The 56835-nt window shown below is 68.6% G+C and carries 51 protein-coding genes, 2 tRNA genes and 6 pseudogenes (1 of these 59 only partly in view); 28 read left to right on the forward strand and 31 right to left on the reverse strand.

Annotated features, from left to right (window positions below):
• The first annotated feature begins 384 nt into the window (after positions 1–384).
• Positions 385–633 carry an SCO4226 family nickel-binding protein gene (locus tag ACIRVH_RS32695; protein ID WP_403960731.1) on the forward strand — a complete coding sequence of 83 codons (249 nt, stop codon included), beginning with the start codon at positions 385–387 and terminating at the stop codon, positions 631–633.
• A 121-nt stretch (positions 634–754) separates the two neighbouring features.
• On the opposite strand, the gene ACIRVH_RS32700 is transcribed toward ACIRVH_RS32695, so the two are convergent.
• A complete protein-coding gene (locus ACIRVH_RS32700; RefSeq protein ID WP_403960734.1) occupies positions 755–1465 on the reverse strand; it encodes a hypothetical protein in 711 nt (236 codons plus the stop codon).
• 228 nt (positions 1466–1693) lie between these two features.
• Positions 1694–1849 carry a hypothetical protein gene (locus tag ACIRVH_RS32705; protein ID WP_403960737.1) on the reverse strand — a complete coding sequence of 52 codons (156 nt, stop codon included), beginning with the start codon at positions 1847–1849 and terminating at the stop codon, positions 1694–1696.
• A 514-nt stretch (positions 1850–2363) separates the two neighbouring features.
• Here ACIRVH_RS32705 and ACIRVH_RS32710 point away from each other — a divergent pair.
• From ACIRVH_RS32710 to ACIRVH_RS32730, 5 genes are read left to right on the forward strand one after another with little or no spacing between them, the layout of a single operon-like run.
• Positions 2364–3359, forward strand: a complete 996-nt coding sequence (locus tag ACIRVH_RS32710; RefSeq protein WP_403961206.1) for a GlxA family transcriptional regulator — start codon at positions 2364–2366, stop codon at positions 3357–3359.
• Positions 3356–5128, forward strand: a complete 1773-nt coding sequence (locus ACIRVH_RS32715) for a thiamine pyrophosphate-binding protein (protein WP_403960739.1) — start codon at positions 3356–3358, stop codon at positions 5126–5128. Before ACIRVH_RS32710 ends, ACIRVH_RS32715 begins: the two co-directional genes overlap by 4 nt.
• A complete protein-coding gene (locus ACIRVH_RS32720) occupies positions 5118–5753 on the forward strand; it encodes an SRPBCC family protein (protein WP_403960742.1) in 636 nt (211 codons plus the stop codon). Before ACIRVH_RS32715 ends, ACIRVH_RS32720 begins: the two co-directional genes overlap by 11 nt.
• Complete coding sequence (locus tag ACIRVH_RS32725) at positions 5750–6769, forward strand: 3-oxoacyl-ACP synthase III family protein (RefSeq protein WP_403960744.1); 1020 nt, start codon at positions 5750–5752, stop codon at positions 6767–6769. Before ACIRVH_RS32720 ends, ACIRVH_RS32725 begins: the two co-directional genes overlap by 4 nt.
• Positions 6770–6772: 3 nt before the next feature.
• Complete coding sequence (locus ACIRVH_RS32730; RefSeq protein WP_403960747.1) at positions 6773–7792, forward strand: histidinol-phosphate transaminase; 1020 nt, start codon at positions 6773–6775, stop codon at positions 7790–7792.
• A gap of 131 nt (positions 7793–7923) precedes the next feature.
• On the opposite strand, the gene ACIRVH_RS32735 is transcribed toward ACIRVH_RS32730, so the two are convergent.
• From ACIRVH_RS32735 to ACIRVH_RS32745, 3 genes are read right to left on the reverse strand one after another with little or no spacing between them, the layout of a single operon-like run.
• Positions 7924–8466 carry an LppP/LprE family lipoprotein gene (locus tag ACIRVH_RS32735; protein WP_403960749.1) on the reverse strand — a complete coding sequence of 181 codons (543 nt, stop codon included), beginning with the start codon at positions 8464–8466 and terminating at the stop codon, positions 7924–7926.
• A complete protein-coding gene (locus ACIRVH_RS32740; protein WP_403960752.1) occupies positions 8448–12641 on the reverse strand; it encodes a trypsin-like peptidase domain-containing protein in 4194 nt (1397 codons plus the stop codon). Before ACIRVH_RS32740 ends, ACIRVH_RS32735 begins: the two co-directional genes overlap by 19 nt.
• A 19-nt stretch (positions 12642–12660) precedes the next feature.
• Positions 12661–13038: a CU044_2847 family protein gene (locus tag ACIRVH_RS32745; RefSeq protein WP_403960755.1), complete on the reverse strand. Its 378-nt coding sequence runs from the start codon at positions 13036–13038 to the stop codon at positions 12661–12663.
• A 401-nt stretch (positions 13039–13439) separates the two neighbouring features.
• Here ACIRVH_RS32745 and ACIRVH_RS32750 point away from each other — a divergent pair.
• The 6 genes and pseudogenes from ACIRVH_RS32750 to ACIRVH_RS32775 form a co-directional block, all read left to right on the forward strand.
• Positions 13440–13586 (forward strand): annotated as a pseudogene (locus ACIRVH_RS32750) (IS5/IS1182 family transposase); the annotation flags it as partial.
• A gap of 27 nt (positions 13587–13613) precedes the next feature.
• Positions 13614–13687: transfer RNA gene (locus ACIRVH_RS32755), tRNA-Thr, on the forward strand.
• 1 nt (position 13688) lies between these two features.
• Positions 13689–13761, forward strand: a tRNA-Pro gene (locus tag ACIRVH_RS32760).
• 817 nt (positions 13762–14578) lie between these two features.
• The gene (locus ACIRVH_RS32765; RefSeq protein WP_403960758.1) at positions 14579–16567 is read left to right on the forward strand and encodes an ABC transporter ATP-binding protein; all 1989 of its coding nucleotides are present in this window, start codon (positions 14579–14581) and stop codon (positions 16565–16567) included.
• A gap of 19 nt (positions 16568–16586) precedes the next feature.
• The gene (locus ACIRVH_RS32770; protein WP_403960761.1) at positions 16587–17156 is read left to right on the forward strand and encodes a hypothetical protein; all 570 of its coding nucleotides are present in this window, start codon (positions 16587–16589) and stop codon (positions 17154–17156) included.
• Positions 17153–17374: a hypothetical protein gene (locus ACIRVH_RS32775; protein ID WP_403960764.1), complete on the forward strand. Its 222-nt coding sequence runs from the start codon at positions 17153–17155 to the stop codon at positions 17372–17374. Before ACIRVH_RS32770 ends, ACIRVH_RS32775 begins: the two co-directional genes overlap by 4 nt.
• On the opposite strand, the gene ACIRVH_RS32780 is transcribed toward ACIRVH_RS32775, so the two are convergent.
• Positions 17351–17602: a hypothetical protein gene (locus ACIRVH_RS32780; protein WP_403960767.1), complete on the reverse strand. Its 252-nt coding sequence runs from the start codon at positions 17600–17602 to the stop codon at positions 17351–17353. The genes ACIRVH_RS32775 and ACIRVH_RS32780 overlap by 24 nt on opposite strands.
• Before the next feature lie 535 nt (positions 17603–18137).
• Between ACIRVH_RS32780 and ACIRVH_RS32785 the strand changes: the two genes are divergently transcribed.
• Positions 18138–18320: a hypothetical protein gene (locus ACIRVH_RS32785; RefSeq protein WP_403960770.1), complete on the forward strand. Its 183-nt coding sequence runs from the start codon at positions 18138–18140 to the stop codon at positions 18318–18320.
• Positions 18321–18922: 602 nt separating this feature from the next.
• On the opposite strand, the gene ACIRVH_RS32790 is transcribed toward ACIRVH_RS32785, so the two are convergent.
• From ACIRVH_RS32790 to ACIRVH_RS32800, 3 genes and pseudogenes are all read right to left on the reverse strand, one after another.
• Positions 18923–19453: an alkyl sulfatase C-terminal domain-containing protein gene (locus tag ACIRVH_RS32790; protein WP_403961209.1), complete on the reverse strand. Its 531-nt coding sequence runs from the start codon at positions 19451–19453 to the stop codon at positions 18923–18925.
• Positions 19384–19554 (reverse strand): annotated as a pseudogene (locus tag ACIRVH_RS32795) (alkyl sulfatase dimerization domain-containing protein); the annotation flags it as partial. The pseudogene ACIRVH_RS32795 and the gene ACIRVH_RS32790, both read right to left, overlap by 70 nt.
• Positions 19526–20488, reverse strand: a pseudogene (locus tag ACIRVH_RS32800) (MBL fold metallo-hydrolase); the annotation flags it as partial. The pseudogenes ACIRVH_RS32795 and ACIRVH_RS32800, both read right to left, overlap by 29 nt.
• 265 nt (positions 20489–20753) lie before the next feature.
• On the opposite strand from ACIRVH_RS32800, the gene ACIRVH_RS32805 reads away from it, so the two are divergent.
• Together ACIRVH_RS32805 and ACIRVH_RS32810 are read left to right on the forward strand one after the other, a co-directional pair.
• Complete coding sequence (locus tag ACIRVH_RS32805; RefSeq protein WP_403960773.1) at positions 20754–20957, forward strand: hypothetical protein; 204 nt, start codon at positions 20754–20756, stop codon at positions 20955–20957.
• Between the two features lie 319 nt (positions 20958–21276).
• Positions 21277–22605, forward strand: coding sequence for a diacylglycerol/lipid kinase family protein (locus ACIRVH_RS32810; RefSeq protein ID WP_403960776.1), 1329 nt, complete (start codon positions 21277–21279; stop codon positions 22603–22605).
• A gap of 107 nt (positions 22606–22712) precedes the next feature.
• Here ACIRVH_RS32810 and ACIRVH_RS32815 read toward each other — a convergent pair whose 3' ends face one another.
• Positions 22713–22997 carry a hypothetical protein gene (locus ACIRVH_RS32815; RefSeq protein WP_403960779.1) on the reverse strand — a complete coding sequence of 95 codons (285 nt, stop codon included), beginning with the start codon at positions 22995–22997 and terminating at the stop codon, positions 22713–22715.
• A gap of 376 nt (positions 22998–23373) precedes the next feature.
• Here ACIRVH_RS32815 and ACIRVH_RS32820 point away from each other — a divergent pair, with 376 nt between their 5' ends.
• Together ACIRVH_RS32820 and ACIRVH_RS32825 are read left to right on the forward strand one after the other, a co-directional pair.
• The gene (locus tag ACIRVH_RS32820; RefSeq protein WP_403960783.1) at positions 23374–23718 is read left to right on the forward strand and encodes a GNAT family N-acetyltransferase; all 345 of its coding nucleotides are present in this window, start codon (positions 23374–23376) and stop codon (positions 23716–23718) included.
• Between the two features lie 644 nt (positions 23719–24362).
• On the forward strand, positions 24363–24632 hold the full coding sequence (locus ACIRVH_RS32825) for a hypothetical protein (RefSeq protein WP_403960785.1): 270 nt from the start codon (positions 24363–24365) through the stop codon (positions 24630–24632).
• Between the two features lie 475 nt (positions 24633–25107).
• On the opposite strand, the gene ACIRVH_RS32830 is transcribed toward ACIRVH_RS32825, so the two are convergent.
• The 4 genes and pseudogenes from ACIRVH_RS32830 to ACIRVH_RS32845 form a co-directional block, all read right to left on the reverse strand.
• The gene (locus ACIRVH_RS32830; protein ID WP_403961212.1) at positions 25108–25248 is read right to left on the reverse strand and encodes a hypothetical protein; all 141 of its coding nucleotides are present in this window, start codon (positions 25246–25248) and stop codon (positions 25108–25110) included.
• Positions 25249–25301: 53 nt separating this feature from the next.
• Entirely contained in the window at positions 25302–25775 is a 474-nt protein-coding gene (locus tag ACIRVH_RS32835; RefSeq protein WP_403960788.1) for an RICIN domain-containing protein, read from the reverse strand.
• 46 nt (positions 25776–25821) lie between these two features.
• A complete protein-coding gene (locus tag ACIRVH_RS32840; RefSeq protein ID WP_403960791.1) occupies positions 25822–26250 on the reverse strand; it encodes an RICIN domain-containing protein in 429 nt (142 codons plus the stop codon).
• 823 nt (positions 26251–27073) lie between these two features.
• Positions 27074–27518, reverse strand: a pseudogene (locus ACIRVH_RS32845) (IS5 family transposase); the annotation flags it as partial.
• Between the two features lie 143 nt (positions 27519–27661).
• Between ACIRVH_RS32845 and ACIRVH_RS32850 the strand changes: the two are divergent.
• A complete protein-coding gene (locus ACIRVH_RS32850; protein WP_403960794.1) occupies positions 27662–28219 on the forward strand; it encodes a GNAT family N-acetyltransferase in 558 nt (185 codons plus the stop codon).
• 46 nt (positions 28220–28265) lie between these two features.
• Here the strand turns inward: ACIRVH_RS32850 and ACIRVH_RS32855 are convergent, their stop codons facing one another.
• The 7 genes from ACIRVH_RS32855 to ACIRVH_RS32885 all read right to left on the reverse strand — a co-directional run bounded on the left by ACIRVH_RS32855 (position 28266) and on the right by ACIRVH_RS32885 (position 34813).
• Positions 28266–29540 (reverse strand): cytochrome P450, encoded by a 1275-nt coding sequence (locus ACIRVH_RS32855; RefSeq protein ID WP_403960797.1) that lies wholly within the window; start codon positions 29538–29540, stop codon positions 28266–28268.
• 1117 nt (positions 29541–30657) lie between these two features.
• Complete coding sequence (locus ACIRVH_RS32860) at positions 30658–31080, reverse strand: hypothetical protein (protein ID WP_403960800.1); 423 nt, start codon at positions 31078–31080, stop codon at positions 30658–30660.
• A 635-nt stretch (positions 31081–31715) separates the two neighbouring features.
• The gene (locus ACIRVH_RS32865; RefSeq protein WP_403960802.1) at positions 31716–31865 is read right to left on the reverse strand and encodes a hypothetical protein; all 150 of its coding nucleotides are present in this window, start codon (positions 31863–31865) and stop codon (positions 31716–31718) included.
• 210 nt (positions 31866–32075) lie between these two features.
• Positions 32076–32522, reverse strand: coding sequence for a cupin domain-containing protein (locus tag ACIRVH_RS32870; protein WP_403960805.1), 447 nt, complete (start codon positions 32520–32522; stop codon positions 32076–32078).
• Between the two features lie 31 nt (positions 32523–32553).
• Positions 32554–32829, reverse strand: coding sequence for a hypothetical protein (locus ACIRVH_RS32875; RefSeq protein ID WP_403960808.1), 276 nt, complete (start codon positions 32827–32829; stop codon positions 32554–32556).
• 611 nt (positions 32830–33440) lie between these two features.
• The gene (locus ACIRVH_RS32880; RefSeq protein ID WP_403960811.1) at positions 33441–33980 is read right to left on the reverse strand and encodes a hypothetical protein; all 540 of its coding nucleotides are present in this window, start codon (positions 33978–33980) and stop codon (positions 33441–33443) included.
• Positions 33981–34276: 296 nt separating this feature from the next.
• Positions 34277–34813, reverse strand: coding sequence for a hypothetical protein (locus ACIRVH_RS32885; protein WP_403960814.1), 537 nt, complete (start codon positions 34811–34813; stop codon positions 34277–34279).
• A 480-nt stretch (positions 34814–35293) separates the two neighbouring features.
• Here ACIRVH_RS32885 and ACIRVH_RS32890 point away from each other — a divergent pair, with 480 nt between their 5' ends.
• The gene (locus ACIRVH_RS32890; RefSeq protein ID WP_403960817.1) at positions 35294–36271 is read left to right on the forward strand and encodes a TolB family protein; all 978 of its coding nucleotides are present in this window, start codon (positions 35294–35296) and stop codon (positions 36269–36271) included.
• On the opposite strand, the gene ACIRVH_RS32895 is transcribed toward ACIRVH_RS32890, so the two are convergent.
• Positions 36259–36846: a hypothetical protein gene (locus ACIRVH_RS32895; protein WP_403960819.1), complete on the reverse strand. Its 588-nt coding sequence runs from the start codon at positions 36844–36846 to the stop codon at positions 36259–36261. The genes ACIRVH_RS32890 and ACIRVH_RS32895 overlap by 13 nt on opposite strands.
• Before the next feature lie 546 nt (positions 36847–37392).
• Entirely contained in the window at positions 37393–37713 is a 321-nt protein-coding gene (locus tag ACIRVH_RS32900; RefSeq protein WP_403960822.1) for a GYD domain-containing protein, read from the reverse strand.
• A gap of 477 nt (positions 37714–38190) precedes the next feature.
• Between ACIRVH_RS32900 and ACIRVH_RS32905 the strand changes: the two genes are divergently transcribed.
• Positions 38191–38997, forward strand: coding sequence for a nucleotidyltransferase (locus ACIRVH_RS32905; protein ID WP_403960824.1), 807 nt, complete (start codon positions 38191–38193; stop codon positions 38995–38997).
• Positions 38998–39040: 43 nt separating this feature from the next.
• Here ACIRVH_RS32905 and ACIRVH_RS32910 read toward each other — a convergent pair whose 3' ends face one another.
• The 3 genes from ACIRVH_RS32910 to ACIRVH_RS32920 form a co-directional block, all read right to left on the reverse strand.
• Entirely contained in the window at positions 39041–40633 is a 1593-nt protein-coding gene (locus tag ACIRVH_RS32910; RefSeq protein ID WP_403960826.1) for an ISL3 family transposase, read from the reverse strand.
• A gap of 634 nt (positions 40634–41267) precedes the next feature.
• Positions 41268–41984, reverse strand: coding sequence for a class I SAM-dependent methyltransferase (locus tag ACIRVH_RS32915; RefSeq protein ID WP_403960829.1), 717 nt, complete (start codon positions 41982–41984; stop codon positions 41268–41270).
• A gap of 53 nt (positions 41985–42037) precedes the next feature.
• Positions 42038–42553 carry a hypothetical protein gene (locus ACIRVH_RS32920; RefSeq protein WP_403960831.1) on the reverse strand — a complete coding sequence of 172 codons (516 nt, stop codon included), beginning with the start codon at positions 42551–42553 and terminating at the stop codon, positions 42038–42040.
• 135 nt (positions 42554–42688) lie between these two features.
• Here ACIRVH_RS32920 and ACIRVH_RS32925 point away from each other — a divergent pair, with 135 nt between their 5' ends.
• From ACIRVH_RS32925 to ACIRVH_RS32935, 3 genes and pseudogenes are all read left to right on the forward strand, one after another.
• Positions 42689–43945, forward strand: coding sequence for a histidine kinase (locus ACIRVH_RS32925; protein WP_403960834.1), 1257 nt, complete (start codon positions 42689–42691; stop codon positions 43943–43945).
• Positions 43933–44583, forward strand: a complete 651-nt coding sequence (locus ACIRVH_RS32930) for a response regulator transcription factor (RefSeq protein WP_067360243.1) — start codon at positions 43933–43935, stop codon at positions 44581–44583. Before ACIRVH_RS32925 ends, ACIRVH_RS32930 begins: the two co-directional genes overlap by 13 nt.
• Before the next feature lie 55 nt (positions 44584–44638).
• Positions 44639–44938 (forward strand): annotated as a pseudogene (locus ACIRVH_RS32935) (transposase); the annotation flags it as partial.
• Here the strand turns inward: ACIRVH_RS32935 and ACIRVH_RS32940 are convergent.
• Positions 44938–45594: a class I SAM-dependent methyltransferase gene (locus ACIRVH_RS32940; protein ID WP_403960838.1), complete on the reverse strand. Its 657-nt coding sequence runs from the start codon at positions 45592–45594 to the stop codon at positions 44938–44940. The pseudogene ACIRVH_RS32935 and the gene ACIRVH_RS32940 overlap by 1 nt on opposite strands.
• Positions 45595–46356: 762 nt before the next feature.
• Here ACIRVH_RS32940 and ACIRVH_RS32945 point away from each other — a divergent pair.
• Together ACIRVH_RS32945 and ACIRVH_RS32950 are read left to right on the forward strand one after the other, a co-directional pair.
• On the forward strand, positions 46357–47910 hold the full coding sequence (locus tag ACIRVH_RS32945; RefSeq protein WP_403960840.1) for an alpha/beta hydrolase: 1554 nt from the start codon (positions 46357–46359) through the stop codon (positions 47908–47910).
• 140 nt (positions 47911–48050) lie between these two features.
• Positions 48051–48266, forward strand: a pseudogene (locus ACIRVH_RS32950) (tyrosine-type recombinase/integrase); the annotation flags it as partial.
• A gap of 1021 nt (positions 48267–49287) precedes the next feature.
• On the opposite strand, the gene ACIRVH_RS32955 reads toward ACIRVH_RS32950, so the two are convergent.
• Entirely contained in the window at positions 49288–49572 is a 285-nt protein-coding gene (locus ACIRVH_RS32955; RefSeq protein WP_403960843.1) for a hypothetical protein, read from the reverse strand.
• 272 nt (positions 49573–49844) lie between these two features.
• Between ACIRVH_RS32955 and ACIRVH_RS32960 the strand changes: the two genes are divergently transcribed.
• Both ACIRVH_RS32960 and ACIRVH_RS32965 read left to right on the forward strand, forming a co-directional pair.
• Entirely contained in the window at positions 49845–50597 is a 753-nt protein-coding gene (locus tag ACIRVH_RS32960; RefSeq protein ID WP_403960845.1) for a hypothetical protein, read from the forward strand.
• A 48-nt stretch (positions 50598–50645) separates the two neighbouring features.
• Positions 50646–51023: a DUF5958 family protein gene (locus ACIRVH_RS32965; protein WP_403960848.1), complete on the forward strand. Its 378-nt coding sequence runs from the start codon at positions 50646–50648 to the stop codon at positions 51021–51023.
• 108 nt (positions 51024–51131) lie between these two features.
• Here the strand turns inward: ACIRVH_RS32965 and ACIRVH_RS32970 are convergent, their stop codons facing one another.
• On the reverse strand, positions 51132–51602 hold the full coding sequence (locus ACIRVH_RS32970; RefSeq protein ID WP_403960851.1) for an NUDIX domain-containing protein: 471 nt from the start codon (positions 51600–51602) through the stop codon (positions 51132–51134).
• Positions 51603–52074: 472 nt separating this feature from the next.
• On the opposite strand from ACIRVH_RS32970, the gene ACIRVH_RS32975 reads away from it, so the two are divergent.
• Positions 52075–54237 (forward strand): SpoIIE family protein phosphatase, encoded by a 2163-nt coding sequence (locus tag ACIRVH_RS32975; RefSeq protein WP_403960854.1) that lies wholly within the window; start codon positions 52075–52077, stop codon positions 54235–54237.
• Between the two features lie 165 nt (positions 54238–54402).
• Here ACIRVH_RS32975 and ACIRVH_RS32980 read toward each other — a convergent pair whose 3' ends face one another.
• A complete protein-coding gene (locus tag ACIRVH_RS32980; protein WP_403960856.1) occupies positions 54403–55587 on the reverse strand; it encodes a type III polyketide synthase in 1185 nt (394 codons plus the stop codon).
• Between the two features lie 957 nt (positions 55588–56544).
• Positions 56545–56835: the 3' portion of a hypothetical protein gene (locus ACIRVH_RS32985; RefSeq protein WP_403960859.1), read on the reverse strand. 63 nt of this gene lie beyond the right edge of the window; 291 of the gene's 354 nt are visible here — the last part of the coding sequence; its start codon lies beyond the right edge, outside the window — the gene reads right to left on this strand; the stop codon is at positions 56545–56547.

The raw sequence follows: 56835 nt of genomic DNA on the forward strand, positions 1-56835 counted from the left end.
CCGGGAAAGAGAACACGAGCCGTCAATCAGCCCACTACACTCACCCAAACCACCCCTGAACAGGGAAAACGTCAAAGCGCTGCTGGAGTACTAGTCGGCCACGTGGCCCCCCTCATCTCCGTCGAGGCTCCCGCGGTAGCGATCCTCTCAGCGGTGGGAGCCGAAGTTTGGAAGATCGCGCATGCGAGTGGGCGCCGGCCTGGCGAGACTCTGACCTGTGCGTTCCAGCTACGGTTATTACAGATCCTCGTTGCTGGGAACCCGCCGGCCGGGGCCTGAACGGTCGCCGTCACGGTCGTACGGGCACAGGATGGAGATGACGGAGCTGGCGAGCGCGATTCGGCAATTCGCCGGGACGCGAGAGCCGGAAGGAGGCCCGACACCATGCCCCAGTTCATGGATGTCCACCACGGGATGAACGGCATCACGGCCGACCAGCTGATGCAGGCCCACAGGGCCGACCTCGCCATCGAGAAGGAAGAAGGCGTCCACTTCGAGAAAGCCTGGGCGGACCCGGAGTCCGGCACGGTCTACTGCCTCTCTGAGGCCCCCACGGCTGAAGCGGTCCAGCGCATCCATGAACGCGCTGGTCACCGAGCCGACGAGATCCACCCGGTCCCCCTGACCGTGTGACCCGAAGCGGCCGCACGGAGGCATGTGGGGCGCCCCGCCCGAACCCCAAAGCCGACAGCAACAGTGTCACGGCCGGTGGCGGGCCCCGGAGCGGTGCCGCTCTTGCCGCTAGGCCCGTTTCTCACGAATCGCCGTGCGGCGTGCGGCGCAGCTGAGACTGTTCCGTTTCACGGGGGGACCAGCCCTCGAAGTTATGCGGAGGCCAGCGCGGCGGCACTGCTGGCCTCCGCGCTTCTCCATCGCGCGGCGACGCTGCCGGCTTTCGGGCTTCTCTATCACTGCGGACAGCAGCAGCACGAGCGGCTGATGCGCACAGCCACACGATAATCGCGAGAATTGCGGCACCGCCCACCAAGCCAGATGCGCCCGGCACCCCTCGGATCCATTGCACAAACCCTATGGCCATCGCGACCACATAAATATTGGCACCCAGAAACGCCGCATAGTAAATGATCCGCCATATCTGTGCAGACATTCCCTGGAGCGACCGGAGCAGGAGCAGTCGACGCAGGACTGGCAGTTGCTCCTGGGGCGCCACCTCCGCCTGATACACCTCCGCTTGAGCGGACTCAATCGCCGCGTAGCATCTGTCCAGCCACTCTTGAGCAGATTGGGATTCTTGTCCCAATGGGCCCAACGGTTGACGGGCCTGTAGCCACGCATGAATAAATTGCACCTCCGCCTGACCGAACTCGAGCTGACGTCGAAGCCGGTGATCGCGACTCTTTTCCATGCGGCGGTCTTTGAGCAATATGCCCAGGGCGCCCATTGCAGCCGTCAGCAGCGGCACCAAAAGTGAAATGACAGCCGAAAGTACGTCTTTTTCCGTCATAGGATTCATTCACCCCGTTTGACGAAATGCATGTCACGTAAGCGAAGCAGGGGTCGGCAAGGCCCTACATCCAGCCTGCCCCTCCGCGTCGGTGAGAGCACGTCGAGAGCGATCCTCGCGATCGCGCGCGAGCAGCACCCCCGGCGCCGCCGCCCGGGGCCTGGAGCACCAGTTCGGAAGACCGCCCGTGCGAGGGCACGTTGGCCTGGTGAGACGTCGACCTGCCGTTCACATGGCGGCGTCCAGCACTTTCGACTGGGCGTTGACGAGATCGCTCGGGATGCTCGCCTGCGCCCGGGGAGTGGTGGAAACGGCCTTGTAGATCGCCAGTGTGGACCCGTGGCGGATGACAGCCACACTGACGGGGTACTTCAGGCCGTCCACGCGGCTCGACAACCCATTTGAGGCGGAAGGCGACCCCTTCATCGCCCCTGCGAAGGAGCGTTGGTGGCTTCGACGTCGTCGTACGACACCTTCATCGCACCCGCGCCCGCCTTGTATCCCTTGCAGGACTTCAAGCCCATAAAGCCATGGCCGCCACGTGTCTTCGCCCGATGGCCCTGCTCATGATCTCGCCTTGTTCGTACGGTGCCGAGGAACGATACGACAGGTCGCCCCTCGATCCCGGTGCCCGCCGATCCCCCGCCGGAGGCCACGCTCCGACCACGGCCTTGACCATCCAGGTCTCGACTCAGGGCCGTAGCTTGCCCAGACCATCCGGGTCGCCCCCTGTGAGTTGCCTCACCCACCATTGTCGGCACCCGCGCACAAACCGGCTGGCCAGCGCCCCGCTCCCCCGTCCGGCGACAGCCTGTTGGCCGGATACGTCAATAAACTGTCATTGCAGCCAGTGCGTTGATCGATACAGGCTGTGACCGTGTTTGAGCGACGTGTAGTTGTGGTGGTGTACGCGGGTGCAATGGCCCTGGACATCACCGGACCGATTGAAGTGTTCGATACGGCCAACCGGCTCCTCGCCCCGTCGAGCGCCCCCTACCGGATCGACCTGGTCTCGGCCGACGCACCACTGGTGCGCACGAGTTCAGGAGTGACGGTAGAAGCCTCACCGCTGGAGGCGGGGCACGGCCCCATCGACACGCTTCTCGTGCCGGGCGGATGGAGTCTCGGCGAAGCACTCCGGGACGGGGTGTTGGTCTCCTGGATCGGCCGGGCAGCGGCCCGGTCGCGCAGGGTCGCCTCCGTATGCGGCGGATCCTTCCTCCTGGCCGAGGCGGGCCTTCTGGACGGCAGACGCGCCACCACGCACTGGGCGTACAGCGAGGCGATGGCCTGCCGCTATCCGGATGTGACGGTGGACGCCGAGCCGATCTTCGTCTGGGACGGCCCCTTTGTGACCTCAGCGGGCGTGTCGACCGGGATCGACATGGCGCTGGCCCTGGTGGAGGCCGATCACGGTGCGGCGCTCGCGCTGGAGACGGCGCGGTTTCTGGTGCTCTTCCTGAAGCGGCACGGAGGGCAGTCCCAGTTCAGCGCCGTCCTCGACGCCCAGTTGGCCGACCATCCACCGATTCGGACCGCGCAGGAATGGATTCTGGACAACCTGCACAACCCCTTACCCGTGGCCGAGATCGCTCAGCAGGCCAACATGAGCCTGCGGAATTTCGCCCGGGTCTTCAGGCGTGAGGTGGGTACGACGCCCGGCCAGTACATCGAGCGGACGCGCATCGCCCGCGCGCGCGAGCTGCTGGAAACCACCGATCTGACGATCAACCAGATAGCAGGCCGCTGCGGATTCGCCGCCACCGAGACGTTCTTCCGCTCCTTCGGACGAACCCTGGGGCTCACCCCGAAGGAGTACCGGCACCGGTTTCAGGTCATCACGCCATCCGGCCTCATCGACCAGCACCATGAGACGGACAGGAGCCTCGCATGATCACTCCGACCTCGGACACACCCGAGGCAGGAACGGTTCGCCTGGTCGACTACCTGGCCGGAGAACTAGCCAGGGCCGGCGTCACCCATGTGTTCGGCGTCGGCGGCGCCAACATCGAGGACCTGTACGACGCCGTGCACCGCGAGGGCACCGTCCGCTGCGTCGTCGCCAAGCACGAGTTCTCCGCAGCCACGATGGCCGACGGATACGCCCGAACCACCAGGCGCCTAGGCGTTGTTGCCGCCACATCCGGCGGCGGTGCGATGAATCTGGTACCGGGTCTGGCAGAAGCGTACGCCTCCCGGGTCCCCGTGCTGGCCCTCGTGGGCCAGCCGCCGACCGGCCAGGCAGGCCACGGGGCGTTCCAGGACTCCAGCGGCAAGGGGGGCTCCTTCGACGTCGCGGAGGTCTTCACACCGGTCTCCCGGTTCTGCGCCTGGGTCGAGGACGCGGACTCGCTCATGGAGTTGCTGCCCCAGGCGGTGGCAGCGGCACGGGCCGATCCACCGGGGCCGGCGGTACTGCTGCTGCCCAAGGACGTACAGCAGGCACAGATCCGGTTGCCCGGCCGCAGCAATGCGCCGACACCGGGCGTACCGATGCCGACGCCGTCGGCACCACGGCTCGACGCCTCGACTCTCACCGCCGTGTCGAACATCCTCCGCGAGGCCGATCGCGTACTCGTCATCGCCGGTGAAGGCGTCGCCGCCGCGGATGCGCATGCGGAACTGGCCGAACTGGCCCGGAACCTCGGGGCGTGGGTGGCGGTCACCCCCGACGCCAAGGATGTCTTCGACAACCGTGATCCCCGGTTCGCCGGCGTAGCCGGGGTGATGGGTCATGCCAACGTAGAGGACTGTCTGCGGCGGGCAGACGTGTGCCTGCTGGTCGGTACCCGGCTGCCGCTCCTGGCACGCGGCGGACTCGACCGGGCCCTGGCCGCCACCGAAGTCGTGTGCCTCGGTCCCGAACCGCCGTTCGTGTCGGGCACCGCACTGCGCGGGGGCCTGCGGGACGCGCTGCGCGCGGTGACCGGCCGGCTCCCGCCGCGCCCACCCGACTGCCCGCAGCACGCCGGTCCCCTCCCCGCGCCGATGCCGAACCCGGTTTCTCGGGCCCCCGGACGAATCGTCCCCTATACCCAGGCAATCGCCGCGGTGGAGGCGGCACTTCCCTCGAGTGCGCATGTGTTCGTGGACGCCGGCAACGCAGGTGCCAGCGCGGTCCATCACCTCCCCGCACCGCGCCACGGCCGCTTCGTGGTGGCGGTCGGCATGGGCGGCATGGGCTACACCTTCGGTGCAGGCATCGGCGCCGCGCTCGCCACCGGGCGACGCACCTATGTACTCGCCGGCGACGGGTCCTTCTTCATGCACGGGATGGAAGTGCACACCGCCGTGGAGTACGACGCACCCGTGACGTTCGTGATCTTCAACAACAACGCCCACGCCATGTGCGCGGTGCGTGAGGAGTTCCTCCAGGGCGGCATACGCAGCGACGACCTGTTCGGCCGGACCGACCTCGCCGCCGGAGTGGCCGCCGCCTTCCCGTCCCTCGACGTCACCGGAGCCGACGACGCGGCGCAGTTGCGCAGGGCGCTGCTGCGCAGCAACACGAGCGGCGGCCCCGCGTTCGTCGCAGTGGACTGCGACCCGAGGGAGATCCCTCCGTTCCTTCCCTTCCAGTCCTTCGCCCCAGCCACCGACAGCACTGAACGCCCCGGCAGCAAGGAGAATTCAGATGAGCGAGGAGTCGTCCATGTTGGCTGACATCCCCGGCCTGATCCGGATCGAGAACCCTGGCAAGGAGGAGCTGACCGCCCACTGCATGGAGCTCACCCACTCCGTCTACCCCCACCATCAGGTCTACGGGCAGTACTGCACCATCCACGAGTACGTCGACTGCCCCCCGGAGCAGGCCTACGACTACCTCCGCCAGGGCCACCACCTGGAGGAGTGGACCTGCAGCCTGCGGGACTTCGCCCCCACCGGCACACCGGGGCTGTGGGTCGGCCACGACCGCCTCGAGGACGACACCAGGATCTACTGCAGGGTGGCCGCCAACCCCGAGGCCATGACCGTGGACTACCACTGCTCCTGGGACCAGGGCGAGAAGCTGTGGATGATCTACCTGATGCGCGTCGTACCGGCCCGCCTGGTGCTCGACAAGCCGGGATCGGTGATCACTTGGACCAATTGCCGGCACCCCTACTACGACACCAACCCGCACCCCGACATGTCGCCCCGCCCGGACCGGCCCTGGGTGGGCGACTACTGGGACCTGTTCTACGCGGGGCACACGGTGGAGATGAACAACCTCAAGGCCATTCTGGAACACCGCCACCGCAACGGCCTGCCCATCAGCGTGGCTCCGACGACGGCGGTACCGCGATGACCACGGTCAGTCTCACCGACGTCGCAGGTTACCTCCCCGGCGAACCGGTCCCCGCCGAGTTCTACACCGACTACCCAGGGGCCGAGGACAAGCTCCGCAACCATCCCATGTTCAAGGTCCCGCCGTCACGGCACCACGTGGCCCCGGACGAGACCAACGCAGACATGATCGAGCGTGCGGTTCAACCGCTGATCGAACGGCACGGCAGGGCCGCGATCCGGGGCGTCGACGTGCTGTTGGTGCACAGCCAGCTGCCGGACCTGCCGTTCGTGGGCGCGGGCACCGAGGTGGCACGCCGGTTGGGCCTGAACCCGGAGTGGCTCGTCGACGTGGCCAACGCGGGCTGCGCCTCCTTCATATACATGCTGAAGCTGGCCCGGCAGATCCTCACCACCACCGACGCGAAGACCGCGCTGATCTGCAACGCTCAGAGCGCCGCAGGCCAGTGGTTCACGCAGTCCGAGGTGCGCAGGCTCGCCCAGGCGGCAATTCCGGGCGACGGCTGCGGCGTCGGGTACGTGACGACATCGGCCGACACCCCGGTCCTCGACGTGGAGACCCGGCACATCGGTGAGTATGCCGGGGAGATGACTGTGGCGGTCGACGACGGCCGCAAGTACTGGGAGCCGGGAGAGTCCCAGTTGCGGATCGGATTCACCGACTCCAGCGTCGCCAGGGTCCTGGCTCGCGGCAACCGCCTTGTCCCGGAGGCCGTCACGGACCTGTGCCGACGGCTCGGCGTGGCGACCGGCGACATCGACGTCCTCATCACCAACCAACCGAACCGCACCTTCCTGCGGAACTGGCAAGAGGCGCTGCAACTGCCGGCCGAACGGCACCTGAACACCTTCGACCAGTACGGGAACCTCTTCGGAGCGGCCATCCCGGTCACCCTGAACCGCGCGATCCGCTCGGGTCGGGTGAAGGACGGTGACCTGGTGGTACTGGCGGGATTCGCGCACGCGGGCGACTTCGCCGGTGCCGCCGCCATCCGCTGGCGCGGCGGGCGGGGATGACCGATGGGCGTTCCCGTGCTGCACCGACTGGCCCTGAACGAAAGCCCGTACCCTCCACTGCCCGCAGTGCGTACGGCGATGGAACGGGCCGTCTCGGAGGCTCACCGGTACCCGCAGTTCTACCCCGACGACCTCACCGAGCGGATCGCCGCATGGTGCCGGTTGCCCCCCGACCATGTCGTGGTGGGGAGCGGATCGGTGGGCGTGGCCCTGCAGTTGCTTCGGGCGGTCGTCCAACGCGGCGATGCGATGGTCTACGCCTGGCGCAGCTTCGACGCGTACCCCCTGCTGGCCACCATGGTCGGCGCTCGGCCCGTTCCCGTACCCCTGTCGCCGGACGGACACCAGGATCTGGGCGCCCTGCTGGCCGCGGTCGACCATCGCACCCGCGTCGTGGTGGTGTGCAGTCCGCACAACCCCACCGGGAGCCTGGTCACCGCCGACGCCCTGTCGGCGTTCCTGCAGCGGGTCCCCCGGCACGTCATCGTGCTCCTCGACGAAGCGTATGTGGAGTTCGCCCGTGACACCGACCTGCCGGACCCGCTCGCGCTCCTGCGCGCGCACCCCAACGTGCTGGTCCTGCGCACCTTCTCCAAGGCCTACGGCCTCGCTGCCCTGCGGGTCGGATACGGACTCGGCGCCCCCGACCTGGTGGAGCGGATCCGCCGGCAACAACTGCCATTCGGGATCAACGCCGTGGCGACAGCGGCGGTGACGGCCTCGCTGCGGGCCGACAGCGAGCTGCGCCTGCGGGTGGACACCATCGTCGCCGAACGGGAACGACTCCGGCACGAACTCGTCGGCCTGGGCTGGCACGTGCCCCCTGGCCACGCCAATTCCGTCTGGCTCGCCGCGCCCGATCCGGTGGACGAGGGCGCCAGGGCACTCACCATCGCCGGCGTCCGGACGCGGCACTACCCGGGCGAGGGACTGCGGGTCACCGTCGGCAGCAGGAAGGCCAACGACACCGTGCTTGCCGCGCTGGCGGAGCTGCTCGTGCCCCAGCATGCGGCACGAGCCTGAAGTACTTCACTGCGTTGGCCGGGACGGGCCAGAGGCCTTCCCATGAGCCAACTCGGGCTCAGCGGGCGTCCTGCCGTCCGCTGAGCCCGCTCACGGTCCCCTGTCGCGGATGCCCGGTACGAGTTCCCGAATCATGTGTCCGGATAGTTGGGGTTCTCCGGCAAGGGGGGTGTGAAGACGACCTTGCCGTTCTGCCAGCGCGCCCGGTACTCGCGCTCACCGCCGGTGTGGCAACACATCGGGTCCGTCGGCAGGAACACGGGATAGGAGAGGGTGACGGCCGTGCCGTCCTGACGCACGATCGTCGAGGTGTTGACACCGTTCGCGTCGTAGCCCGCGTAGTCGTTGCCGTGGAAGAAGAAGACGGCGACGCAGTGACCGTCCTGGGTGCCGGTGCAATAGGCGTGGATGGCGCGCAGGGGGCCGCGCAGCTTCTTCAGCGTGGCGAGGCTTGTGTCGGCCGTGTAGTGCAGGCGCTTGATACGGAGCACCGCCCGGTCGGCATCGAAGGGTTCCTTCGCGTCGTCGGAGGGCTGCCCGGCCCCGTGGGTGCCCCACACGGACACGGACGGGCTCCGGTCCGGCCGCCCCTGGTCGCCCGACGACCCGCACGCCGTCACCGGCACCAGGCACAGCGCTGCCGCGACCGCCGCGGTCACTGCCGGTCGTCGCATGCCGTCACCCCCACCAGGACGCGCTCCAGCATTCCGTACCTCACCGTGGTCAGATCCTCCTGTGAGATGTCGCGTGTGACCCGTGCGCAGAGCCCGGCGGCCCAGGCGCGGGTGGATGCCGGTCTGAGCTGGAAGGCCACCCGTGTCCCCTGGGCCGTGCGCACCGGCATGCTCAGCAACAGGCGCTTGCCGTCGGGCGACGGCACGACGGTCTGAACCTGGGCCGCCGCCGGCATACGGGTCTGGGCCACGAGCCCGTCGGGTCCCCAGCGCTCCACCACCCCTGGCCGTACGCTGACGGTCTCGTCAGAGGCAGCCAGAAAGGCCGTGGTGCGTCCGTCGTCGGCGGGGACGGACGTCCTGCGGCCGCCGCCCCGGACATCCCAGACCTCCGCGCTCCCGTCCTCGCCGATCAGCAGCAGACTCCGGCCGTCCCCGCTGAAACTGACGGCGTCGCGGTCGGCGAGCGGTACGTGGAAGCCGGGTACGACGACGGAGACCCGCCGTCGGCCGCGCAGGTCCCATACCTCCACGCCACGCCGGTCGGGAGTCGTCACCGCTATCCGCTCGGACGTCGGGTCGGCCGCCAGACTGCCGGCGTACCGGCTCCGGTCGACCGTCGAGCCGTCCCGGAACAGCAGAGTGCCGCCGACCTGGCGGCCGGTCGTGACGTCCCACTGCGCGACCTCGCCCCCCACCATGGTCACCAGGCGGGTTCTGGTGAAGCCCATGGCGACCGCCTCCTCGTCCGTGGGCCCCGCCCCGGGTGGCCTGGCGAGGCGCACCTGTCGGCGAACCTTGAGCGAGGGCAGGCTGTAGAGCGTCACCGAGTCGTCCGCCGTGCCTTTCAGGGCGAGCGTTCTCTCGGCTGCGTCGACGGCGAGCAGACCGGGCGTCCCGTCCTTGCTTGCGGCGATCCGTCGCCCGGTCGCCGGATCCCAGAGCGCGAGGGGGCTGTCGACGCCCAGTGTCACCAGATAGCGGCCGGAGGGGGAGAAGCGTGCGGCCTCCTCCACGCCGGTGGTGCCGGTGTCGCCCCAGTTGTACATGTCCTCGGTGGAGAGCGTCCCGGGCGCGGGGGCGGTGGTGACCAGGACTTCCGTGCCGCGGGCGAACGCGATGCGGCGGCCCACAGCGGCCACGGAGTAGGTGTAGCGGTCCTTGGGGCCGCCCTGGGGCAGGACCGAGAGCTGCTGTCCCGTGCCTGCGTCGTACACGGTCACCGCTGTGTCCTCATGTGTCAGGACGACCTGGTCCGAGACACCGGCCAGTTCGCCGGCCGCGGTGCACGGCAGGCCCTGGAAGAGATGTGACCGGGGCCGGGCGGCGACGTCGGACAGCTTCCACTCGCCGTCGACGCACCGTGCGGCGACGGGCCGGGGGCCGGGGCCGAAGGCGGTGTCGGCGATGTCGGGGTGGGCCGTCAGGCGGCCGGTGCGCGCGTCCCAGGCGCCCTGGCCGATCGGGGCGGTGGCCACGACGTGTGTGCCGTCCGCGTCGAACGCGAATCCGCCGAGCGCGCGATCACTGAGGGGTTCCAGGGCAACCGGCCGTGCCGTGGGCCGGTCGAGGTCCCACACCTGGGCCGTGTCGTCGTCCTGGGGATGCGTCAGCAGGCGGCGCCCCGTGTGGTCGAAGCGCAGTTCGTCGAGGGTCTGGGTGGTGGACGAGCTGCTCGACGCCGTGCGCAGGGTCTGCAGCGTACGGCCTCGGCGCAGATCCCGGATCCCGACCCGGTTGCCGTCGCCGCCCAGGGCGAGCCGGGTGCCGTCGGGGCTGACGGCGACGGCCGAGACGCCGTCCAGGCGCAGCAGGAGCGACGGTCCGCCGGCCGGCCCGACTCGCCACACCGACAGCCGGTCTGCCTCGGTCCGTACGGCGACGATCCGGCCCGAGTCGTCCAGTGCCGTCTCCGCGACCTGCCCGCCGGCGGGCAGCACGGCGTCGTACGGAACGTCGGCCAGATAGCGGGCGAAGAGGTTGTCGCGCGCCTGCTGCGTGGGCGCGGTGCGCCAGGCGGCCACGGACAGCAGCGCGGCCGTCTCCTGACGGGTGTCCGCCTGCCGCTGTGCCTGCTGGACGAGGGCGGCGGAGAGTTCGGCGGCCTTGCTCTCGCTCACCGAGGACAGCCCGACCCCGGCCAGGGTGCACATCGCCGTCACCGCTGCGGTCGACACGGCGGCCTTGCGGGAGCGCCTGCGCCGCCGCCACTCCAGGCTCTCCCGCAGGTAGGCGCGTTCTCCCTCGGGGATGTCCTCCGGCCGGTCGCGCAGCCACTCCCGGGCGCCCTTCAGCTCCGAGCCCCGCATCAGCAGGGCGTGATCGTGGCCGTTCTGCCGCCAGCGCGCCATCCGCTCGCGCAGATGTTCCTGCCAGCCACGGAAGTCCCGGTCGGCGTCGACCCAGGTGCGCAGTGCGGGCCAGTGCTCGAGCAGCGCCTCATGGGCGAGCGACACCGTCTCCACGCCGTCGGCCGCGCGGTCGAGGAGCACCAGACGGTGCCCGGCCAGGAGCTGGGCGGCCTTCCAGCAGTCGGGAGGCAGCTCCGGGCGGCGCGCGGTGCGTCCGGTGTCGACCAGGTGGTCGAGGTCCCCGTGGCCCGGGCGGACGAGCTGCACGAACAGCCGCCGTACGGCTGCGTCCAAATCGCCCAGGCGCTCCTTGACGACCCGCTCGGCGTGGGTGGCGAGGGCGCCCGCTACGTGCCCCATCTCCTCGTAGGCGGCGTGGGTGAGGACGCCCTGGCTGTGCCGTTCCCACAGCAGGGTGAGGGTGAACTCGAGAAGGGGCAGTGCGCCGGGGCTCCGGCCCCCGTCCGTGAGGAGCCGCTCGGCGAGCCGGTCCTCGAACCGTACGGCCCCGTGATAGGAGGCGACCGGGGACAGCACCACGTCCCGAAGCTGCTCCTCGGTCAGCCGGTCCACGAGCACGGGTGACTCCTCGCACACCCGCTCCAGCGAGGGGAAGCGCCGCATGGCCTTCAGGAAGTCCAGGCGCAGCGCGAAGACGAGCCGCACCAGCGGGCCGCCGTCCGCGCCGCGCCACCGGGTCATGCCCACCAGTTGATCGACCAGGGCGTCGGCGGCCTCCGGCGAGCAGCGGAACAGGCCTTCGAACTGGTCGACGATCACGACGAGTTGGGTGGTCCCGGAGTGGTCGAGGAGCTCCCTGACGACCGGCGCCGCCCCTTTCCCGCGCAGCCGTCGGGCGAGCCGTTCGACTTGTTCGAGCCGGTCGAGCGGCTGCGTCGCCTCGTCCGGTGCGCCCAGCAACGGCAGCAGGGCGGAAGCGAGCATGACCTCCGCCTCCAGGGCGGGTTCCGGGACCAGCGAGGCGATGCTGCAGTCGCCCCGTCTGCGCAGCTCGGGGACGAGACCGGCATGGATCAGGGACGACTTGCCGACTCCGGACACCCCGATGACCGGGACGACCGACGACGTGGTGACCGTCTCGGTCAGCGACCTGATCTGCTCGGACCGCCCGAAGTACTGGTCGGCGTCCTGTTCCCCGAACGACTCCAGCCCCCGGAAGGGCGACGGCAGCGCGGAGAGGCGCCGCAGTTCCGGGTGTACCTCGAACAGGACGTCGGCGGCGATGGCATAGGCCGCCCGCTGGGCGAACCGGCCGTCGGTGGCGACGACCATGCCGACCGCACCCATGAACCGCTCGTCCCACAGCGGTGTGCCGCTGAAGCCCTGCCGGATCTCGCAGGCACCGGTGGACTCGCATTGCAGCCAGCCCCGGCCGCGGTCGTCGACGATGGCGCCGAGCGACCAGACGCCCTCGTCGTCGCCGTCCGGGAAGCCGAAGGCCCGGAACGGGTGACCGCGCACCGTCTCCACGTCCAGCAGGCGCACGGGCTCGGCGCCGGCCGGTGGGTCCTCGTCGAGCGCGAGGACGGCGATGTCGCCTGAGCCGTCCGGCGCGACCGGCAGGTGGGTGACGAGCCGGGCGGTCTGCCGCCGCGGCCGCCGTCCGGCGAGCGGGAAGTCGAGATCGACGCAGAGCCCGGCCGGCAGTGGGCTCTGTTCCGGCTTGCCGGCCACGGCCGACACGACGTGCGCACAGGTGAGCACCGTCCTCGGTCCGGCCAGAAAACCGGCGCCCGCCGGTGCGGCGCAGGCCCCGGGCGACCACAGGCGTGCGATTCCGGGATTGGGTACGGGTCCGGGCACCGTTGGACTCCCCGCGCCCTCAGTCCGTCACGGCGCCGTCGCGCGCGGCGACGGCACCGGTGACCGCCACCGTTTCCGGCTGCTGCCGGTCCCACTCCAGGGTGAGAGTGAGCGACCCCTCACCGGCGGTTCTGGCGAGAAAGACGCCCGCCTCGGCCGACAGCTTCAGCCCGAGCTCCAGCGAGATCCTGTCCGGCCTGCGCGGCAGGTCCGCCATCCTGGCGAGCACCGTGTGCGCCGCCTCGCGCACGCTGTCGAGCCCTCGCTCCAGCGTCTGAGACGCCTCGGGCACCGTTCGGCCGGGTCGGGCGACCCTGACCACGGCCTGCGCGCCATCGCCGACCTCGACCAGCACAGAACCACCGCTCTCCAGCGGCACTCTCAGCAGTTCGGGCACCGGCTCTCTCCCCCCTCGCGCCACGATGCGGTGACGCTACAAGGAGAGCGGAAACCGTATCCGGTGAAGATTCAGGCTTCACCCCTACGGGTCATGGTGCGAACGTTCACCCGAATCTGCACACCGTCCGGTGCCGCCCTGCGCGAACTGTGCGAGGAGGCCGGAATCCCTCGCGATGCGGTCGTGCCCCTCCCGGACTCCGAGACCGTCCCCTGGACATGGACATCGACGTACACGACATCGCCGCCGACCCCGCGAAGGGCGAGGCCGCGCACCAGCACGTGGACTTCCGCCGGGCCCTCCTCCCCCGCCCCACCCCTGCCTGGCCGCTAAGGCCGTGTCCTACATGGCCTGTTGGTAATTGAGTGGGGCATGGGAAGTGGGCGGCGGGGTTGGATCGTTCCTGGCGGGCACTGCCGCCGTGTTTCGGCGCGTCGAAGTCGACTGCCCATCGTCGATTCCTGATCTGGTCCAGAGCCGGGGTACGGGGCCGGCTGCACCAGAAGGTTCTCCAACTCCTGGACGAAAAGGGTCTGGTGGACTTGTCCCTCGGACCCTCCCCGCGCGACATCCAAGCCTCCGTAGCTCAGTTGGCCAGAGCACCGACCTCGTAAGTCGGGCGTCGCGCGTTCGAGTCGCGCCGGAGGCTCCGGGACGTAGTTCAGCCGGGAGAGCAGCCGCTTGGGGAGCGGGGAGTCGAAGGTTCGACTCCTTCCGTCCCGACCGATCAGCGTCTCCATAGGAGCGCAGCGACGCCGGTCACTGCGCTGGACAGGAACGCTACGACCCGCACGGGAATCCGATCAGAAGTGACGCGGAAGCCGCCAATGCGAAGTTCGAAGTAGGGCCTGATACGCGTCGTCTGTGGCATCTGTGTACCTCCCCGCCTGAGGGGCTGGTGATGCAGAAGCCCTGCATTCTCCGATTCTGCGCCCTGATGGGTCCATTACCCAGTGTGCGACACAGCCCCGCCGCGGAAGAGAGTTCCTGGGACGGGGCTGCACGACGTTCCAGGCCGGCAACTTGACGAAGAACACCGCGCCCTTGTGGTCAGAATCCTCACTGCCGGTGTAGCTGGGACGAAGGGTTGGGGGCCGTCCCTGCAGTCCGGCGCTCTGCTCGCACGCTTCGACCAGATCGCGCCCCGGTCACGGGCACCGGAACAGCAGCACACTCGGCGTTTTGGCCACCACCGCTCCAGCACAGGGCCCTTCCACCGCAAGGGTCGATGCAGCCCGCACGCTCCGGCGCGCGCTCAATTGCGGGGTTACCGATACGACCGAAACACATGTGTTCGAAATTCCGGCTGATTCGTTGACCCATACGAACGAGCCGCACAACCGTCAAGGGGGACCGCGTTGACCTCGGCCGATCCACAAGCACAATCGACTCCCGACAACCTCCCACAGGACGAAGAGTCCCCGAACCGCGACGAGTCCAGCTGCAGGACCCCCGCGCGGATGAGCACGACCACAACGGCGCGGCGGCTGCCCACGCCGACTCTCCCGGCGCTGAGCTGGTCCGGCCCGGGAGGCGCCCTGTGAAGCGGTTCTTCGGACGCGTGCAGATGGCCGAGCCGGAGGTCTCCGACGCAGAACAGGAGCTTTTCGGCGGTCCTTTGCGCTACGACTTCGGCTGGTCGGAACACGAGCGTGCCCGACTCGACTTGACGATGATGTCGGCTCTGCGCTCCATGCCCCGGCTGGTCGGGGCGACCTTGCGGATGGCTTTGCAGGCGGACCGCCGCGCTCTGCTCACGGTCGCCGTCAGCGAGATCGGGCAGGGCATCGCCGCGGCCGTCGGATTGCTCGCGGTCAACTCGGTCATGCACGCACTGCTCGGCTCGGGCACCCCTGGGCAGCGGTTGCAGGCGGTACTGCCGGGCTTGCTCGCCGCCGCCGGTACAGCTGTGGTCAACTCGGGCCTGGCCGGATGGTCCACCTCGCGGGCGGGCCGACTGGAGCCGTTGGTCGAGCGGATCGCCACGACCCAGTACCTGGCCGCCGCCGCGTCAGTGGAGCTGGAGGCCATCGAGGACCCGGAGTTCCGGCGGCTGATCGATGTCGCCCAGTACGGCGCCGGATCCGCCCGCCGCATGATCGGCGCTTGCGTGGCCGCCCTGAACGGGAGCATCTCCCTGATCTCCACGGCCGGCGTCCTCACCATCCTCCACCCGGTCCTCCTGCCGATGTTGATCCTGATCGCGGCGCCGCGCGGCTGGGGTGCGATGCGGGTGGCGCAGGAACGGTACGTGTCGGTGATGAGCTGGATCGAGCACGTGCGGGCCAGCCGCCTGATCGGCAACCTGCTCACGGAGCGGACCGCCGCACAGGAAGTGCGCATCCACGCCGTCGGGCCGTTCCTCCTCAGCCGCTACGAGCGTATGGCCGAGAGCGCCGAGGCCGAGCAGGAGCGGCTGGCCTCCAGCAAAGCCGTCACCGAGTGGGTGGCTGCCGCACTGTCCGGCCTCGCCATGGCGGCGACGTACGCGGCCATGTTCTTGCTGATCATGAGCGGGCACATGAGTCTGGCCGTGGCCGGGACGGCCGTCATCGCCGTCCGGTCCGGCTCGGCGAGCCTGGGCGCGCTGGTGATGAACGTGAACCAGCTGCACGAGGAGTCCCTCTACGTCCGCGACCACGCCCGGTTCCTGGACGAGGCGGCACGGCGCACCATTCCCAGCGGGGGCGATCCTGTTCCGCCCCGGGTGGGGCAGGTCGTCCTCGACCAGGTCAGCTACCGCTACCCGGACCGGGAAACTCCCGCCCTGAACGGGGTCTCACTCACGCTGCCCATGGGCTCGGTCACCGCCGTGGTGGGCGAGAACGGCTCCGGCAAGAGCACTTTGATGAAGGTGCTGTCGGGCCTGCTGCTGCCGCAGAGCGGGACCGTGTTGTGGGGTGATGCCGACGTCGCTTCCCTCGACCGCTCCGAAGTTTTCGACCGCGTCGCGCTGCTCACCCAGGACTTTCAACGCTGGCCTGTGACAGCGGCGTTGAACATCCGGATCGGCCGGCCGACCCAGGAAGCCGAACCCGAGGACCTGCAGCCGTCCGTCGACTACGCGGGTGCCGGACCGGTCATCTCGAAACTTCCCGACGGCCTTCGAAGCCTGCTCGCCAGGATGTTCCGCGGTGCCAGCGAACTCTCCGGCGGCGAGTGGCAGAAGATCGGGCTCGCTCGAACCCACTGGCGCAGCTCCACCTCGGATGCCGACAGCGTGCTCATCGTGGACGAGCCCACTTCCGCCCTCGACCCGGAAGCCGAGATCGCAGCTTTCGACCGCATCCGCCGGCTCGCCGCCCCCAACCGCGCCGTGGTCCTGGTCACCCACCGCATGTCCGGCGTCCGCCACGCCGACCGCATCTACGTCCTGCACCACGGAAGGCTCGTCGAGGACGGCAGCCACGACGAACTCATGGCCGCCCAAAGGCGCTACGCCTCGATGTTCGACGCACAGGCCGCCCAGTACGCCCCCGCCGGCACCATCCCCCGCCCCGGCTCCCCCACCGTCGCAGATCCCGCATGACCCGCTCGAAAGGCCCAGTGTGACGACTCCTCGCACCACCGCCCAGCACCACGATCCCGGCACACAGCGGCACCGGCTCGCCGACCGGCTCCTCGCGGCCGGCCATATCCGCACCGCCGCTGTTGTGGCCACCCTGCGCAGGGTGCCCCGTCACGCATTCGCCCCCGAAGTGCCCGTGCATTCCGCGTACGCCGATGACATCATCCCCACCCGGCACTTGCCCAATGCCCGCATCGGCAGCTCCGCCAGCTCACCGTGGCTCCAGGCCGACATACTCGAAGGAGCCCACCGCCGAGCCAGCACTGGCGGCATCACATGGTCGAGCGCGCGCCGACCGCCGCCGTACACCGCCTCGTGCGGCGGGATCATCCCGCACGGATGGGGAACCAACTTCCCCGGCGCCTACGACGGGCAGTACCGGGACGTCGACGGCGTCCTCGAACGCTGGAACGCGAACACCTCGACGTGGCAGACCTACCGGCCCCCCGCTCGCCACCGACGCAGTCACCACCGCTTTCACCGTGGCGAGCGGCTACGCCCTCAACAACTAGCCTCGAAGTGGTCCGCAAGGGTGCGCCGTTGGACGTGACCGCCGCCGAAAACGTCACCCCCGACAGGACAATCGGCACCGTCCCGTCGGGATGGCGACCCTTCGCCGACGTCGAGCTGTCCGCGTCGGACGGCTTCTGCTCCGTCGCAGCTCGTCTGAACACGGCTGGCCTGCTCACGCCGCGCACGTGGTCGGGTGGTGGAGCTCTGCGTAACGACCGCAATATCCGCACGTCAGCTACCTACGTTCTGGCGTGAGGTGGATGAACCTCCAGAGTTGCCGACGTCGAGCCAGCCCAGAGCTTCCAGAGCCATGAGGCTAAGCGTCATCCAGCCCACAAAGGCCCCGCCGCCGTACAGCACGGCACCCGGCACCCGGGTGCCGTTCGCGTGGGAGAGAACACCCGCGACAACACCGACGAGGAGAGATGAGATGAACGCCAGAATCACGAGCACCGCTCTGACGACGAACGGGGAGACACGCACTGGTCGAGCCCTTTCAGTAAGGGTGGTCGACCATCAGCGAGGCAGCCTCAGCTCGACCACCTTTCGATGGCCTGCTGAGACCTAGCGTCAGGACTCATATGTACCGGCCCGCATGCCCCCCGAGTGGACAGCTCACCATGCGTCACACGACCACCCTTGGTCGTTGACCGGTCCCCGAGGCAACTCCTCGGGCAGTTTGTGAGTCAGCAGCTCCTTCGACGGTCCTCGTTGCCGACGTCCTGCTCCTCATGCTCAAAGTAGCGACTCAACCCGCATGATCGCCATATCCATTGAAATATAAGTTTCGTGATGTCTCCTCAGCGCCGGCTGCTGGTGTGCGACTTGCGATCCGATCAGGTCCTCGACGCCCCCGCTCCCTCACAGCCGCCCGTCGCTCACCCGCCCGCGAGGCGTCCGCCTCATGCCGGACGGCCGATACGTCAAGGCCGACGGCAGGCACGTCTGGCGGTCGTCGTGGGGCCCATTTGGGGCAGGGCTAACCCAGTGCTCGCGGAACTCCGTATCTGAGCTTCTCGTGACTGAAGAAGACCCGGCACAGGGCAGGCTGCACGCGCCCAGTATCCGCCCGAGGCGGATACTTGTGGTGATCTTCCTGATCATCTTCGGTGCACTCGCCCTCATGAGCCTCACTGACCTTGTGATCGGCCTTGCGCAAGGCGCACTCTTCTTCATCCTGGGCGGCATCATCGACCACTGATGGGGCCGCATTGGCGCGGCAGCACGAGCCTGCCCGTGCCACACCCGTGCCAGATCCAGCGGGGAGTCACGGGGAACGGCCGTGGCCGGCGGGCGCCGACCTTTGGGCAGCCCATGTGGACAGACAGCAACAGCGGCGAACCGGGCCGGACGGGAGCGGCCCCCAGCGGTCACCACACCCCTGCCAAGCTCGGATCTCGCCGACCTCCAGGGTGTCAGTGATCGACCTGATAAGGATGAGGCCAGACCTCAAAGTTCTGACCTCGTACGGGCGCCGTCCTCGCTGTGGGGCGGCGCACATCGCCTCGACTCGGCCATTGAAACTCCAGCCCAAAGTCGCTACGCCGACCGCGTGATCAAGGTCCCCGCATCGTGCCACGAACGCGCCAGAACGAGAGGGGAACAGCGGGGAACACCGGGCACAGGAGGTGGGTGGAAAAGAGACCGGCCCCTGACCAAACTTGCTGGTCAAGGGCCGGTACTCCCCAGTGTGGCGGCGTCAGGATTCGAACCTGCGAAGGTACAACCGGCAGATTTACTGGCTCCCCGGGCAAGCGGGATGCTGTGCGCGACTGCCAAATGGCGCAGCGACCCGCTCCCGCGTCACCGCACGTGGAGCTGCACCCGTGGCGGGGCCAGGTCGAAGCACGCGAGGAACCTCGCGAGGACCTCGGGCTCACCCGCGACCTCGACCGCGTCATCCTGCTGCAGCGTGTCCCAGGTCGTGCTCCCCGAGGCCAGCGCGAGGAACCGGTCCTTCGGGAGACTCAGAGTCGCGTCGGGGTCATCCGCGGTCTTGTCGACCCGGAGCACGCTGTGGCGGAGCTCCAGCCGGGCGCGTTCACCACTGTCGCTGAGCACCACGTCGACGACGAGACGCTGCCTCCCGGCGCTGCTCGGTACGACGTTGTAGCGGAAGGAGTCGAGAAGCCCGAGAAGCGGTGTCGAGGACGACGTGAGCGTCTTGCGGGCGAGACCGCTGACGACCGCGGGGTCGAAGGCCCTTCGAGCTCCAGCGCGCCGGTGAGGTAGAAGTTGCGGCGCGGTGCGTTGTGCTCGGCGTAGCCGAGGAGGCGCAGACCCGCGGCCTTGAGCCGGCGGGCCTCGCGGTCCTCGGTGTCGGCGCTGACGCACAGGCCGGCCAGCTCTGCGCACCACTGGCCGTCGCCGTCGTCGAGCGCTGCTCGTGCTGACCCGTTCGGCGCGCGGCAGCGGCGCCAACTCGGTGGCGTCACCGCCGAACCACCCCAGGTAGCCGGTCATCTGCGCCGCAGCGTTGTTGGCGGCACTGCCGTACATCTCCCGGGTGAACGGGTCGAGGTCCAGATGGCCGGGCAGCTCGACGAGACCTGTCCGGAGCTCCTCGGCTGTGGCGCCGCGCAGGATGTGCCGCACCGCTTGGTCGTGGTTGTACTGGATCGCATCCTGGTAGACCCCCAGGACCTCCTCGATCTGCTCGCGCCCTTCCAGCGGCGGCATGTGGCACCCCAGGAGCAGGTCGACTTCCCGGGCCAGCACCTTCTCGCTCGCCGCTGCCCAGCGCATCGCGTCCCGGAACTTGGCGCCGCGGAGGGTGTAGAGGTTGGGAAGCGAGATGTAGACCTCGTCCGCGATCAGCGCCGTGCGATAGTCCGGCAGATACATGCCGATCTCGCTGGCGGCCTCCCCGCCGGTGAGGAACAGGGTGAACCGGACGCCGGCGATGTCGAAGTCGGTCTCGCTGTCGATGAGCGTGGTCGGCTCGATGAAGGTTCCCACGCTCCCACCGATGAACCGACCACCGAGCCCGGTGTACGGGAGATCTTCGGGTGGGAGCAGGGCGCCGGACATATAGGCAACGCGGATGCCCATGATGGGCCCCACGACCCGATTCTCGTCGGCGTACTCGCGAGGGAAGCTCGACCACGCGATGACCTCGACCTCGCCGTTGGCCACTGCCTCAGGGGACACGATCGCGTCGGTTCCCTGGCAGTGATCCGCGTGGTGATGGGAGTAGACGACGGCCCGCACCGGTTTGTCCGAGAGCCGCGCGATCTCGGCAGCGATGAGCTCTCCTTGCTCCCGGCTGATTCCCGTGTCGTAGACGACCAACCCGTCGGCGCCTTCGATGACGATGCTGCTCACCGACCACCCGCCCAGGTTCTCCAGCACCCAGATGGGCCGGGGCATACCGTTGAGATCGTATTCAGCCGCCCTGGAGACGCACGCAGCCACACCGTGGGGTTGGGTAGACCCGGACCCAGGAGCGACGCTCGCGCTCAGGAGTCCGGTCCATCAAGATCCGGGCCAGTCACGGACCAGCCCCCGCGTCGAGGGCCCACGGAGGGACATCGCCGCAGGACACGTGGCGTTGCGGGCGCAGTCGTCAAGCGGTCTGTAGACCCGTCGCCGAAATACTTCGCGTGGTCAGGTCTCTACGCGGCAATCTGCTTCCATGAGCCGTTGGAAGTTGTACGACAACTGGGATGCCGACCTGCCGGGCCTGACCGTCGAGCAGCTCGTCGAACGTTGGGCTTTCGCCGATCAGCGACAGCGACAGGCGGAGGCTCGGGGGCTGGGCCGCAACCCCAAGGCCGCACGCGGCTGGCGCAACAAGCGGCAAGCCGTCGACGAGGAACTCCGCCGACGCGGCGCCTGAGCGCACGTGTTGCTGACAGCGAAGTACAGGACGACCAGGGCGAGGACGTCGCAGGTGGCAGGCCCGCACCGCACTGGGCTGCGTCGCCGGGCTCGTACTGGTTATGGCGACCCGAATGGCACGAGCGTCACGGCGGCCGCGGTCGGATGCGCCGGCGTTCGCCTGTTGGGTGGGACATCCACGGTTCGACCCCCGCCCCGTCCTGCCCTTCCAACCTGCGAGAAATGCCAGCTCACCTGCGCGAATAGCATCAGCGGGTGCTCTTCGTCGAGTCGGATTGGGTGAGGTGCCGGAGCCGTCGGCATGCAACGCTAAGACCATGACGTCTGCAGCGATCGCACGGGGTACATCCGCCCAGCGGTGGCTAGCGCGGCTCAGCTTCGTGCTGGCAGGCCTGGCTATCGTGATCGTGGTGGTCTTCGCCGAGCTGAAGAGCCTGGCCATGTTCGCCGTTGGCCTGGTTGCCGCGATCGCGAGCGTGGCGGCAGCCTACTTCTTCCTCTCCCGGCGAGGCATCGTGCGGTGGCTGTCGCTTGGGGTCTTCGTCCTGGTGCCGATCGCGGTGGTCGTCATTTTCGCGGTCAGCGGCGTGCTGTGGGTGGCCATCGTGTCGGCGGGAGTCTGGCTCCTCGCGAGCCTGACCGCGCGCCAGGCGCTGAAGGGGGACCAGCCGGACTGGCGCATGCCCGAGTATCCGGCGCAGCCACCGGCCCGGCATCCGTACCTGATCATGAACCCGAAGTCGGGCGGCGGGAAGGTCGAGAAATTCGACCTCAAGCGCAAGGCCGAAGCCCTTGGCGCCGAGGTGTTCGTCTTGGACGGGCCGACCGACGTGGCCGCGGTGGCTCGGCAGGCGGTGGCCAACGGCGCTGATCTGCTGGGGGTGGCCGGCGGTGACGGCACCCAGGCACTCGTAGCGGGCATCGCAGCCGAGCACGGCCTACCGTTCGTGGTGATCAGCGCGGGCACCCGCAATCACTTCGCCCTGGACCTGGGGCTGAACCGGGAGGACCCGGCCTCCTGCCTTGGCGCCCTGGCCGACGGTGTGGAGTTGCGGGTCGACCTGGGGTTGATCAACGGGCAGCCGTTCGTCAACAACGCCTCCTTCGGCGCCTACGCCCAGGTCGTGGAGAGCCCGGCCTACCGTGGCGACAAGATGGGCACGACGCTGGACCTGCTTCCGGACCTGCTGCAAGGACACCGCGGAGCACGGCTGACAGCACAGGTGAATGGCACACAGATCGAGGCGCCGCAAGCGCTGCTGGTGTCCAACAATCCGTATCGCACCGATGACATCGCTGGCCTTGGCCGCCGTGCACGTCTGGATGGCGGCGTGCTCGGCGTGATCGGTGTCAGGGTGCGCACCGCCGGTCAGGCCATCGATCTGCTCCGCGGCAGCAGCGCCGAGGGGGTCACGGAGCTGACCACGCAACAGATCGAGATCACCGCCGATGTCGCGCAGATTCCGGTCGGCGTCGACGGCGAGGCGGTGACCCTGTCGACGCCGGTGACCTCCACGATCTGGCCAGGCGCGCTGCGCGTTCGGGTGCCACGCGGCCGCCCGGGCATCCCCGAGCCGGAACCTCCGGCGAACTGGGCAAGGCTGCGGCGCTTGGCCAGCGGTCGCCGCGAGGCTCTGAGGTCATGAGGTGAGAACCATTTTCCAGCATGCGACCAGCCTTGCCGACGCGGCCGGCCTGGACCGAGAACTGTCGGCCCGGACCGTGATCTCCGACCTCGGCACCAAGGATCAGCTCAAGCCAGGCAGACGACAGCGGCCCGTCCGCCGTAGGACCGCCACCCGGAGAGCGCCAGCCCACCGACGGCCACCAAGGCTGCGAACCCCAGCATGTAGACGACTAGCGGCGCCCTGTTGTCCCGCAGCCCGGGAAAGGACTCCATCTCGTTGGTCCCCGCGAAGCTGATCAACACCACAAGCACGGCACAGGCGAAGACGAGGGCGACCGTGCAGCCACGGGCTGCGCGGGCGTTTGGCCCGAGCGAGACCTCGCCCCTCTTGGCAGAGTGCTCCTCGTTCACGGCACCTCTTCGTCTGCGGGTGAGCCGCGATCGTAATGGGCCGACAGAGCATGGCAGGAGGCGGGCTACCGCCGACACCATCCGAAACGAGCACGGAGATACCTTCTGGCGATACGCGGCGAAGTGTCCAACTGCGTGACAGCGTCGACGGACAGCGGCGGCGTCCAACCGAGGCGCCGTAGCGGCCGGTATGGCCGTACCTGACTGATCTGGCTAGAGCTACGGAGGGCCGGCGGTTGACTGCCCCTCGATCCGCCTATGTGGACAGTGGGCAGGTCAGAGTGGCATTCGCTCACCTCGCTCCTAGCTAAGCCTCGATCCACCGATCGGTGGATCGAGGCTTAGTGCTTTGCGTTGCTCTTCCAGGGACGCGTTGGTGTACGCCCACCTGTACGCCAACGCCAGCGCACAACAGCAGCCGACCGCAGACACCCACCCGCCGTACGATCGAAACGACCACCCGGGCGCTGCGCTCTACCTGCGCCGCATGGCCGTGAGCCGGGACGCGGGCGGCGGTGGCGTCGGTGCCAGGCTGATGGATTGGGCCGCGGATCGCGCCGCGGCGCAGGGCAAGCGGTGGCTTCGTCTGGATGCCTGGAAGGACAACGAGGGGCTGCGCCGGTACTACAAGGGTGCGGGATTCACCCTCGTACGCATCGTGGACCTGCCGCACCGCAGGTCGGGAGCGCTCTTTCAGCACCCAGCCCGAACCGCCCTCTGACATCAACGCCCTGCGGCTGCGGGCAGTGGGTGCTGGCTGCGAGAGATACCCACTCGCCTTGCCTCAAGAATCGAACACGCGCATCGTGCGCTTCATCCGGGAGTGCGTCACCGACACCGGCGAGGCCCTCACTGTCCGCGAGATCGGCCAGCACATAGGGCTCAGCGTGTGAGTGGAATAGGACCCCCGAGGGCCACACCCGTGGCGGATGGGCGGGGCCTTTCGCATGTCTGCAGCCCCCGTGTGCCTCACTTTTCTGCTGCACGAGCCGCTGTCACCCATTCAACCGGCATGTTCAATACATTCATATTCCGTCAGGTTCCGTACCTTATCCGAGGCATACTCCAAATCGCCTTCGTCCGGAAGGAACCCTGAAATCAGTCCTGCGCGCCGGCCTCGCCGCCATCGCCGCAACGCTGCTCATCGGCACCACGACCGCGTTCACTGCGCCGAGCAACGCGAGTACGGCACCCATCGCACGCGCAGCGAACGGAGGGATCGCAACGCTGAATACGATTGTCAACCTGCCGCCCGGAGTCTGGACCGACACCCCGCTCGAGGTCACCCTCCCCAGGGCTGGCACATACGAACTCGACGCGGACGTCCGCGCACGCCTCGCGGGCGCTCCGCCCCTCAACACGTCCATGAGCGCGCGGCTGTGGAACGTCAACTCCGGCGCCGAGGTGACGGAGAGCGAACGGTTCGTGTACCAGGTCATCGACCTGAACCCGGGCAACGCCACGGCCGGCGGCAACCAGACCGCACCGATCAGCGAGCTGATCAGAGTCAGCGGGCCGACAACGATCCGGCTGCAGGCTCGACGGATCGACGCCGTCGGGGCCGCCACCACTGCACAGGTCTACTCCGACAGCTTCGGCTACACCTCGCTCCGCTACGAGCGGGTCGGTTCCTGACGGCGTCCCCCTCGGAGCGGTGTCGGTTATCAACTCCCGGTCGGAAGCTGGCCAGCACCACCCGCCACGGTCTCAGTCATTGCTTGTTCCGCGAGCGTCCACCCTTGTCGTTCGGCGTCTGGAACGCCTGCTCACCAGGCAAGGAACTGTCTCTGTGTACGGTCACGGATGCCCACGGACCAAGATCGGACAATTCGTAATGCGTAGGTCTCAGCAGGGCGCCCGAGGGGGTCCACGACCAACCTGCGGGCCGGCCTGTGAAAGCGGCGGGTGGCCAGGTCACAGACTTAGTCGGCGACAGCTCGCGGGCAGTTTTGAAAACCGTTGTGGCGCGAGTCACCGTGGGTTCAAATCCCACACCCACCTGGCAGTTGAACGGCCCCTGACCGGCTGAATCGGTCGGGGGCCGTTCTCGTGTGCGCTGTCCGTCGACCGGCTCGGGCCGATCGTTGATCAGGCGGTGTCGGTGGCCGGGTCAGCAGCCGGTGCCGGTGGCCGGGTTGGTGCAGGTGTTGCGGCCGGGTCCGCCGTCGTTGGTGTTGGTACCGCTGCCGCCGTCCAGGGTGTCGTTGCCGTTGTTGCCCTGGAGGGTGTCGTTGTCGGCGCCGCCGTTGATCTGGTCGTCGCCGACGAGGGTGTCGTCGTTGTCGTCACTGGGCCGTCAGCCCGTCACGACCAGAGCTGGTAGACGTTTCCGTCGTTGCACTCGTGCGTGTAGACCTTGTTGTCGTCGTTGGCGTCGAGGCATTCGCCGGTAGCCACGTTCTGCAGCTTCCAGCCGTCACCGGTATTGATCTCGTGCCAGCGCTGGTAGTTGTTTCGGCTGCTGCTGCAAGCCTCCACGTAGGCGTCGTGGTCGGTGTACCCGGCGAGGCAGGAGCCCGGCACCTCCGTCATCCGCTCGATCCAGACGTCGCCTCCGACATTGACGTCATGCCACTTCGCGGCGCCGAACGAGCAAGGGTAGAGGCCCACGTCGTTCCAGCCGAGGTGGTGGTCCCACATGCCGGAGAGACAGCCTCCACCGCGCTTGTGATTCCACACGACGTCACCGTCGGCATGGGCCGCTGTGCTCACCCCGACGACCAGAAGCGGCGCGACAAGTGCCGCCCCCAGCACGCGCCCAATACGCTGCCGAATCAATTTAGTTCCCTCTCGTTGTGGCGATATGCGGCAGGCTGTCTCGGTCTCAGTACCAGAGCTGGTACTCGTTTCCGTCGTTGCACGGGTGCATGTAGACGGAGCTTCCGTTGCTGTCGAGGCATTCGCGCGTCTGACGGTTCCGCAGCTTCCAGCCGCTACCGGTGTCGATCTCGTCCCAGCGCTGGTAGTTGTTTCCGCTGCAGGACTCCAGGTAGACGTCATGGTCCGTGTAGGCCGTCATGCAGTAGCCGAGGTTGGTCGCGTCCTTCTCCAGCCAGCTTCCGTCGCTCTGGTGCACGTCGTGCCAGAAGGCGACGGTGTTGTGACAGCTGTCGACCTCGACGTCGTCCGGCGTGCCTGCCCAGTTGTAGCTCGGCTCCAGGCACATGTTGTCCCGCTTGTGGGTCCAGTGGACGTCCGAGTCGGCGTGAGCCGCCACGCTCGTCGCCAGCACGAAGAGCGGAGCGAGCGCCATCGTTCCGACCGCTTGAGCAACGCGCTTGACACGCATTCCTGTTCCCCCTGTTTCGCACTTCGGTCATTTTTTCCGGACTCACCCCGGAGTCCGGACCACGCAGGCGCCGACTCCCCGCCGACGCCCCACGCAACCGTATGCAGCCGCCCGCCGCCGAGCAGTGCGCAAAAACTGCTGGGACGTGTCCCGCCGCCATCTCACCGACGTGACCTGCGACTTGGGACACCGAGCCTCCGCATCCCTGAGACGTCCCACGATGCACGTACACCAACCCGCCGACAGGGTGGGGGATTGCGCTGGCCACGAGCCATGGGGCTGTGCAGGCCAGCCCAGCAACGCCCCGTAGGTCACCTGAGCTTCCCAAGCTGATGCCAGCCGCCGGCCTGCCGTTCGTCCGGGCTGCGGCGCTGGGGCGCCGGTCCCGGCCGAACGGCCGGCCAGCCAAGAGCGCCGGGGCAGCAAGTAGCCCCGGACGACAGCGCCGAGGGACGATGCCGTACGGGGCCAGGCCAGCTGGTGGAGACAGCGCGTTCGGACAGCAGCCGAACGACGTCAGAGGCATGGATCAGGCCGCAGGTGCTTCCTGCTCAGCGGTCGCAGACGTTTCAGCCGTCGCGCCGCGCGGTGCCTGTTGTGGCGCGCGGATCTCAACCAACACGACCCGCTGCTCACGGCAGAGCCGTCGGAGCCTGCGTGGAGCGAGGCCTCCCTCGGTGGTTGGTCGCGCCTGAGCCGGGCATCCCCCGCCCTCGTACCGAGGAATGCGCGTCGGTCTCGGCGACGTGGCAGCCGTTAATAACAGGTCATTTCTCTTGGGCAGTCTGCGGTAGCAGATGAGTGTGGCTGCGCGGGCGGTGAAGGCCAGGAAGCGGCTGGCCTTGCGTTCGCAGCGGCGGTGTAGTCGTCGGCATCCGCTGAGCCAGGCGATGGAGCGTTCGACGACCCACCGGTGTCGGCCCAGATGGTGGGAGCTCTCGACTCCGCGTCGCGCGATGCGAGGGATGATGCCCCGCGGGCGTAACCATCGCCGCAGGTGAGAGTAGTCGTATCCCTTGTCGCCATGGAGTTTGGCCGGACGCCGTCTGCGGGGTCCGCGTCGGGAGCGGATGGGCGGTATCCCGCGGAAGAGGGGCTCGAGGGCCTGGCTGTCGTGCAGGTTGGCACCGGAGATGCCGACCGAGAGGGGCAGCCCGTTCCGGTCGACGATGAGGTGGATTTTTTGATCCGCTCCTACCACGGTCGGTCGGATTCGGTCCCGTCAGTGTCCCCCTTTGACCGCCACGTCATTCCCCGTCACCCCTCGGACTTTTGCCCACTGCGCGACTCCGCTGCTGAGACAGAGCATGGCGGGCAACACCTGCCTCGGCGTGCCTCTCAGCCTCGCGCGCACAGCAGCGTGATCAAATAGGGCATGGCATCGTCCTGGACTGGTAATCGGGTACGGCTACGCGCTGTCGAGCCCGACGACTGGACAGCGTTCATGGGCTTCGCCGACGATGACGGGCGGCGCGGGAGTCGGCTGGATCTGCCGCGATCCGCCGAGAGCTACCGTGCCTGGGCGCGGGAGCAAGCCGTTGCCAAGTCCGATGACGACCGTTTCCGGTTGGCAGTCGAAGCGACGGTCACGGGAGAGTTGGTTGGCGCAGTCGGCTCGCATCGCACCGGCTCTCGTTCAGGCTGGTTCGAGTTGGATGTCACGATCGGCGCTGACCACCGGCGCAAGGGCTACGCGGCAGAAGCCGTAGTGCTGCTGCTGCGCTTCATGTTCGCCGAGCGGCGCTATCACAAATGCCTGGCAGCGATCTTCGCCCACAATGAGGCATCGCTGGGACTTTTTCGTCGGCTCGGCTTCACCGAGGAGGGGCGCTTGCGGGAGCACGTTTTCTTCGCCGGCCGTCACCACGACCTCGTCATGATGGGCATGCTCGCCGACGAGTTCGACCAGCGACACACGATGAGCGAACGATGAACTGGTCGCGGGTGCAGGCGGCCTGTCACTGAAAGCAGGACTGCTCTCAGCAGCGCAGGGTGGCACGCAGGCGCAAGCCGACAGTTGCGAGACCTTCGAGGGTGGCGACCTGGTAGCTGGGTTCCGGTCCGGGCGGCTCGCTCAAGTGGTAGCAGCGGGCGGTGTACGCAGTCAGGAGCGTCAGCATCGCCATGGCCAGAGCGGCTCCCTCGCAGCCATGGGGCCCGGTACCGAACGAGAGGAAGACCCCGGGTTTCGCCGTCCAGCCCGAATCGTCGAGCCAGCGCTCGGGCTGGAACTGGTCCGGCTCGGAGTGTTCCCGTGCGTCGCGGTGGGCGGTGTAGGGGCAGACGAGAACGGTGGACCCGGCGTCGATGGTGTAGCCGGCGAGCTGAGTCTGTCGCCTGGTGCGCCGGGTCAGTAGCCAGCTCGGGGGGTACAGCCGGAGCACCTCGCGTACCAGTGCCTGGGTGTATTGCAGGCTGTCCAGGTGGGCGCTGGTCGTCGCAGCCGGGTCCGCGGGCAGCAAGGCGGCTTCGGCCGCGACGCGGTCCGCTGCCTCGGGGTGCCGGGCCAGGTGGAGCAGGATCCATCCGGCTGCTCGGGAAGGTGTCTCGAAGGTGGCGACGGTGATTCCGGGGAGAGTGTCGATGATGGCCTCTTCCGGCAGTAGGCCGTAGCGGGGGGAGGGCCGGAGCATCTGTCCCAGCATGTCGTCACCGAGCCGGCCCGATGAACGACGCCGGTGGACGATGGGCCGCAAAGCGTCGGTGAAGGCGACTTGCTGCCGCGTCCGGAACCGCCGTGCCGGTGTGGGGATCCAGCGCGGCCATACCCAGCGCGAGGGGCGTACGAGCACCTCCCGGGCCAGGAAGAGCTGTGACGCAAAGGGCAGCAGGGTGAGAGCGTCTTCGGAGAACAGGTAATGCACGCCGATCTCTGCCAGGGCGCGTCGGACCGGGGGCAGAACCTCGACGTCCTGGCCCGTGGGCCACTGGTCGGCAAATCGAGCGGACCCGGGCGCAATCTCACCGATCCGGGCTGCAACCGCCTGCGCGCGTAGTCCGCGCATGCGGGCGGCGTGAGCGTGCGCACGCTCCTCGGGCGTCGGTGCTCCGCTCGACCGCTTCAACGGCGGGAAGAGAGGCGAGGGCGCCTTGGGGAAGTCCTGCGCGCGGCGCAGCACTGCTTCACACGGCTCGGCCGTAGCGGCTACGTAGACACCCGGCTCCAGCTGCCAGACGTCCCCGCACTCGTCAGCGCCACGGCGCGCCAGTGCCAGCCGGTCGCGGCTCCAGGCTGCGAAGCTGCCCTCGGGCAACCGCGGCGGCTCATTCATTCGGCCCATGACATCGTCCCCGATTGGCAGCGTGACTGGGAGCCGGCGGGCGCCCGGGGGCGCCCGCCGGCAGTGCGGTCAGCCTCAGTCGTCGCCGGCGTACGCATCCCACTCGTGGACCCCGTACGCACCGTAGTGACGGGTGAAGGACAGCCTGCCAAGCAGCTTGGCGATCATGATGCACTCCTCTCGCCCGTCTTCAGCACCTCATGCCACGAATGCCATATTGCCACATATGGCACATATGTGATACAGGGCGCGTTCAAGCCGCCGGTCACACACTTCCACTGCTGATCACCGCGTTCCGGAACCGTGGCCGACCAGTCTCGATGACTGGCCGGCCACGGCCGGCGCCCCCAGTCATCCACCGCACCAGCCGACCAACGCGGACAACCACCGGCAGCTAAATCGCAGCTCGCAGCGTTGATCAATTACGCGGCTGCAGGTCAGAGGCCAGCCCATCGCTTCTTCGGATACTGACCGAGCTGGGGCCCGAGGTCCGACCGTGGATCTACTCTGCCGACGCCCCTGGACGATCGCAGTGCAGCAGGGATGTACAGCAACCCCCACCGACCGCCCCCACCCCTCACCGTCTCTCACGGGCCTGCCGGCACTTTGCACGGCCTTCCATGACCGATCTGTGTAGAGCTACGGATCAGAAGATGCCCCGTGCCCCATCCGTGCCCGATCCTGCGGGAAGCCGCGGGGAACCACGGTGGCGAGCGGGCACCGGGCAACCGGTTCGGCAGCAGGTCAGCGGGTTGATCGATTGCATGGCCGCAGGCCATGAACCCGCCGCGTCACTTTGCAGTTACTGACCGAGCTGAGGCCCAAGGTCAGCCCGCGGATCGCAGGCTCAGCGGCCTCGCACCGCGGCAATTCGATGGCATGCACGAAACAACGTGCCCACCTTGAAGCCCGGCACACGGACTCCGCACTCACCCTCTACCAGGTGTACGCGCCGGAGATCGGCCTGTCGGCCGAGCTGTGGGCCGGAAACCATGCTCTCGGGCTGGGGCTGGCGCTCACCACGAGTCGGTACAGCGGGTTCCGGCCAGGCCCGGATCCATGGCTGGTGGAAGCGCTACGCCACACTCGTTCAGTGTGTCAGTGGGACGCAATCACGCATGACCTTGCGCGCCAGCGCCTGCTTGGGGAGGCGGAGTTCGTCTTCGATGCGGTTTCGGTCGGGCTCGTCGAGCGTGATCGTCGCGCTGCGTCTCGGGGCGCGGGCCAGTCGTGCCATGCGCAGGGTTTCGGACGGGAAGCCGGCCGTGCCGACCACGGTCCCGATGCCCTCGGGCTCGGTAGTCTCGTCAGGACCCTGCTGTTCGCGCAGGCTCTCGGCATAGCGGGCGACCTTGTCCCACAGTTCCTCCTGTGTAGCTGCAGCGGAACGGCCGCCTACGAGCGTCCGGGTCTCGATGGCCAGGCGATGTACTTCCATGCCGACCGCGCCCGCCAGGTGCCGGTCCTGCAATGCGGCGATGGCTGCCTCGGTGGAAGCCGTACGAGCGGCCACGTCGTCCGCATCGAACTCCGCACGGCGTGTGACCGGCAGGGTGAGCCACAGCAGAAGGCGGGAGACCGAGGACGAGGCACCGCTTGCGGCGTAGACCGTAGTGGGTGACGGTCACGGAGAATTCCGGACCGAGCTGGATCGCATCGAAGCGTCGCACCCCGGCCGCGTCGGCCATGCGGTCCAACAGATCGAACAGGACCGGGGCGTCCGCGTGCCGCAGCGTGGGCAGTTCAGCATCCAACCTGCCGGGACGTGGGCGCAGCGGAAGAGCCAGGCCCAGCATCACCAAGCCCAATAGTGGCTGAATGACTGTGCGGAACCCGAGCACAATCAACAGTGCGCCGCCGATGAACAGTCCCGCCGTCACGAGATGGACGAGGGCGGCGACGGCGTACGCGGCGACAGTCGCACACCTGACCAGGGCAGGGCTTTCGGGTGGAGTCTGTCGGACACTGTTCATGGGGCCCCTTAGGCGATGAGCGCTCGGTGTCGCTCAGGCGTGCGTCGAGCTGACCGGTACGGCGGCCGACCAGCAAGCCGTCTGAGCAACATCTGAGCTCTGCCCTGAGCATCGCGTGCCGCTCCCGCTACGGGCCAAGGCGCCGCCGCCCGGCCAAGCTGTACGCGGACAAGGGCTACGGCCTGTCCTCCAACTGTTCGAGGACGCTGAGAGGTCGTTCCTGCTCCTTGGAGATGGCACCGCCGCGGCCGATGCCGTGGTCGACGTTCCTGTCATGGATGACCCGGCCATGTTCAGCGGCGACCACGTCCTGACTGTCGATCACGCATGGGCCCTCGTATGCAACTTCATCCAGACGGGGGCGCCTGGCGAACTGGGCGAGTGGTGTGAGGTGTAACCGCGGAACGATCGCCAAACGACAGACCGTCTCAGGGTGGGTGTCGCAGGTTCGAATCCTGCCTTCAGCACAGCCAAAGCCGCCCGCATCGATCGTGATCCGAGGTGTTTGATATCCAGATCTGGCATCAGTGGCGGGTCAAGTGCCTGGGCGGGGAGCGCGCAGGTGTTGACGCTGGGCCAACTCTTCGTCGTCGACCAGGGTGAGCATGGGCTGACCCGGCGCACACATCATGGTGACGAGGAAGCGGCTCCAGGAGTCGGTCCGGTTGTTCCCGTCCTGGTAGTGGATGACATCGCCGCCCGGCTCCCAGAACGTCTCTCCGGCCTTGATCACCCGCTCGGGCTCGCCTTCCAGCTCGAAGAGCATCTCCCCTTCCAGCATGTAGCCGAAAGCGGGTCCCGAATGCCGGTGCGGAGGGGTGCCGGGGTCGCCGGGAGGAAACTCGACGAGGACCGTCATCGCCTCTGCCCCCGCCGGAATGGACGGCGGTTTCGCCGACTGCAGCACGGTGAGCGCCGTCTTCCATGCTTCCGAGCGCGGTTGGCTCGTACCGCTGCCTGCCGCCGGCTCATTGTTCGACATGGTGAGGCCTCCAGTGAGTGGGCTGGGTGGTTCAGGAAAGCCAGTCGCTGTAGTGGGTAGGGGCGATGCGGGTGTCGCCCTTGGCGATGAGGGCGTCACCGTGGACGGCTGCGAGCATGCCGACGGTGTCATCGGTGACGACTGTGCGGCCGTCGGAACGGGCGTTCGGAGTGAGCCGACCGAGTTCGCTGATCACGTCGACACCTGTGGACATGGAGTGCGGCACGGCCTCGTGCCGGGCCGCATTCAGCTTCTTCACGACCTGCGCACCGATCAGGCAGGTACCGCCGATGACCCCGCACCTCATTGGTCACCTTTCGTCCCGCACCGATAGGTCATGCGTCCAGACTGCGACGGTGCAGTGCGCGGCGCACGCGGGCCGGGCGCTCCTGGGCATCCCGGTGACGCTGCACGCTGACGGTAATGGGGGCATATAGGCGACTGCGAAGCAGGAAAATCGAGCGGCCCGTGCGGGGGCTCCCGAGGTAAAGCAACCCACTCCACCACAGGAATCCTGCACCGGCTCCAAAACCATCTGCCGAGGCCTATAGGGCCAGATGGCCGATCCGCGCAGAGCTACAGATCATCCGGATCAGACAGGGTGCCGTGCCCCATCCGCACCCAAAGGGGTCGGAATGTCATTTCACCAGGTCAGGGGACGTTCACCTGCGCGGTGGATGTGGGAACTGCATCGTCTTACGTGCCTCGTCCAAACCAAGGTGAGAAAAGCGGCCCACGTGACCTGAGAGACCGAGCCCAAAAGGCATCGAGTGCGCGGACGAAGCGCGGCGAGGCCGAGGAAGGCTTCGTGGATGTCGGCTCGTCGTACCCACCGGATTCGCAGGCGTCAGAAGCCGTGCAGCCAGGCAATGCTCCTTTCAGTCCGGCTTGCGGCGGGGACGGCCGATCAGCTCCTGACTACGCGGGAGGGGCGTAAGGGCTCCCGTCGGACACCGGTGGGCCACCCCACCGCGCGCCCGGCGGCGGGACAGGAGCCCAGTCCGGGCCCCGGTGATCCAGCCACCACCTACCGATGGTGTGGAACTTCTCCTCGAAGCTGCGATCCCAGCTGAGGAACCCGGTGATCGGCGCCCGCAGGCGGGTACGACGGCCGCCCGCCTCGTAGATCACGACGGTCCGGCTTCCGAAGAGAGACTCGATCTGGATGGCTTGGACGTTCGACCACGGGATGGTCCTGCGGCGGAGGTTGCGCACGATGGCCGCCGACGGCGTGAGAGTGACCCCGAAGGGCCGCGAGATGATCAGTGCCACGGGCAACAGGACACCCCACATGAGCAGGGAGACAAACACAGGACCATATGGTCCGCCGTCCAGCCAGGACAAGACCTGGAACGCCGTGACGACGATGGCCGGCAGCACGGACAGCAGGCGTTGGAGGCGCGTCAACCGGTAACAGATCCGATCCGGCGACATGGCCTCGACCTGCGATTGCTCCATCGATCCCGCCCCTCACACAACGCAGCCGGCGCTGCCCCATCACCGCCAACGCAGCATGGCGGACCAGGGGCACGCTGTCCATCTATCCAATCTTGCAAGCCGAGCAAGCGCTCTGGAGAACTCGCCTGGCCACTTGCCGTGGCCGTGGATCTTGAGACTGACGAAACCGACGCCTGTACCAAGAGGAACTTCACGGCCTGAGGCGCTGCGCCTCTTCCGTGCCCGAAGGCTCAGCGACCAACGGGGGACAACGGCGAGCCGCCTGCGTTCGCGCAGGTCGACATTGCGCCAAGGGTTCACATCCTGACATCTGCCGTAACTCGGTATACCGGGTCCCGGGTGCCCAGAACCCCGGGAATGCCCCGCCACAGGGCTACACCGTTCTCCCGCTCCCACTGCACTGTCGCCCGGGACCGCGCCCACTGGGTGATGGTGACGGGAACCAACATGACGGGCGGCATCAGCTCGCGGAACGTGAGGGCGATGAACACCATCCAGCAGACTCCCGCCCCGACGAATCCGGCCGTGCGCCGCAGCGACAGCCGTCGCGCCGCATCCTGGCCGGCGCACGGATCGCCGACGGTGTCGATCCGCGCGGCCTGCTCGTACTTGCGGCGGAGCCGGGCAGGTAGACGGAAGCCGAATGGCAGCAACGCCAGGGACACCAGAGTGACCGCAGCCGTGCCCACCAGCAGGGCCTCCAGCCGGTGAGGCGCCCCGATCAAGGCCAGCAACACCCCTTCGGACAACACCGCGCCCACGCCCATCAGCAGCGCAGACGTCCGCTCGAAGTGCACCACCCTTATCAGCCCGGGTCCGGCGTTCCCTGTCATCGTCCCAGCTCTCTGCCCGAACACCCGCACGGGCAGGGAAGATCCTGCGCCGTGCGGCACCAGGGGTCAACCGGCCGCGCATCAGAACATCATCAAGACTGCCCTGGCACGGACTCCTCGGCCTCGCCGGCTGGCGAGGCACTTGATCAGCAGACCGGCACGTCAGGCTGCACTGAGCAGGGAGCAGGGAGCAGGGAGCAGGCGACCGAAGCTTGCCAGATCGTGCAGGGAACCACGGGGAACGGCGGATACCAACTCCGCGCTACCCGCTCCATGATGAAACCCAGGTCATTGGCCGCTCCATCTGACCCGCTATTGCACATCTGTGACAGCGAACGCACAACTCCGTCACCCCCTGTGGGAAGACTTCTCTCATCGCGCAGGGCAGCGCGCCGAGCGGACCGGTTCAGGTCCCGGGGACGGCGGGCGGTTCCCGCGAAACTCTCGTCGCAGCATCAACCACATCCTGGGGGAACGTCGATGTCCGCTCGTAACCGTCGGAGCACCGCAGCCGTCACCACCGCGGGTGCCGCCGCACTGCTCACCCTGTGCGGCACCGCCGCCACCGCGACGGCCGCTCCGTCCTCCGGCGGCGATGCCAAGGGCAGCGCCGCGATGGTCGCCGCGGCCGTGTCCGGCCAGGCAGTCACCGTGCCCAGGGGACTCACCATCAGCGACGGCACCCGCCACGTCGTGGTCAACGGTAAGTCGATCGACTTCGGCACCACCGTCCGTGACCTGGCCTGGAACCCCAGCGGCAGCAAGGCCGCCTTCATCAACGGGCACGGCGACCTCGTCGTCTCCAACCCCGACGGCAGCCACCGCGTCACCGTCGCCGCCAACCCGGGCGGGCAGACCTGGTCCCACCCCACCTGGCAGGTGACCGCCGCCGACCGGGCGAACCAGATCCCCGCGAAGAACAACCTCATCTTCTCGGCCAAGATCCACGGCACCACCGTCCTGGAGGGCATCAAGGCCACCAGCAACCATGGCAGGCCGACCAAGATCAGCCTGAACGGCGAGCCGGGAGAGGGCAACGTCCCCCAGACCAACAACACCTGGCCGAATGTCGGCGGCAGCTACGGCACGGCCGTCTACGAGAACACCCACACCGGCGAGGTCTACATCCGCGACGACTACCTGCGCCAGCAGGGCGGCGCGCTGACCAAGGGTTCGGAGCCCGCTCTCTCCTCCGACAACGAGGAGGTCGTCTTCGTCCGCTCCGTCCACGGGCACGACCACCTCTTCGTCGAGGACTTCGGCGGCTCCACCGCCGTCGTCAAGGACGTCACCCCCCACGCCACCACCGACTACACCGAGCCCACCTGGTCGCCCAACGGCAAGACCATCGCCTTCCGCGCTCCGACCGGTACGTACACCATCACGAAGACCGCCCGCGGCTTCGGCAACCCCGTCAAGGTCTCCAAGCACACCGGCCTGCCCGCCTACCGCGGCTGACCGCCGCCCAACCGGCCGCCGGAGCGGGCGAGTTCAGCCTGGAGCTCCGGCAGGTGCTGGTCGGCCGTGTCATGCGGCAGGTACTCGACCACATCGAGAAAACGGAACAGGACCTGGGTCTTGGTGACGGCGAACTCGTAGTCGCCGTACCCGACCACGGCACCCATCTCCCCACGAACAGCGCCCCGGACGACATGCGCGGTCATGTCGTCCGGGCTTTGTGCCGTCAGCCCCCGCCGAGCGTTGGGGCGCGCCAGATACGGGCAGACCATCGAGGCGTAGAGCATGCACGCGCGGTGCCCCGGAGCCTCCAGGGTCGCCGCCATGTTGCGATACGGCCGCCCGGCGGCGAGCGCCTCGCGGATCGCGGCACTCTCCGCGGCACCGATCACCCGCCACACCGGCCCTCTGGGCATCAGGGTGTTGCAGACCGAACACAGCCGATGTCGCGCGCACTCGGCGCTGCGCCCGTAGTCGGTGAGCGCGAACTGGGGCTCGTCACCCTCCCACGGGGTGATGGCGGGAACCGGATAGCCACGGCTGTCACGAGGTCTGGCCTCGACGGTCGCCGGCATGGGAACGGAATCGAATCGCACACCCCATGGTGAACCAGATGGCCTCGCCACCGCGACGCTTTTCAGGCAGGTGCCAGCCCGGTGTCCGCCTCGCACCAGATGGTGGACCTGTCCGCACCGGTGTTGTGGGCGACCCACCACGACCTCTGCTTCGCCAACCATCGCGGCCGCCTGTCGGCGCCGACCGCGCGCGAGGCTACTGGTGCGAGTGCTGGTCCAGCGGCGTGACAGAGGAGAGACAGCCGGCGTTCCACGTGTCATTGGAAAGCGTGCGCCACGAGCCATCAGGCGAGAGTGCCGGAAAGCCACGCGCGCCAGACATGTCGCGTGTCTCGACCCACTCATGGTCGTCGTCGATGCCCAACCCTGCCGCTTCCCTCATGGGAAAGATCATCTCGTGAGGGGGTAGGCAACCACTACTCAATACTCTTGGCGCGGACTTCTGGGCTGACCTGCGTGAATGGCTGCCTTGGGGGCTCAGTGGGCAGTGGCGTCCTCACCTTGGTTTCCTGCTGCTGTTGCGACACCCGGCCGGGCCATCCCGGCTTACGCGCCGGGAGGTCGGAAGTTGACCTGTCGGCGGGCAGCCTCGTCGATCTCGTCGACGGTGAGGAGGGGGGTGGCTCGGGTGGTGAGCGCGCCGCTGGCCTTGACGCTGAGGCTGACAGCGGCCATGGAGACTGGGTCGGGGAAGTCGAGAATGCACACAAGGTCGTCCTCTCCGAAGGAGTAGTACATGGCCTCGACTGTCCCGCCGAGGCCGGCGACGACGTGGTCGACGGCGGCGCGGCGGCCACTTGCGCCTTCCTTGAGCAAGCCCTTCGTACCCTCGGGCGTGTAGGTGGCTTGGATGAGGAACTTCGGCATAGGGGGCTCCCTGCCCGTGACTTGTCCTGTGTGCAGAATGGCCTTCCCGCTGTCACGTTGGCCGCCAATCGACGAACGGTTGGATTCACTCGTAAGGCACATCGACATGTGCAGGTGTGGGATGGCTTTGTTCACGGGAAGTGCCGTCAGTTGTTCACGGGTTTGGGAGGCACCCAGATCCACGGGTGGGTGATGTTCACGAGTTTTGGGTTCTGGCACAGATCTTGGGGAGCGGTCGCGGAGGGTTACAGCGGTGTTCGATTGCGAGGCGCGGGCTCGCGTGAGACCGCGCGCATCCCCAACCCGCAGGGCCCTGCGGGTTGGGGAACTGACGAAGACGGCGAGGTCGCGTCCATCGATCCCGGCGGTCCGGTCTGCACCGCTCGCTGGCGGATGCGTGGGCGGTGCCATTCGCGGCGCCACACCGCCTGGGAAATCCGCTCGGCAGCACACAGCAGCACAAGGCACAGTGGCCCCATGAATGAACGAGGGCTGGACCACGACGGAACGATCGCGCGCGAAGGCGCACTGTACCGAGTGCCGGCAGCGTTCGTTCCCGTCGTCGATGCCGCCTGCGCTCATATCACCGAGACGTTCGGCAGAACGCGCCTGCACAGCGCCTACCTCTACGGCAGCATCCCCCGTGGCACCGCCATCCCCGGAGCCTCCGACCTCGACCTCCAGCTCGCCCTCCACGACGAGCCCACCGAAACCGACCGCGCTGATGCCAAGGCAATTGAGGCCGTACTTGACTGTGCATTCCCGCAGATCGATGGCGTCGGGATCCTGCTGACCAGCACGCGGGTCCTGCTCAGCGACATCGAACGTCACGATGGCGGTTTCTTCATCGCCTGCCTCTGCACCCCGTTGCTGGGCCCTGACCTCGCAGAACAACTGCCCCGTTACCGCCCCACAACCCTACTCGCGCGGGAGACCAACGGTGACTTCGCCCGCGTACTTCCACACTGGCGTGCCAAAGCAGCCGAAGCCACCACGGACGCCGATCGCCGGACCCTCAGCCGTCTCGTCGGCCGTCGTATCGTCCGCACAGGATTCACCCTGATCACGCCCCGCTGGGGCGGCTGGACCAGCGACCTCCACCAGTCCGCCGAACTCTTCGGCCGCTACTACCCCGAGCGCGTCGAGCAGATGCGTGTCGCCGCGTCCATTGGCCGCGCACCCTCATCCGACCCGGCGGTGCTCGGGATGCTCATCAACGACCTCGGCCCTTGGCTCGCAGCCGAATACACAGCCGTGCACGGCGAGAAAGCCCCGCGTCCCTGACGGCAGCCCACGCCATGACTCGACCTTCTCAGCAGCCACTGTCCTACTGAAGCAGGATCATCTTGTGGAGTAGCTCGAATCCGGCGCGCCCGTAGAGCTGCCTTTTGATCTTCTTGATGCGGTTCACGGCGCCTTCGGTGCCGCCGGAACTCCAGTGCAGGGTGAGTCCGGCGGTTACGGCGTCGAGATCGCGGAGCAGATGAAGCGCGAAGCCGGTCAGGCCAGGTAGTTGGCTGTCGTCGACGGCGTCGATCCAGGCGGGGAGTGTGGTGCCGAGGCGGTTGGTGAGGATCTCGCCGAAGCCGCGGACATGTTTGGCGGCGGCATCCAGTTCGGGGCAGCGGGCCAGGACGTCCTTCAAGGCGGCGCGTTCTTCCTCGCTCAGGGCCGTGGGATGGCGGGTGAGCCAGCCAGTCACCTGCCGCACGGTCGGCGGCGGAGGCAGCGCCTTCGGTGGCGCGGCGCGCAAGGTGGCGATGTAGGCTCGGACCATCTGGTAGGTGACGGGGGCGCGCTCGGCGAGCAGCTCGCGGTGCAGGTGGGTGACGCTGGTGCATCCCGCGGCGAATCGCCGCTCCAGATAGGGCTTGTAGGGATCGAGTCGGCTGGGCCGAGGCTGGTTTTCGCGCAGGGTCTCTTGCCAGTTCGCGGCGCGGGCATACCGCAGCACGGTGTTGAGGCCCCAGCCCAGATGCCGGGCTATCGCCCGACGTGAGTGGCCCTGCGCGATCAGTTCGTGGACCAGGGCGTGCGCGGCCTTCTTGCGCTGAGCCCTGCGGCCGTCGAGGTCTGGACCCGCGCGCACCAGGTCGGCGCGTGAAGCGTCAACTGCTCTGGTCACAATCGGCGTTGGGGCTCGCAGGCACTCGCGGTGGGAGGCGACGCAGGTCTCCACGGCCCGGCCGAGACCCTGCCACAGGTGGAACCTGTCAGCGACCTGGAGGGGCTCGGGGGCGCCGAGCCGAGCGCCCTCGGCGTAGGCGCCTGCCCGGTCGCGGCAGATGATCTCTACGCCCGGGTGAGTGGTCAGCCACGCGGCCAGCGGCCCTGCCTCACGGGTCGGGAGAACATCGACGACGCGATGAGTTTCCCCGCAGGCCAGCACGGTGGCGTAGGACAGTCCTCGGCGGGTCGCGAAATCGTCGACGCCCAGCACGCGCGGCGTGCTGGGCTGCGGGTCCGGCAGCGCCATGACCCTCCGCAGCAAGGTCATCCGTCCTGCGTGGAAGTCCAGTTGAGTGGCCAGCCGGGCGCCGGCTCGCCCGGCGAGTGCAAGCCCGACACGTTTCAAGACGCGGCCCAGTCGCATGGTGAAGCGCGCGTATGGAGCCGCCAGCTTCGGAAACGGCTCGGCGAACGTACGACGCGGGCAGCTCTCCGCGCCGCAGATGAAACGCCGGACCGTCAGATGGATCACGACGCTCTGCCCGCCGAGCGGGAGATCCTTCACCTTCCGCTGGTAGGAATCGTGCACCCGGCCCGAGAACCGACCACAGTCCGGACATGCTGCCCCGGCTGCCCGGCCTTTCGCCGTGACGTCGACCGTGCCGAATGCAGCGGATACCGCTTCGACATCCACGTTGTCGATCCCGGCGAACACGAACAAGTCCCAGAACGATGCGTCGGCCGCCTCCATAACCAGCACCGTCACCGAGCCCGGCCCGGGACAGCGGGCACAGACGAGGACCTGATGGAGCGTCACTCTCGCCAGTGCGGGGACAGGATGTGCGCGGTCTCACGCGAGCCCGCGCCTCGCAATCGAACACCGCTGTAACCCTCCGCGACCGCTCCCCAAGATCTGTGCCAGAACCGAGTTTTGACAGCAGTGGGGTACTTGCCAGGGCAGCATCGAGGTGCTCCTGGTGAAAGGTCCTGGTCATGCCGCAGATGTCGAGGGTCGAGCTGCACGCGGCGATCCGGCGTGATCACCGTGCTGGCATGAAGATGCGCGAGCTCGAGCGCAAGTACAACGTGTGGTGGCGGACGGTGAAGAAGGCCGTGGACTCGGTCTGGCCGGAGCCGCGTAAGAAGCCGCCGCCGCGGCCGACGGCACTGGATCCGTACAAGCCGGTGATCGACGAGATAGAGGACCCAGCACGATCGGAGACCGGATTCACGCAGCAGAAGCCACAGGACTCCCCTCCCACCTTGTGGGGGCGCCGCGGTTTCCGTGGCTGGCCGCGGTTGGGGCGGAGCCCGCTCGCCTCTTGGAGCGGCCTACCGCGCGCCAGGTTGTTCAGCTCGGTGATCGCGGTCCCTGCGTGCGGTGCTCACGCTTGCCCGTCGTTGGTGTCCCGGTCGCTGTGGGCGAGGCGCTCGCTCTGGTGGCCTGGCGCCTCGGCTCTGCAGGGTCGGAAGCGGGCGAGGTATGCCGGGCTTGGGCCGCGGCGCTCGGTCAGGTGGAGGCCGGCGGCGTCGGCGAGCCGGTGCAGCCGGCCGAAGGGGATCCAATGCCGGTCGAAGAACTCGCCGATCACCAGCCGCCCGCCTGGTGCCAGCACCCGTGCCGCCTCGCGCAGTACCCGATCCGGCTCGGGGATCTCGCCGAGCGCGGTCACGGCGTATATGGCGTCGAATGTCCCGTCGGCGTAGGGCAGTTCACGTGCGTCCGAGCGGGTGGGCCTGATCGTCGCCAGGCCGTCGCGCTCGGCGCGGCACATCACATGGTCGAGCATCTCCTGCTGGATGTCGAGCACATCGAGCCGTCCCTCCGGCCCGAGCTGCGGGGCGACGTGCAGCGACTGCAGGCCGGTCCCCGGGCCGATCTCCAGCATCCGCTCACCCGGTCGCGGCCGCAGTACGGCGTCCATCCGGCCGGCGGTCAGGAACGGCAACGGCACGTCGAGCAGGCCGCTTTGGGCGTACGGATAGGGCGCTGTGTCGCCCAGCCACCAGGCGGCGGCCAACGCGGCGCCCGCGCCGGCGGCGACCGCCCAGCGGGTCCGGGCCGGGATCGGGGCGACGGGGGCGGTGGTGATGCGGTGCATGGTGTTCTCCGGAGGATCGATTCGGTCCGTGGTACGTAGTCGGGCGGTCGGCGTCACGCGGGCCGGCTCAGCGTCCGCAGCGCCAGCCGGCCGCACAGCGCGGCGAGCGGCAGCTCGGCGCCGAGCGCCATGGCGACCGCGGTGGCGAAGTCGCCGCCCGGGGCTGCGGTCGTGGTGTCGAACCAGGCGTCCACCACAAGCAGCGTCGCGGTCGCGGCGGCTGCCAGGGCGTGCCGCCGGTCGCCGCGGGCGGCGAGGAGGCCGGTGGCGATCAGGCCGAGCGCCTCCAGCGCGTCGAGCCCGACCCAGGCGACCGGCCAGTGCGCCGCGGTCGCGGTGGCCGGCAGGCCGGTGGCCACCACGTACAGCCACGGCAGCAGGGCGAGCCCGCAGGCGACCAGCAGCCACCCGGCCCGCCGCATGCCCCGCGCCGGGCGCGGCTCCTCCGCCTCTTCGTGGAGCGGGATGACCTCGGCGCGGTCGAAGCCCTCGGCACCGGCCACTTCCTCATCGCACAAGGCCAGTTGACGCATCGTCTTCCCCCGCTCCCCGCCGGCTCTCCCCTTCACGTGCTCCACCCTCCGCCGCACACCAGGGCGCCGTCAGTCACGCAGGGTTCCGACCCGGGGTGGAGATAAGTGCACCCCCGAACCGGGCGGGAGCGTCATGGCACGGGGATGGCCTGCGGCTTTACCGTTTGACGCATGCAACTCACGACGTGGCTGCAGCTGGTGCTGGGCCGGCCGTTCCGCAGGGCGGGACACCGGACCGCGCTCGTCGCCGCCGGCCTGCCGCTCCACCTCGCCGTGGTGCCACTGTGGCTCTGGCTGCTCGGCACGATGGCGGCGTTGGTGCCGGCCGTGACTCCGCTGCCCGTGCTCCTCACGCTCGTGGTGACACCCCTGCTGACCGTCGGGCAGCGGCGGCGCTACCGGGCGCTCGTCGGCAAGGACCTCCCGCGCCCCGCCGTACCCGGGCCCGGACGCAACTGGAAGTCGGCGGTGCGCCGACTGACCGGCCGGGCCTTGTGGCGGCAGGTCTGCTACCACGCCGTGGCAGGTCCGCTGCTCGCCGTCCTGGACCTCGCCGTCCTCGCCGTCTGGGCCGCCGCTCTCGTGGCCGCCTCCATCTACGTGTGGATCTGGGCGCTGCCCCCGCAGTGGCGGGTCACCGACCTCGGGTACACCACGCAGGCCGCGTACATCACCGCCGGCGGCCTCGCCCTGCTGTTCCTCGGGCCCCGGCTGACCGGCGCTCTGGTGCGGCTGGAGACCCGGGCGGCCGAGGTCCTGCTCGGCCCCAGCCGCACGGAGAAGCTGGCCCGCCGGGTCGCCGACCTCGCCGAGAGCCGGGCCGGCGTGCTCGACGCCGCCGACGCCGAGCGGCGGCGGATCGAGCGCGACCTGCACGACGGCGCACAGCAGCGCCTCGTCTCACTCGCCGTCAACCTGGGCCTGGCCAGGGCCACCCTCGGCGACCTGCCGGCGGACGCCCGCAAGGTGATCGACGAGGCGCACCGCCAGGCGAAGGAGGCGATCGCCGAGCTGAACAACCTGGTGCGCGGCCTGCATCCGGCCGTCCTTGAGGACCGCGGCCTCGACGCCGCGCTGTCCGGGGTCGCCGCCCGCCTCCCGATCCCGGTGCGCGTGGCGGTGGACCTGCCGCAACGCCCCTCACCCACGGTCGAGGCCGTCGCGTACTTCGTGGTCTCCGAAGCCCTGACGAACGTGGTCAAACACGCCCAGGCGACCCGGGCGGACGTGATCGTGGAGCGGATCGGGGAGACACTGCTGGTGGTCGTCGCGGACGACGGAGCGGGCGGCGCGGATCTCGCGGCGGCCGGCGGCACCGGGCTCGCCGGGCTCGCCAAGCGCGTCGCGTCCGTCGACGGCACGTTCTCCTGCCGCAGCCCCGCCGGGGGCCCGACCGTCATCACCGTGGAGCTGCCGTGCGCGCCGTGATCGCCGAGGATTCCCTCTTGCTGCGCATCGGCGTGGTCAAGGTGCTGGAGGCGGCCGGCTTCGAGATGTGCGCGCAAGTCGCCGACGCAGAAGGGCTGCTGGCGGCCGTCGAGGAGCACCGGCCCGACATCGCCGTGGTCGACGTGCGCATGCCGCCCGGCTTCACCGACGAGGGAGTACGCGCCGCGCTGGTGATCCGCCGCCAGTACCCGCGTACCGCCGTGCTCCTGCTGTCGCAGTACGTGGAGGAGCGGTACGCCGCCGATCTGCTCGCCGCCAACACCTCGGGCGTCGGCTATCTGCTCAAGCAACGGGTCGCCGACGTCGAGGAGTTCGCCGAGGCGGTACGCCGGGTGGCGGCCGGCGGCACCGCGCTCGACCCGCAGGTCGTCGCGCAGCTGCTGGTGCGCCGGCACAGCGATCCGCTCGACCGGCTGACACCGCGCGAGCGGGAGGTGCTGGAGCTGATGGCGGGCGGTCGGTCCAACTCCGGCGTCGCCGCCGAGCTGGTGGTGAGCGAGAGCGCTGTCGCCAAGCACATCAACAGCATCTTCACCAAGCTCGACCTGCCCAAGGCCGACGCCGACCACCGCCGCGTCCTGGCGGTGTTGCGCTTCCTGGGCGTTGCGACCGCATAGTACGCGATCCTGCCCGTATGCCCAGTCGACAACGGTGCTGATCGCCATTTGGTGGTGGGCCGACCGCGGCTATGTCGGCGACCTCGTGGACTGGGCCCGCGAACACCTCTGGCTGAGCCTGCGCATCGTCTCCCGGCCCAAGGGCACGAAGGGCTTCCTCGTGTTGCCCCGCCGTTGGAAAGTCGAGCGCACAATCGGCTGGTGCATGAACGCCCGCCGCAACGCACGCGACTACGAACGCTTGCCCCAGCACTCCGAAGCACACCTGAACTGGGCGCTCATCACCATGATGGCCCGGCGTCTCTCCCGCAAGAGCCCCCGCACCGACGCTTGGTCGAGGAAGCCACGGGCCACTCAGGGCTGATTCCATACAAGCGTATAGCGCCAGAACAGCCGTCGTCGCAGTCGTGCGCCAGGGAGGACGTCTCTGGCTTCACGGACGATGTCGTCAAAGGTCATGTCCGCTGGACGAGTAGGGGCAGTCATGGAGACGGGTCGCTGCGAGGGGCGACCCTTGTTCTTCAGCCAGCCCATGGCGGCGTTGGCCGGAATGGCGATGGCACCGAGCAGGTGGTCTGCCGGGGTCTGGGCGCGAGACAGGCCGACGATCACCAGTGTCCCTCCCGGCGCCAGATGACGGCGGAAACGGGTGAGCGCCTCGGTGAACGGCAGGTGGTGGATCGTGGCGACGCACGTGATGACGTCGTAGGGGCCGGCAGGAAGCTCGGCTATTGCATCCGCGACGGTGAAGGTGACGGGGAGCCCGGAAGGAGTCAGCTTCTGGGCCTGGGCTGTGATCACCGGATCGGAATCGACGGCCTGCACAACGTCGGCTCGTCCGGCCAAGAGCCTTGCAAGATCACCGCTGCCGGAACCGACGTCCAGGGCGCGGCCGAAGCGCCTCGGCAACTGCCGCAGGATCCAGCGATGGTAGTGGGCGTTGTGATCCCAGGGATAAGCGGCGTTGAACCGTTCAAGAGTCCGCAGGACACGAGGCGACAAGATCTTCATCGCCCCAGTCCATCAAGTCCCTGCGGCCTGCACACCCTGTTCCGGAACAAAGATCACTCGCTCCCGGACTGCCGGACGCAGTCCAAGGAAGCGAGTAGAAAAAACACCTACTGAGTGTCTGCCGCTGCCGCAAGGTGTCTCTCATCTGCGTCCAGACCTGGCGCGACGTCGTCGAACTCCTCCCGTCGCTTGTCGGGGGGGACGGGCACCTTCCCCGCAGGGCTCAAGCACGCAGACGTCGTCTCCGCCCTGGATAAGGCCAGCTGCCCCTGGGAGCCCTATCCGCCACTGACCCTCGGCGACCAGCGCTCGCTCGTGGCGATCCCGACAAAAGCGAACTTCACCTTCGAGATCCCCAAGTGCGAGGAGCCCGTGTTGAACGTCATGGGCCTGCCTGGCGACGGACACGACTGCAACGTGAAGCGCCGTCAAAACTCGTGAACATTAATCGATCCAGTGATCGCTAACTGCTGCTCAAACTCGTCGACAAACGCTGCCGCTGAACGTGAACGAAGCCACACGGGAGTACACACCTCAATTGACCATTGGTTGAGCAGTTGTTGACGGTCGTCATTGGTCGTCGTCGGTCGTCGCGGGAGGCCCCAGAGGTTCCCAACTTGGGCCCCGGACATCGCACGCTGGGCGTCCGGCCGTGCTGTCGGAGGCGGCTTGTATCCTGCACGCATTCGACGATCGGACGATCACGGATACGGGCATGCCGGCACGGGGCGGGCGTCCAGGGGCGGGAGCGCGGGGATTTCGATGAGTGGCGCACATCCGATACAAAGCCATAGACCGGGCCTCTCGGTCGGCGCGCGCATCATCGCGGGGGTCGTCCTCGCCGCGATCGGGGTCGTCGGCGCCTGGCTCCAGCACGACGCTCCCGGCCGGAGTGCGGAGCCGCGTACGGAGTTCACCGCGAACAACCCGCCCGCCGGTCTGCCCACCGCGCTCACCACCGGCCAGCACCTCCACTGGTCCGGCTGCGCCTCGCCGCCCACCGCGCGCACGGGCTACGACTGCGCCACCATGAAGGCCCCCCTCGACTACCGGAAACCGGACGGCAGGACGATCGACGTCGCCCTGATCCGCCGCAAGGCCACCGGCCCGAACGCCCGGCGCATCGGCTCGCTCGTCCTCAACTTCGGCGGCCCCGGCGTGTCCGGCGTGAGCGGACTGCCCGAACTCCTCAACCAGTACGAGCCGCTCCTCGACCGCTACGACCTGGTCTCCTTCGACCCGCGCGGCGTCGGCGCGACCATCCCCGTGCGATGCGGGAAGACCGCGGAAGACACCGGCTACGACGGGGCCGACGCCTGCGCCGAGCACTCCGGGGCGCTCCTCCCGTACATCGGCACCTCGCACACCGCGCGCGACCTCGACCTGATGCGCTACCTCCTCGGCGACAAGCGGCTGCACTACTTCGGCGTCTCGTACGGAACGGCGCTCGGCGGGGTCTACGCCCACCTGTACCCGTCGCACGTCGGACGGCTCGTCCTCGAAGCGTCCGTCGATCCGACCGAGGACCTCGACGAGGAGAAGGTGTCGCAGGTCAAGGCGGTCCAGGCGGCGTTCGACCGGTTCGCCGCGCACTGCGCGGCCCATATCCGCCACTGCCCGACCGGCGACGGGCCCGAGGAGGCCGCGCGGCGCATGGCGCGCCTGGCCGACCGCCTAAGGAAGAAGCCCGCCCCGGCCGACGCCGGAAGGAACCTCGACGCCGACGACCTCGCGTACGCCATCAGCGACCATCTCCGCCTCGGCACGGACGGCTGGACGCCGCTCGCCGAGGCCCTCACCGCGCTGATCGACCACAACGACGGCCGTCCGCTGAGCAAGGGCGCGGACGACATCGGGTCCGCCGACCGCGCGGCGACCCCGCGCGACAACAGCCGCGCCGCCCGGACCGCGATCACCTGCGCGGACTCCAGCCTGCGCCCCGGCTTCGAACGCCTCGACCGGGACGAGGCCCGCATCAAAGCTGCCTCACCTGTCTTCGGTTCGGCCTGGTCCACCGGCGTCTACCTCTGCTACGACTGGCCGTTCGACGGCGAGCGCGCCACGCTCCAGGTGAACGCCGACGGCGCGGCCCCCGTCCTGGTGGTCGGCGGCACCGGCGACCCGATCACCCCCTACCCCGGCGCCCGCCACATGGCCCGCGCCCTGGGCGACGGTGTCGGCGTCCTCCTGACGGCCCAGGAGGAGGGCCACGGCACATATCAACAGAACCGCTGCGTCACGGAGACGGTCGACCACTACCTCCGCACGGGCCGCACCCCGGCCCCGGGGACGGTGTGCCGGGGCAGCATGTCCTGAGGCTCGTACGGATCCGCCGGGCGGCTCAGCAACAGCGCGGGCGTAGCAACGACCCCTAGCGCAGGGGCAGGGGTCGCTAACGTCAGCGACCCCGCTAGCGAGCAAAATGGCCCGCGATCAGCGCGTCAGCGGTTAGCGACGCCGCCGCTCGGGAGCACGGCATGCACGCGCTCCGGCACTTCTACGCGTCCGTGCTTCTGGATGCTGGGGAAAGCATCAAGGCTCTCGCGGAGTACCTCGGGCACTCCGACCCGGGCCTGACGGTGAAGGTGTACGCGCACCTCATGCCGAGCAGCCGGGACCGGGCCCGGAAGGCTCTCGGGCAGGCTCTCCGGCCGCAACATCACGAGGGCTGAGGTTCCAGAGAGGTTCCACAGCATGATGGCGGGTGCGTGGACCCATCAGGCGTGCGTGTGCCTCGCGGCACCCCCACCGGCCCCAGCCACGCTGCTCGATGACGTCCGTCAGAGCAAGCCGCGACGGCGGAATCGTGGTGGCGAGGCACTGAGCAATGGCCTCTTCGTCCCGAAGCAACTTAGGTGGAGGCTCTGCCTTGAGCTGGTGCGGCTCTCACCTGTGCTGATGGTCCGCAGACGTCCGCGGTTGTCCGCCGCTGTTCGTGCGCGCTGTCACGCAGTTGGACACTCGCCCGCGCACGTGGCGGCGTCCTGAGATGTCTGCTCGGATGCCGTCACAGCGGTGACGATCGATGGTCATCGCGAGGTACCGTGAGATGCTCCGTCCATTGCCATATGGGAAGTTCTCATGCCTCGCCGTTCCCCGGGCGAGATCAGGGCCGAACGGCCGCGACGCGTGCTGGCCGGCAGACGCCTGGTTATTGACGGGCTGTGCGCCGCGACGAATCACGAGATCGCTCGGTTCGAGGCCCGTCATCAGCTGCCGACAGGGCATGTTGCCCGTGCCTTACGGGCCTGGGCTCTCGCCCTGCACGAGTGGCCGGGCCAAGGAGCGAACCACGGCTACGGGACAACGGGCTGGAGGGACATGCACGCCCGAACGCTGTTGGAGGATGTGGCGGCATCGATGCGGCGCAGGAGCAGACGTGACTTTCTGGCGGCGGTTACTCCCTTGGACGACTGCTATCTCTCACGAACGCTCCCCGATCCCTACATGGCGAGCTGGGACCCATGGTGGAAGCGCCGCCTCAAAGATTGATCGGCACTGAGCCACTGCAGCTGTCTGTGACCTGCAGCCCTGCAATCGACCAACCCTGACCTGTGACTTAGCCGTCGGTGGTTGTCAGCGTTGGTCCTCGTTGAGCGCCGTCCGACGGCCCCAAGGCGGCCCGGGCCGGTCATGAGCCACGGCGCCTGGTGGCGGTGGAGGCGGTGCAGCCAGCCCGCGGCCTGCAAGCTGCTACAGACCGCGTAGTGCCTCGTACAGATCGTCGTAGGCTGACCAACAGTCGATGCTGCCGTCGTCGTACAGGCTGCCCATGTACCAGTCGTCGTCATGAGCAGGCTTCACGAGGCACAGGCTGTGAAACCCGAGAATGATCTCTGGGTGCAGCACCTCGTGGGCTCCCGCGCCGGCTACCCACTTCGCCGCCCGGTTTGGATCCAGCGCGACAGCCTCTCGGTCCCCGGATACATCGCGGATCTGCTGGAGGGTCCACCCTGGGGGTAGCTGTGCGTCTGCCATCCACAGATGCTCTCACCCGCCAGGTGTGGACCACCGCTTCAGGAGCGAGGTTCGGCGGTCATAGGCGCGATCTGCGGATTCCCGTCTTGGCCTGAGTCCGGCCGAGCCCACTCACCGACATTCCCCGTTGTTCCCCGCCGGGCGCTGCTCGATCGGGAACGCAGCGGGCACACGAAGTTGCCTCTCCCACTCTTGCTGGCCTTCGGCCCCTTTCAAGGAGCCGTAGGCTGCGCTGCGACTCGGACCGGCAGGTCAAGGACCCCGTCACCGGCATGCCGATGAAACGGCGCCTGGACGCCGTCAACTACAAGACCGGCGAGTTCGTCGAAGCGAAGGCCGACGGCGCGCACGACGACAAGCAGAACGCCTCCACCCGGGCCCTGATGAAGGACCCCCGGTTCAAGAACTTCCGGATGCGCTACGTCTTCGGCGGCGAACAAGAAGACGACACCAAGTCGCTGATGAACAAGTTCCGCCAGGAGTTCGGCCGGGACAACCGCGGCCGCCGCCGCATGACCACCTACGAACACCGCTCCCTGGGCATCCCCCAGTACGAGCGCACGAAGTACTCCCGCCTGGACACCAACCTCGCCCCGCCCGGCCGGTACTCCAAGGGCCCGCACCCCCCACGCGCAGCGGGGGCCGGCGCCGTCCCACACCCGGTGCGTGTCGGCATGCGGGTGATCTTCGACAGCAGGGAACGTTGGTCGGGGACGATCTACATCCTGGACAATGTCCGCCGCACCATGGACCGTTGGGGACAGACGGGTGAATGCCTTGATGGCAGGTACTTCTACGTCTGGGACGGGCTGATCGTCCGCCAGCGAGGCATACCCGGGATGGTCGACGTGGTTGATGACCTTGTTCGGAGCGACGGCTACAGAAGTGTCTTCCGCGACGTAGGTCCAGAGGACATGGACGACTGGCCCTTTCGTCCCGAAGCAACTTGGATGGGCGTCCGATCTCGGGCCGGAGCGCCTCTCGCCTGGTGCGACTGCGCTGCTCACTGGCGGTCGTGCGCGTAGCGTCGATCTGAACCATGGGGGTGGAAGCCTGTGTTGTACGCACACGAGATGATCCTGAACGAACTCGCACAGGGGCTCAGACCGACGGCCGAGGGTGTCGAATGGTTCGAGGGCCTCTCGGAGGATGACCAACGCAAGGTCTTGCACGCACTGGTGCTGTTCTGCGGGCAGGCCCGCGCCTGTGAGGGCGACGTGCCAGAGAGCATTGCGCGGTCCGGCATTCGCCCCACTCACACACCGGCGGTGATGCTCACCAAGTGGCGCTTCGGGATGGCAGCACTTCCGGCCTACGAACTCACCAAGTCCTTCCGCCTGCTCGTCGCCCTCTTCGGCATCGCGGACACCCGCAGGAGGATGCTGCATTGTGCCGGAGGGTGTGGTCACGAGTGGCACAACCTGTCGGATCCGCTGCGGGATGCAACCTAGGTGACTTCTTGCCCTGGGTCTTGCCGACCGATGCACAGCACCACGTCTTCCGCGTGGGCGTGCTCGCGGACGAAGCGATCCGCCGACCGGTGGATCGGGCGTACGGCTTCAGCCGAGGTACGGCCGCTCGCGATGTTCCAGAAAGTGCTGAAGCCGTAGCCGCTGGGTGTGGTGCATGGGCAGCTCGGCCAGCTCCTCCGCCGGAACAAAGCGCAGCTCCGTGGATTCGTGGGAGATCGCGAGTCGTCCGCCGACCGCTCGGGCGGTGAAGCAGACATTGAACTGTCGTCGCACCTCACCGTCCGTATAGGCGATGACGTGGCGCGGGTCGGTGTATGTCCCGACGAGCCCGGTGATCTCGACGTCCAGGCCCGTTTCCTCCTTCACTTCGCGGACGGCGGTTCCTGGCAGTGTGTCGGTCATCGCCATGCCGCCGCCGGGCAGCGCCCAGAGATCGTTGTCTCGTCGGCGCTGGAGAAGAATGCGTCCTTCCTCGTCGGTGACCACCGCGGACGCCGCGACGACCAAGCTGTTGGGCTTGGGGGCGTCTGGATCGTCGTAGTACTCGGTTCGTGCCATGACCACCCTTTTCGGACTGGCGTCGCGGTCGCCCGAACTGCGGCGAAGCTGTCAGCGTATGTGTCGAACATGCCGCCTGCCCCGGTCGTCCTCACTCACCGGCGGGCCGCCCGGGGGGATCCTGTCGTCCTGCGGCGCGGGGGCTGCGGCGGCGTAGACCACGCCCTCATGGCACCGATCGCCCGGCAGAGCAGCACGTGCCTGGAACTCACCGGAACCGACGGCGCCGGCGCTCAGTGCCCGTGGCCCTTCGGCGGTCGTCGCATCCTGGCGAGCGACGGCCCCGGGAAGGTGAGCGCGGCCCACCGGCCGCGGCACCCCTCACTGTCCGCGTTCACCGCGCGATCCGCTGGTGTGGGCGAAGGGACCGCCGGTGTTATTCAATGAGGTGTGCGGTCAGGGATCTCGGGGCCCGGTCGCACGGGTCCGAGTACGGCCTCGGCACTGCGCCGGGGATTGCTGAGAGAGCCGCATGGACTCCACACCCACCCCCTCGCCCTCTTCGCCGTTCGAGCTGGTCAGCAGCGCCCTGGGGCGCTACCTCCCGCGCGGCGGAGCGGCAGCGGCCGCCGGTCCTGGCGACACGCAGGGCGACCGCACCACCCGCCAAGGTGTACTCGACAACCCGGCATCCGGCCATCAAGATCAGATTCTCGGCGCGGTCAACCTGGACAGGGATCTGAGAATCACCCGCTGTAATCTCGACGCCCCCGTATTCGCGGGTCTGGACGCCGCGACCGGGAGCCCCTTCGCCGATCTCCTGCCCCCCGGGGACGTACCGACGGTCACACGGCGGTTGCGGCAGGTCCTGGAGACCGGTGAGGCGCACGTCGCCCGGATCCAGCGCCTGCGGCGCGGCGACGGGTCGGAGCTGGTGGTGTCGATGAGCATTCTGCCCGCCGCGCTGCCTCAGGAGAGCCTGACCGTCTCCGTGATCGCCATGGCCAGGAGGCTGCACCTGTACGCCGCCGAGACCGCGATCGGCACCTCGCTGGACATCGGCGAGACCGCGCAGTCGCTGGCGCAGTCCCTGCTGGCTTGGGGAGACGTGGCCGCCATCGACCTCGACTTCGCCGTGTGGACGGGCGAGGGAGTCATCGGGCAGCCTCAGGGGCGCATCCGGCTGCGGCGGGCGGCCCTGGTGCCGGACCGGGCGTGGCCCGACGGCTACGTGACGCCCGGCGACGATCTGCCCAGCGACGCGAGTCGCCTGCTGGCACAGGCCGTACGGCGGGACGACGCCCCGCAGGCGATCGTCATACCCGACCGGGAGGCGGTCGAGCGGGTACTCGGCAGTCCGCGAGTGATGCGTGCCCTGGTGCCCGGCGACCGGTCTGCGGGTGTGGCGTGCATACCGCTGGTCCTGGACGGCACCCCGCCGGTCGTGCTGGGCGTCGCGGAGGTCTGGCGGCGGGCGGACTCTCCCTTCCGCGACAGCGAGCTGCTCGACCTGCAGGAACTGGTCGCCAGGACCGCCCACCACGTCGACCTGGCCCGTCAGCACCAGCGCGAGCACACGCAGGTGCTGGCGTTGCAGCGCCGGCTGCTGCCCCGAACCGGTGGCGACACCGTCGAGATCGCCAGCATCTACCAGCCCGCCACACCCGACAGCGCGGGCGTCGGCGGCGACTGGGTGAACAGCTTCCCCCTGCCGGACGGCCGTACCGCGCTGGTGGTCGGTGACGTCGTCGGCCACGGCCTGGGAGCCGCGGCAACCATGGGCCAGCTGAGCACGGAAGCCCGCGCGCTGCTGTCCGCGGGGCTCGCACCCGACGAGGTACTGGAGCACCTGGACGAGACCGTGACGCTGCTGGACGACGCGGAGTCCGGACTGGCGGCCGGCTACAGCGCCCTCGGATCGACCTGCTGCATCGCCCTCTACGACCCGGTCAGCCACCACGTGGCGCTGTCCAGCGCCGGCCACCTCCCACCCGTCCTGGTATCCCCCGATGGACACGCAGGACCGCTGGCGGTCCACCCTCACCCCGGCCTCGGCACCGAGTTCGCGCTGCGGGAGCCGTTCGACGTGCAGACCTTCGGCGCGCCCCCGGGCTCCCTGCTCGCCCTCTACACCGACGGCCTGGTGGAGGATCCGGCCGTGTCGATCGACGAGGGCATCGACAGGCTGGCGGACGCCGTGTCCACGGTGCACCCCTGGGACACCCTGCAGCAGGCCGCACGGCACGTCGTTTCCATGCTGGCACCCGTGCACCAGCGCGACGACGTGACCCTGCTGCTCGCGCGGATGATCGGCTACCGCAAGGGAGACACCGCGACCTGGCGACTGCCCGCCCGCGACGACGCCCCCGCCCGTGCCCGCGCGCAGGTCTCGTCCCTGCTGCGGCAATGGCGCACCAGGGACGAGACCCGGGACAACGCCCTGCTGCTGGTCAGCGAGCTGGTCACGAACGCGGTGCGCTTCGCCACCGGTCCCATCACGGTACGGCTGATCAGGTCCGGTCACGGCCTGCTGTGCGAGGTGGGCGACACCGGCAACGGCAGGCCACGTCTGGGCCGGGGCGGCCTCCTCGACGACGGCGGTCGTGGCCTGCACATCGTGCACAGGCTCACCACCCGGTGGGGGGTGCGGTGGACGGACACCGGCAAGGTGGTCTGGGCGGAAGTCGCGAGGTGACGCGGCTTCGGGGCGCGGGAGCGGCCGACGTATGGGCGGCGAGGGTACGGCGGCGTACCCGTCACCCGACGCCACCGGCGGAACGGACGGTGGCGTCGGCGGTACCGGTGGCGTGACCGGTGATGCGGACGGCGCGTTTGCCGGTCCGCGTGGCGCGGGCGCGCGCTACAGCCACTCCCCGTCCAGGGCGGTGGCGGTGAGGCCCGGTGCCGCCGCGTACAGGACGGCACGGCTGCCCGGCTTCTGCCCGGCGTCGTGCGCCCGCCGCATGATGTCGAACACGGCGGCGCCTCCGCGGTTGCCGCTGGTGTAGCTGTCCCGGCTGTAGTCCAGCAGCCCCGAGGGCCACGTGTCGGGCATCGTCTGCTCCATGTACTCCAGCACCCGGGTCCCGCCGGGGTGCGCGAGCAGCACGTCGGGGTGCCAGGAGTCGGGGTGGTCCTGGTAGCGGACGCGCAGCCACTCCCACATCGCGGTGACCGTCTCCTGTACGGCGCGCGGCCCGCGCCGGTCCATCACGAAGTGGGTGCCGTCCGACCGCGTCTCCAGGCGGTGCAGGTCCTGGGTGCCGGGCAGGGTGTGGTGCCAGGCGGCGTCCAGGCGCAGCATCGACTCGCGCCTCGGGCGGCCCGTGACCACCGCGGCGACCGCGGTGTCCGCGAACAGCAACCGGACGATCAGGGACTCGAGGGTGTCGTCCGCGGGCTGGTAGGTCGTGCTCAGCGCCTCCGCGATCACGACCAGGACCACCCGGTCGGGGTCCGCGGCCACGAGGTCCGCCGCCAGTGCCAGGGAGCGGGTTCCCGCGATACAGGCCCACTGCGTGGCCGGCAGCAGCATCACGTCGTTGCGGAGCGAAAGCTTGTTGGCCAGGGCGATGTCCAGACCCGGCAGCGCCGGGGTGGTGGAGTTGCTGGTGATCAGGCAGTCGACGTCCGCGACGTCCAGGCCGGCGATCTGCAGGGCCCCGCGCGCCGCCCGCTCCCCGTAGGACTGCACGGCCTCCCAGGCCGGCGCGGTGCGCTCCTGGACGGTCTGCGGCGCGGGTATCCCTTCGAGTGCGGCGATCACGCGGTCCACGTCCTGCTGGGTGAACCCGTCACGCGCCAACGCCTCTTGGGCCGACCCGTTGCCGACGGCTCCCAGGCCACCGCCGTTGCCGGGCGCGACGGCGGTCTCCAGCGGCAGCATCCACCCGCGGGTCTCGATGCCCGTGCTGGCCGCGATGCCGTCGATCCGCGGCTCCCACGCCGCGTGCGGATGCCGGTCGCGCACCTCCGCAACGATCTGGCTGGTCTCCACGGCGTGCTCGCCGTGTATCACGGCAGGAGGACAGAGGTATGCGGCCATAGTGAGGCACCTTTCCGGGGGAACAAGCGGGAATGTCACAAGTGCTGTGTCATGGGTCACTTTGGAGCTTCGCGCCCAAGAGGTTGCCGATAGGCCCCACTTCGTGAGCCTGTGTCTGGTTTGAGCATGGACGCTAAATGGACATTTCCGCTGTGATGCAGACAACTTCGGCGACATTTGGATGGCGTGACACGGCACACACCGCCGAAACAGGGGCCCTCAAAGCGGCTCAACAGGTCTTTCCTGATCTACCGTCAGCCGGGAGGCCACCCTCGTCGCTGCGGAGCCGGGCGACGCCCCTGGCGGCACGGGCCGCTCCAGCACAGAGACTCTCCGCGACAGGGAAGAGGTGCGCCGAGATCGGCAAGCTGTCCGACGTGATGGGCGAGAGCGAGGGACGCGGTTGCCGTACTTCGCTGCCATACGTTCGCGAGACACCCAAGGCTCCGGATGATCCGGGGCTCGGCATCAGCGAGCTTGTCGCCTGGCGCGGCGCGGCACGCGCAGCAACCTCGGCTGCTCTCGCGCCGCGGTCCGATTCCGACCGAATGGATCAGTGAGTCGTAAATGCGACTGCACGTGAGCGAGAAGTTGGAATCTAAGGCCCCTCCAGACCGCCCTCGCGGATACCGGAGGGCCCGGCATGATCCTCAGGGTCGCGGCATGCGCCCACGACAAGACAATGGTCGGATCGACTACGAGCCCCAAGCTGACCGCCGATCGCCGGCTCGCGATCGGCGGTGACGATGTCGAGCACACGGTCGGCAGGCTCGCGACCTCTACCCGTCCTCACCGCACACCAGGAAGTGGCCCACATGGCCTCCGCTGCAGCATCCGCTCCCCCACCCCCGCCAACTTGTACGTCGTGGCTGGGGCGGTCGGCTCCACGGCTTCAAGACGTGATCCGCATCAAACGCAGGTGCGCGCAGACCGGTACTGTTTCCCCCTAGCCCTTTCTCAAGCTTCATCCGCCTTTCCCGAGACGCGGGTTCGGCCTCCCGGCGGAGTCGCCGGGCGGCACTCGGCGATGACAATGGGGAAGGCAGTGTGCAGCACCCGGACGTACGTCTCGACCTGGTTCCAGCGCAGGGCCTCCTGCCAGGGACGGCCGTCGAGCAGGCCCCGGACCTCCGTGTGCAGATACGTGGTGTCGCCCACGCCGAGTTCGTCGACCGCCACGGCCAGGGCCTGCTGGTACGTGGCGCAACGACTCTCTACCTTGCCGTTGGCGCTCTCCTGCCGACCGTC

Origin of the sequence: Streptomyces sp. NPDC101165 (assembly GCF_044768135.1) — a bacterium.
Lineage (GTDB): Bacteria > Actinomycetota > Actinomycetes > Streptomycetales > Streptomycetaceae > Streptomyces.

Excerpts from the sequence above, each read along its gene's own strand:
- ACIRVH_RS32725 (WP_403960744.1), top strand. The coding sequence starts at position 5,750 with ATGACCACGGTCAGTCTCACCGACGTCGCAGGTTACCTCCCCGGCGAA.
- ACIRVH_RS32810 (WP_403960776.1), top strand. The coding sequence starts at position 21,277 with ATGACGTCTGCAGCGATCGCACGGGGTACATCCGCCCAGCGGTGGCTA.
- ACIRVH_RS32970 (WP_403960851.1), bottom strand. The coding sequence starts at position 51,602 with ATGGCACGAACCGAGTACTACGACGATCCAGACGCCCCCAAGCCCAAC.
- ACIRVH_RS32730 (WP_403960747.1), top strand. The coding sequence starts at position 6,773 with ATGGGCGTTCCCGTGCTGCACCGACTGGCCCTGAACGAAAGCCCGTAC.
- ACIRVH_RS32805 (WP_403960773.1), top strand. The coding sequence starts at position 20,754 with ATGAGCCGTTGGAAGTTGTACGACAACTGGGATGCCGACCTGCCGGGC.
- ACIRVH_RS32960 (WP_403960845.1), top strand. The coding sequence starts at position 49,845 with ATGCCGATGAAACGGCGCCTGGACGCCGTCAACTACAAGACCGGCGAG.
- ACIRVH_RS32695 (WP_403960731.1), top strand. The coding sequence starts at position 385 with ATGCCCCAGTTCATGGATGTCCACCACGGGATGAACGGCATCACGGCC.
- ACIRVH_RS32975 (WP_403960854.1), top strand. The coding sequence starts at position 52,075 with ATGGACTCCACACCCACCCCCTCGCCCTCTTCGCCGTTCGAGCTGGTC.
- ACIRVH_RS32850 (WP_403960794.1), top strand. The coding sequence starts at position 27,662 with ATGGCATCGTCCTGGACTGGTAATCGGGTACGGCTACGCGCTGTCGAG.
- ACIRVH_RS32895 (WP_403960819.1), bottom strand. The coding sequence starts at position 36,846 with ATGCCGGCGACCGTCGAGGCCAGACCTCGTGACAGCCGTGGCTATCCG.
- ACIRVH_RS32910 (WP_403960826.1), bottom strand. The coding sequence starts at position 40,633 with ATGGAGGCGGCCGACGCATCGTTCTGGGACTTGTTCGTGTTCGCCGGG.
- ACIRVH_RS32720 (WP_403960742.1), top strand. The coding sequence starts at position 5,118 with ATGTTGGCTGACATCCCCGGCCTGATCCGGATCGAGAACCCTGGCAAG.
- ACIRVH_RS32900 (WP_403960822.1), bottom strand. The coding sequence starts at position 37,713 with ATGCCGAAGTTCCTCATCCAAGCCACCTACACGCCCGAGGGTACGAAG.
- ACIRVH_RS32735 (WP_403960749.1), bottom strand. The coding sequence starts at position 8,466 with ATGCGACGACCGGCAGTGACCGCGGCGGTCGCGGCAGCGCTGTGCCTG.
- ACIRVH_RS32875 (WP_403960808.1), bottom strand. The coding sequence starts at position 32,829 with ATGAGGTGCGGGGTCATCGGCGGTACCTGCCTGATCGGTGCGCAGGTC.
- ACIRVH_RS32885 (WP_403960814.1), bottom strand. The coding sequence starts at position 34,813 with ATGACAGGGAACGCCGGACCCGGGCTGATAAGGGTGGTGCACTTCGAG.
- ACIRVH_RS32825 (WP_403960785.1), top strand. The coding sequence starts at position 24,363 with ATGAGCGCGCGGCTGTGGAACGTCAACTCCGGCGCCGAGGTGACGGAG.
- ACIRVH_RS32840 (WP_403960791.1), bottom strand. The coding sequence starts at position 26,250 with ATGGCGCTCGCTCCGCTCTTCGTGCTGGCGACGAGCGTGGCGGCTCAC.
- ACIRVH_RS32700 (WP_403960734.1), bottom strand. The coding sequence starts at position 1,465 with ATGACGGAAAAAGACGTACTTTCGGCTGTCATTTCACTTTTGGTGCCG.
- ACIRVH_RS32715 (WP_403960739.1), top strand. The coding sequence starts at position 3,356 with ATGATCACTCCGACCTCGGACACACCCGAGGCAGGAACGGTTCGCCTG.
- ACIRVH_RS32905 (WP_403960824.1), top strand. The coding sequence starts at position 38,191 with ATGAATGAACGAGGGCTGGACCACGACGGAACGATCGCGCGCGAAGGC.
- ACIRVH_RS32870 (WP_403960805.1), bottom strand. The coding sequence starts at position 32,522 with ATGTCGAACAATGAGCCGGCGGCAGGCAGCGGTACGAGCCAACCGCGC.
- ACIRVH_RS32915 (WP_403960829.1), bottom strand. The coding sequence starts at position 41,984 with ATGCACCGCATCACCACCGCCCCCGTCGCCCCGATCCCGGCCCGGACC.
- ACIRVH_RS32980 (WP_403960856.1), bottom strand. The coding sequence starts at position 55,587 with ATGGCCGCATACCTCTGTCCTCCTGCCGTGATACACGGCGAGCACGCC.
- ACIRVH_RS32925 (WP_403960834.1), top strand. The coding sequence starts at position 42,689 with ATGCAACTCACGACGTGGCTGCAGCTGGTGCTGGGCCGGCCGTTCCGC.
- ACIRVH_RS32880 (WP_403960811.1), bottom strand. The coding sequence starts at position 33,980 with ATGGAGCAATCGCAGGTCGAGGCCATGTCGCCGGATCGGATCTGTTAC.
- ACIRVH_RS32955 (WP_403960843.1), bottom strand. The coding sequence starts at position 49,572 with ATGGCAGACGCACAGCTACCCCCAGGGTGGACCCTCCAGCAGATCCGC.
- ACIRVH_RS32940 (WP_403960838.1), bottom strand. The coding sequence starts at position 45,594 with ATGAAGATCTTGTCGCCTCGTGTCCTGCGGACTCTTGAACGGTTCAAC.
- ACIRVH_RS32965 (WP_403960848.1), top strand. The coding sequence starts at position 50,646 with ATGATCCTGAACGAACTCGCACAGGGGCTCAGACCGACGGCCGAGGGT.
- ACIRVH_RS32945 (WP_403960840.1), top strand. The coding sequence starts at position 46,357 with ATGAGTGGCGCACATCCGATACAAAGCCATAGACCGGGCCTCTCGGTC.
- ACIRVH_RS32890 (WP_403960817.1), top strand. The coding sequence starts at position 35,294 with ATGTCCGCTCGTAACCGTCGGAGCACCGCAGCCGTCACCACCGCGGGT.